This window comes from Acidithiobacillus sp. IBUN Pt1247-S3 (assembly GCF_041146875.1).
GTDB lineage: Bacteria > Pseudomonadota > Gammaproteobacteria > Acidithiobacillales > Acidithiobacillaceae > Igneacidithiobacillus.
The window spans coordinates 1-56,797 of record NZ_JBFRXP010000016.1 but is presented as its reverse complement, the minus strand read 5'-3'; the positions used below and the strand labels follow the sequence as shown (position 1 = coordinate 56,797).

The following is a 56,797-nucleotide window of genomic DNA, read 5'->3' as shown; positions in this document are numbered from 1 at the left end:
GTAGCCATCGTGAGCCATTGGCTCGGGGGAATTTCATGCTGCACTATCCCAACATCAATCCCATCGGTTTTCAGCTTGGTCCCATTACCATTCATTGGTATGGCCTGCTGGAGATCATCAGTTTTGTCATTGCGACCCTATGGCTGATCCGCCGCGGGCGCCGTAGCCATACGCCGTGGAAAAAATCCGAGGTGGTCGACCTGGAGTTTTTTGTGGCCATTGGCGCCATTCTTGGTGGTCGGGTGGGCTATGTGCTCTGGTACAACCTGCCTTATTATATGCAGCATCCCTTGCACATGCTCTTCATCTGGGATGGCGGCATGTCGTTCCATGGTGGCCTGCTCGGAGTGGTGCTCGCCTGCTGGCTCTTTGCCAAGAGTAAGCCGGAACATAACTTCCTTCCAACGCTGGATTTCATCGCGCCAGCGGTTCCCATTGGTCTCGGCCTTGGACGCATTGCTAATTTCGTCAATGACCAACTCTTTGGGAGGGTGAGTCACCTGCCCTGGGCGATGGTCTTTCCTGCTGGTGGCCCACAGCCGCGCCAACCCTCGCAGATTTACGAATTCCTGCTGGAAGGAGTCCTGTTGTTCCTGATCCTTGCCACCTATAGCCGCCGCGCCCGCCCCATTGGCGCAGTAGGTGGGCTGTTTGTGTTCTGCTACGGCGTCTTCCGCTTTCTGGTAGAGTTCGTGCGCCAACCCGACATCCAGTTAGGCTTCGTCCTGGGCCCACTGACTATGGGGCAAATTCTCTCCATTCCGATGATTATCCTCGGACCCGTCATCATTTGGTGGGCGTACCGCGGTGGGTTTGCAGAGCAAAAAACCGTTGCTCCGACAGTGCTGGAGGCCCAGGCTGAGTAACCCGGACCTCAATCCGCCGCAGTGGGAGGCGGTGCGTCATGTGCATGGGCCGTTGCTGGTTTTGGCTGGTGCGGGCTCGGGCAAGACCCGGGTGATCACCCAAAAGATCGTCCATCTGATCCAGAACGAGCAGGTTGCGGCGCAGCACATCGCTGCCGTGACCTTTACCAACAAGGCAGCGCGGGAAATGAAGGCACGTATTGCCCAGCGACTAGAAGGCCGCTCGGGACGCGGGTTGATGGTCTCGACTTTTCATCGCTTGGGCCTGCAAATCCTGCGCCGCGAATTGCCACGTTTGGGTTACGGCACGGCCTTTAGCGTCATCGACCCCGGTGATAGCTTGGCCATGCTGCGCGGCCTCTTGCGTGAGAGTAACGGAGCGACGGATCTGACCGATGCGATTCAGGCGCGTATTTCTCGCTTCAAGAATGATGGCTTGCTTCCGGAAGAAGTGATTACCGATGACCAGATCGGTGCTCTCGCGCAGGCAATCTATCCGGAATACAGTAAGTCCTTGCACGCCTGCAATGCGGTTGACCTCGATGATCTGATCCTCCTGCCCACGCGGATTCTCAGGGAAGATGAGGCGGCACGCGCCTACTGGCAGGACCGTATTCGCTATCTGCTGGTGGATGAATACCAGGATAGCAATGGGGCACAATATCGTCTCCTGCGCGTGCTGCTCCAGCAGCGGCAGAACCTGACCGCAGTGGGAGATGATGACCAGAGCATCTATTCTTGGCGCGGCGCCGCGGCCGATAATCTGCATCGTTTGGCCGAGGATTTTCCAAGCCTCAAGGTCATCAAGCTAGAGCAAAATTATCGTTCTACCGCCCGCATCTTGCGCTCTGCCAATGCCGTTATCGCGCAAAATGAGCATCTCTTCGAAAAACGCCTATGGTCAGATTTGGGCGAAGGAGAGCGCATCCAGGTGCATGCCTGTGCCGATGAGAGTGAGGAAGCAGAACGCGTGGCGAACACGATTTTGCGCGATCGTTTCCAGCGCGACGGCGAATACCGCGATTACGCTATTTTGTATCGTAGTAATCATCAGTCTCGTCCGCTCGAGGCCGCACTGCGGTCGGCCCGGATTCCCTATCAGGTCTCGGGGGGGATCTCATTCTTCGAGCGGGCAGAAATCAAGGACTTTTTGGCCTATTGTCGGTTGGTCCAAAACCCTGACGACGATCCCGCCCTGCTACGCGCGGTAAATACCCCGCGCCGGGGAATTGGTAGCCAGAGTCTGGAGCGGCTTGGGCAATATGCACGGGCGCAGGGGCAATCATTCTTTGCCAGTATCTTTGCCGAGGATCTGGAACTGCCCGCTCGTAGCCGTGTCGCTCTGGAAGAATTTGCCAACTGGATTAACCAAAAAAATGACGAAGTACAGCGCAGCGAGGAGTTGCTCCCGGTGTTGCAGAGCATTCCCGAAGAGATCGGCTATTGGCAGTATCTCCTGGATGAAGGAGATGAACGTGCTGCCCGCCGGCGTTGGGAAAACCTGCAGGAATTGCTTAGCTGGATAGGGCGCTTATTGGAGCAAGAAGACGGTCCCAAGGATCTTGGCGAACTGCTGCAGCGCTTGATGCTCTACAACATGCTGGAACGGGAAGAGGACGAGGATCGCGACGTACTGCGCTTGTCGACGCTGCATGCCGCCAAGGGGCTGGAGTTCCCTCAGGTCTTTTTGGTAGGCCTGGAAGAGGAATTGTTACCCCATCGCAACAGCGAAACCCCGGAGCAGATTGCCGAGGAACGTCGCTTGTTCTATGTGGGGATGACACGGGCGAGGTTTCGCTTGCAGCTCAGTTTTTGCCAGCGTCGCAAGCGTTATGGAGAAACCTTGAATCCGGAGCCGTCCCGTTTTTTGGCCGAGATCCCCGCGGAACATCTCGACTGGCAGCGCGGCGCGATGGCCGCCGATGCGCCGGAAGAAACCGAAGATGCCTTTGCGCGCTTACGCGCCATGCTTGACGGCTGAAATGCAAAAGGCCAGTCGAAAGACTGGCCTTTCACTGTCCCGCAAGCGAGAGTCCCTTAGGCGGAAGCCTGCTGCCCCATCGCCTTTACGCGTGCTGACAAGCGGCTCTTGGTGCGCGCTGCCGCGTTGCGGTGAATGACACCCTTGCTGGCGGTCTTGTCGATGATCGACTCTGCCGTATGCAGGGCGCTACGCGCCTGTTCTTGGTTACCATCACGTACCGTGCGCAGAACGTGCTTGACGTAGGTGCGCATACGAGAATGCAGGCTGTCGTTATGCAGCCGACGGTTTTGGTTCTGAATTGCGCGCTTGCGCGCCTGTGCCGTATTCGCCACGCTACCTACTCCTAATACTATCGAAACGAATGCCCACGTGCTGGGGCGGAAGATCGGCGGATTCTGCGCAGTTTCCAGGCCGATGTCAAGGCGAATGTTGCGGATGGAGGTGGGAGGGGGCCGGTCCTGGGTCATGGTCGGGCTGCAGGTACGCGGCGATGGTGGCGCGTGCAACCGGCAACGCTTGCCAGGCATTATGGCCGCCATTCTCCACCACTACAGCCACTGCGATTTTGGGATGATCTACTGGTGCCCAGCCAATGAATAGGGAGTCGTTGTTATAGATCGTGCGCCCGTGCGCATAACCTTCGGGCACCTGTGCCGTACCGGTTTTGCCGGCAATGCTGATACCGGGGATGCTGACCGTATGACAGGTGCCGGTATTCACACAGGCCTCCATCCCCTGACGCACAGCATGTAGCGCAGATGGATCAATATGCAAATTCAACGGCGCATTGCTGGGGATGGGGGTGTGTGCCCCGGTGCTTGAGCTGATCCACGCCTTGGCCACTTGCGGCTGCACCAAATAGCCGCCGTTGGCAATCGCGGATACGGCGCGGGCGAGCTGCAGGGGGGTGACCAAAAGGTAGCCCTGACCGATGCCAAGAATGACGGAATCGCCAGTGTACCAAGGGGCGTGCAAATGGGCACGCTTCCACGCCGGAGTGGGCACGAGTCCTGCTAGGCCGCCAGGTAGATCGATGCCTGGGGACTTGCCAAATCCGAAACGCCAGAGGGTCTGATCCTGCAACTGGATGCCCATCTTTACCGCCAGCTTGTAATAAAATACGTCTACCGACCAAGCCAAGGCCTTGGTGAGGTTGGTTTCGCCGAAACCGCCGCGGTTCCAATCCCAATAGGTATGCCCACCGAGTTGAAAGTTGCCGGGGCAATAAGTTTGGAAGTCCGGCCCGATGACCCCCGATTGTATGGCTTGAATGGAGTAGAAAGGTTTGGCGCAGGAGCCAGGTGGGTAGAGGCCGTTGTCGGCACGGTCGGTAAGGGGGTGACCGGGATTGTCCAGGAGGCTGCGCCAGTGCGACGTGCTAATGCCATCCACGAACCAATTGGCATCGAAACTCGGACTGCTGACCATGGCCAGCACGTGACCGTTGTTGGGGTCGAGGGCAACGACGGCGCCCCGATAATTTTTGCTTTCCAGGGCGTTTGCCGCCGCTTGCTGCACACGTAGACGTAAATGCGTCTCTAAATTGTCACCTGCCACTGGCGGTTGCTCGGACAACGTGCCGACCTGCAGTCCTTCCGCATCAATCTGTTTGATTTGGTAACCCATTTGGCCGCGCAGTTGGCGCTCGTAATGGCCCTCGAGCCCGGTTTTGCCGATGTAATCTCGGCCACGATAATTTTCCGTTTGGTGACGTTGTAGATCGCTTGCCGTGATCGGTCCAACGTAGCCGACTACATGGGCAAAGAGGGTGGTGTAGGGATAATGGCGATGCATGAGCGCGGTGATGCGCACCCCAGGGAACTCTGCTGTGCGCACGGCGAGGTCCGCGATCTGTTGGGGGGTGAGATCGGCCCTTAGTACGATCGGATCAAAACTCGCCTTGGCCGCCATACTTTTCCGAAAACGCGTGAGATCGCCGTCGGAAAGACCGAGTAGCTTTTGCAGGCGATCAAGCGTGGCGTCCAGGTCAGCGGTTTGATCAGGAGTGACTTCTACCGCATAGGTTGGCTGGTTTTGCGCGAGGACCTGCCCATGGTCGGCGAGGATCAGACCTCGTGGGGGATTGACCGGGACCAAGGCAGCATGGTTGTCGTGCGCAAGTTGCCGAAATTTTTGATAGTGCAGCAACTGCAAGTCGAGTAGGCGAGCAACCACGATCAACAAGAGTAAGAGCACCACGATGGCGGCAATGCCGAGGCGGTTGCGAAAATTTTGCCCGGAGATGAGCGGAGGAGAGCTTTTTTTCATTGGGTCTGATCGAGTTGCAAATGCTTGGCTCCCTTCGTACACTCGTTTTCATACTGTAACCGGGGGTAAGCGTGCGGGAATCTCGGGTCGAATCTCTCCTGGGCCAAATCGAAGATATGATACTCGATTATCATGCCCTGCGTCGCCAGGTGCGGGGGGCTGGGCAGTGGGTTGAGGTGTCGCGCCTGCGTCGGGAAAAAGAGATCCTCGAGGCAGAGAATGTCCAGCTGCGCCGCCAGCATCAAGAGATTCGCGAGCGCCTGGACCGGCTGCTTGAACAAATCTGCATCTGGGAACAAGAAGGACACAACACATGAATCAGGGCAGTGCAGCCGGTGCGCGTGAGGTCATCGCCGCAGAATTTCTGAATCAGTCCTATCAAATCTCTTGCTCGGCCGAGGAGCGCGATCTGCTTGGGCAGGCCATGCTCACCCTGCAAGAGCGTTTGCAAAGCGGGAAAGTGCGGCAAAGCGTGGGCACGCAACGGGAGCGCGCTCTGCTCATGGTGGCGCTGAACTTGGCTGCCGACCTGCAGCGTAGCCAAGAAGAGCTGCAGCAGGCGCAACACTCACTGGAGAGTGTGGCTACACGCCTGCAACATCTAGTTGACATGGGGCAGGGTGCGGAGTAGCTTGAGCTTACTCCCTGCGGGGCACGTGGTACCGGGATATTTCCTGAACCAACATTGTCTATCCAGGGGGCCTTGGTCCATATCGTTGGTGTGCCGCTCCCTCGTGGAGTAGCCTGATACGATTCCCGGGCTCCCGACCTGGTCATCAGGTTCGTGGGATAGCGGGTGCCACGACCCAAGCGGGGAGTATTTTTTTGCCCATCTCGAAAATCGACATTCGCAGCAGCATGCGGCAACGGCGAGCAGCTTTGAGCCCGGCCGATCTCCGCAACGCCGAACGTGGCCTACTGCGTCAGTTACGAAAGTCCCGCTCTCTGCGTAGTGCGCGCACTGTTGGTTTGTACTGGCCCATGCGCGGTGAAATCAGTGCGCTGTCCATCCTGCATTTGCCTTGGGCGCATCGCCAGCAATTCTTTCTTCCCGTCTTGGCGGGCCTGCATGCGGACGAACTACGCTTTGCCCCTGTTTCTGCGGGCGCGATCCTGGTCAAAAACCGCCTAGGAATCCCGGAACCAGAGATAGCCCCTCGTCATTGGAAAGCGGCTACTGATCTGGATTTGTTAGTTTTACCCCTGGTCGCCTTTGATGGTGCCGGGCAACGCCTGGGTATGGGTGGTGGTTTCTATGATCGGAGTCTGGCGGCACTGCGCCATCGTCGTCGCTGGCGTCGCCCGCGTTTACTAGGGGTGGCCCATGCCTTTCAGGAGGTGAGAGAATTGCCGGCAGAGCCATGGGATGTGCCCCTGGATGCGATCGCCACCGAGCGCGAATACCGGAGTTTTGCACGATGAAAATACGAATCCTTTTTGCTGGAGACGTGATGGGAGCACCGGGACGCCGTGCCTTGCAGCAGGGCTTGGCCGATCTACGTGCTGAGGGGAATCTGGACGCGGTGGTAGTCAATGGGGAAAACGCCGCCGGGGGGGCGGGGATCACGCGCAAGATCTTGGACGAGTTTCTCAGCTGGGGCATAGATGCGGTGACCGCGGGTAACCATGTCTGGGATCAAAAAGAGGCCATCAGCTTCATTGCTGAGGAGCCGCGTTTGCTTCGTCCCCATAACGCGCCTCCGGGCACGCCCGGGCGTGGGGCGCTGCGTATCGAGAAAGATGGATGGAGCCTCGGTGTCCTGAATCTCATGGGACGCCTGTTTATGCACCCGATCTATGACTGTCCCTTTCGTGCCGCAGATGCCGCGTTAGATGAAGAGCTGGCAGATTGCGATGTGATCCTGGTGGATTTGCATGCCGAAGCGACCAGCGAAAAATACGCCTTGGCCTGGCATTTGGATGGAAGAGCAAGCATGGCGGTGGGCAGCCACACCCACATACCCACTGCGGACGAGCGGATTTTACCCGACGGTATGGCCTACCAGAGCGATGCCGGCATGTGCGGCTGTTATGACTCGATCATTGGTGTGGATCGGGAAATCGCCAAGCGCCGCTTCATCGACGCTATGCCCGCCAAGGCGCCCGTGGTCGATGGGCTGGCGAGCCTTTGCGGATTGCTCGCGGAGATTGATACGCAGACCGGTAAGGCCCTACGCGTGGAGCGGGTGCGCCGCGACTATCCGCTGGTCTGATCTATCGCACCAGTAAGCCAATCCTGGCAGCGTTGGGCCGTCTCTTTGCCGATTTTTAGATAGGCGGTGTCGAGGGGAGGCGATGTGGGGATGCAGTCGCATTCGCACAGCCGCCCATCGCGCAGATAATGTAGGTGTCGCGGGATGCCCAGTGCGAGTCGATCCCACTGGGCCGCTAATCGATCGGCGACAATCTCTTCCCCGTCCAGGGCGAGCAGGCGATCTCCTGGGCATAGACCGGCGTCCTCTGCCGGCCCGCCGGCGCGGACAAAGTTCAGCTCTACGCCAAGCGCTGCTTTCTTCCACGTAGCGCCAATATCGTTGCCACGGCCGCCTATCTCCGTACCGCCGTGGTCTTGTCCATCACGTGCAGCGCGCCAGTGCAGTTCTACGCCCAGGACTTGTAGGCATTCTTGCACGGGCAGTGGCTGTGGTTTGGTGACCCAATCCCTTACTTCACCGACACCCTCTTCCCCGAGAGCAGCTTCGAGAATGGCAAAGATGCCGCCCTCAGGGAGCGGACGCTTGGCCTGCCCAAAGTCCTGCCAAAGCTGGCGCAAGATTTTGTCGAGGCTGGAGCCCCGCTGCCGTAGCCGAGCATCCAGGCACAGGGCGGCAAGGGCACCCTTGTTGTAGTAACTGATTTCAAAATTGGCGGCGGTGGGGTGAGGATGATAGAGCTTGGTCCAGGCGTCGGCGCTGGATTCGGCAAGACTTTGGCGCACTTCACCCGGACGCCGGGCGAGGCGGGTGATTTCCTGCCCCAGCTCTTCCAGGTACTCGCTCTGCGACCACAAGCCGGCGCGACAGAGCAACAGGCTGTCATAATAGGAGGTGATGCCTTCAAAGACCCAGAGATCGTGGCTGGGAATTTCCGCTTCCCAGTACGTCTCACTCCAGGCCGCTGGGCGGATGGCCTGCACCAGCCAGGAATGAAAGTATTCGTGACTGGCCAGGCCGAGAAACTGGCGGTAGCCTTTGGGATCGCTACCATCCAGGTCGGCACGATTACAGAGCAGGGCGGACGAGGCCTCATGTTCCAAGCCGCCGTAAGTGTTTTGTCCGCCCATGCAGAGAAAGTGATAGCGTGAAAAGGGACCGGTGCCCCAGAATTGTTGCTGATACGCGCAGATCTTCGCGAGATCTTCGCCTAAGCGCAGCAACTCTGCAGCGGGGTGCCCAAGAAGCGCCAGGTGATGGGGTATCTCTTCAGCGCAGAAATCGACCCGGTTCAGTGGACCGAACAGCATGGGATGATTGCAGAGCGAGCGGTAGTTCGGGGCGCAGTGCTCGCCCCAGGACCACAAAGCCTCGGTGACAGATTCCATACTCGTCGCTAACTGCCAGTCGGCAGGACCGCTGATGTCTAGCGCATGCGCTTGCTGCTCCTGCCCCAGCACGCGCAGAAAGACTGCTGGTCCATTGAAAAACCCCCCAGCATCATCCAAGTAGGCCGTACGTACTGACTTGTCGAAGGCGTAGACCTCGTAAGAAATTGTAATTGGGCCGCGGCACGGGGCAATGCGCCAGTGATCCTTGCGGAATTTGTCCAAAGACAGCTCTTCTCCGTTGCCTGTCGCACGGATGCTGACGATGTGGCGGGCGAGATCGCGGATGGTGTAGCTACCGGGCACCCAGGCCGGTAGAGCGAGAATCTGTCCATCGGGGTCTGGATCAGAGATTTGCAAGGAAATTTGGATGATATGCGCCTGGGGGCGCATCTGGATCTGATAGTGCAGACTCATCGATTTCTCAGCGCCAGGCTGGCGCCAGTTGGCGGAAGCGTGGATCGGCAGCGTCTTCCATCCACTCGTAGAAGATCGATTCGGTACTGCTCAGGGTGACGCCAGCTTGGCGCAGGCGGGCAAGGCCCCATTCGCTCTGTTGCCGATCGCGACTGGCTACGGCGTCGATGGGGATAGCCACCTGCCAGCCCTGGGACTGCAAGTCGAGGGCGGTCTGCAGCACACAGATGTGGGTTTCCACCCCCAGCAGGCAGATTTGCCGCCGTTCTACCCGGGCACGCAGGGCGGCGCGTAGTGCAGGATTGGCGTAGCAGGAGAACTCGGTCTTCTCGAACGTCGCGCCGAATGTCTGCAGGCTGGTGTCTACCGTACCCAGCCCTTTCGGGTACTGTGCCGAGAGCAGAATGGGGACGTCAAAGGCCTGGGCACTGTCGAGGAAGCGATGAATGGCTTGCAACAGGGGCTGGCGCTGCTCGTCGCCGAGCATGCCGAGGAGTTTGTCTTGCAGGTCGATGGCTAAGACCAGGCTACGCGCCGCCCGTATGTGCATGCTTAGAACTGGAATTTCTTGCTGGCCGGATGGCGCAGCGCGGGGATGTCCGTCTCGAAGAGGTCACCACTACGCAGGCTGCCGTCGGCGCTACGCCGATAGCGACGCACCTTGCAAAGCGGCGACTGGCCGAGGATGGCGACCAGACGTCCACCAGGATTCAATTGGTCGAGAAATGTCTTGGGAAGCTCCGGCAGCGAACCCGTCAGGACGATGACGTCATAGGGGGCAGTCGTTGCCCAGCCGCCAGAGGCGTCGCCAATATGGAGTTGTACATTACTGATGCCTTGCATTTGCAGGCGCCCTTCTGCGCTGCGAATAAACTCGCTGTTATCATCGACGCTGTGGACCAACTTGCCCATGCTCGCTAAAAGCGCGGTGAAATAGCCGCTGCCGCTGCCCACTTCGAGAATTTTGTCCTGGGGCTGGATCTCCAATTCCTGCAGGACGCGCGCCTCCATCTTTGGCGTCCACATGCGTTCGCCGTCGCCGAGGGGGATTTCGAAATCGGCAAAGGCCAGTTCCTGCAGTTGGGCGGGCACAAACTGTTCGCGCTTGATGTTTTGTAAGACCCGCAGGACTTCCGGGTCGAGAACCTCCCAGGTGCGAATCTGGGTGTCGATCATGGTTTGGCGTAGGCTGTCGAAGTGCATGGGAATCATCCAAAATACCTGCTACATTTAGGCATGCCGACCAGGGCAAGTCAATTTCCTCGGGGGTTGTTAGTTGGAAAGTCGGGCGCATGCGCTGATCGCCTTGTTGTTTATCGTCGTTTTGGGTGCGGCACTCGCCATCGCCGGGGTGTGGATGCATCACTCGACGCCCGTGGGCAAAGTCTACAACGTGATCTCTCCTTTCAGTGTTACGGGGCTCACTGTGCAAGCACCAGTGCGCTTCAAGGGCGTGCGGGTGGGCGAGGTGAAGTCCATCGGCTTTGATCCGCGCAATCCGCGTATGGTGCAAGTGCAGGTGAGCATCGACGCGCAGACCCCGGTTACCAAGGCGACGTTTGCGGAGCTCGAACCGCAGGGGGTGACAGGGCTGAGCTATTTGTCCTTGAGCGATGCCGGCACGGACTTTTCGCCTTTGGCGCATGCGCCGGGGCAGGCCCCCGATATTCCCATGCACCCGAGCTTTATTCAGGTGCTGTCCCGTAGTGGCGAGTCCTTGGTCAACCAGGGTAACGAGTTGGCCCTGCGCATGAATGATCTTCTCGACGAGCAGAATCGGAAGCACTTCACCGCTACCCTGCGTCATTTGGATCAGGCCAGTGCGGAACTGGCAGAACTTGAAACTGCCTTGCAGCCCGCTTTGGCACAACTGCCTTCCACCATCGCCGCAACCCGATCTACCATGCAAGATAGCCAACAACTGGTACGTCACCTTGATGATTTGGCGCTTGCCGCCAAGGCTCCCCTACAGCAGCTCAATGGCACGAGTGTAGCTTTGCATCAGCTCGCAAGTTCTGGTCAACAGAGTGTGGCGGTGCTCAATAATCAGACTCTCCCGCAGCTCAACGCCTTGACCCAAAATCTATTGCAAAGCAGTCGGGATTTGGGGGCCTTGAGTCAGGACTTGCGGCAAAATCCGCAGTCTTTGCTCTACGGGCGTTCGTCGCCACCACCGGGGCCTGGGCAATCAGGCTTTGCAGGAGGAAATCCATGAAGGAGAAACCGGTTTGGTGGCGCCCTCTGTCCATTGCAGCTTTGGGTACGGTAAGCCTTGCCCTTGCGGCTTGTGCCAGCGCACCGGCCTGGGAGCAGCCTTATACGCTGAATGCGGCGCAGGTGTCCCAGCGTGCAGCACAGGCCCGCTCCGGTGTATTGCGTCTGGAAGCTGTGACTGCACCCAGTTGGCTGGCGGGTGAGCAGGTTCTCTACCGTTTGCAGTATTCCGACCCGCAAGCGTTGCGTCCTTACAATGGTGCTCGTTGGGCAGCTGCACCGGGCCAGATGCTTGGCATGTTGCTCAGCGAACATTTAGATCAGCAAGGCGATTGGCGCGCGGTGTTGGGCCCGACGCAGGCGGGACATCCGGCGCTGCTCCTGCAGTTGAGTCTGCAGAATTTTACTGTCGATTTTTCTAGTGCGACGGCGGGCACGGCACAAATCTCCTGCACGGCTACTCTGTTGGAGGCGCAGGGCTACCACGTTCTCGCGCAGCAGACCTTTGCTGCGCAGGCGCCTTTGCGGGTTGTTGGTCCGGCTGGCGGTGCTACCGCCATGAATCAGGCAGCACAACAGTTAGTCGCAGAGATTGGCGACTGGGCAGCGCGCCACAGTCCTGCTCGCGCGGGCTAGTTCGCCTGCGGAGATTTGACCACCAGGACTGGGCAGTGGGCGTGATGTACCACAGTGCTTGCCACTGATCCCAGCAGCAGTCGCCCGATTGCCCCTTGCTCCTGACTGCCGATGACAATCAAATCATGTTCCTGTTCTGTTGCATGCTCGCAGATGCTGCGACCTATGCCGCCGGCCTTTTCCAGTAAAACGCTTTGGCTTGGTATGGCAATAGATTTCTGCAGGGATTCCAATCGTTCTTGTGCCAGCGTGCGTAGGCGCTGCACCATTTCGAGCGAGCTGGGTAATAGTTCCTCGGGTAGTTGCAAGTCCATGATCTGCGTATCGAAAACATGCAGCAGGGTAAGCTCGGCGTGGTGTAGGCGCGCCTCTTCCTCGGCATGGGCGAGCACCAGATTTGCCATGGCGCTGAAGTCGACGGCAACGAGGATCTTTTGATAGCTCACACGCTTTCTCCTTGTAAAACGGCCAACACCGCATCTTCACTGAGCAGACGGTTCTCGCTCTCACGGCGGCTGCGATATTCCCAGACATTCTGCGCCAGAGTCTTGTCGCTGATTACCAGGCGATGCGGCAGCCCGATCAGGTCCAGGGTGGCAAACTGTACGCCGGGGCGCTCATCGCGGTCGTCCAGGAATACCTGCATACCCAGCTTCTCTAGTCGCTCCATCATCGTCTCCGCTGCCGCGCGCACGGCGGGGGATTTCTTCGCCTGAATGGCAACGATACCCACGTCGAAGGGGGCGAGGGCCGGTGGCCAGCAGATGCCGCGCTCGTCAAAATTCTGCTCGACAGCGGCAGCAACGATGCGCGACACACCGATGCCGTAGCAGCCCATGAGCACCGTTTGCTCCTTGCCTGCCTCGTTGAGCACGCGCACACCGAGCTTTTCGCTATAGCGGGTGCCCAGTTGAAATACATGCCCGACCTCGATGCCGCGGCGGATGCCGAGGGTGCCTGGGGTACAGTGGGGGCAGGCATCGCCAGCCTGCACATTGCGCAGATCGGCAACCGCAGGGCGGGGCAGGTCGCGTTCCCAGTTGAGATTCAGCCAGTGCTGGTCGGCAACATTGGCGCCGGTGCTGAAATTGCGCAGTGCCAACGCGCGCTGGTCGGCTAGGATTGGCAAGGTTACGGGGAGGTCTTTGGGGCCAAAGAAGCCAAAGGGTACGCCCAGGATCTCCTGGCTTTCCTCGGCGCTCGCCATACGCACCGCGTCCACATCCAGGGCACGCGCGGCCTTGATCAGGTTGAGCTCATCGTCGCCGCGCAGCAGAAGAAGCACGGGATGTTCATCCGCAATCACCAACAGACTCTTAACCACTTGCGCTGGCGTGATGCCGAGCAGTTTTGCTTGCTCCAGTACGGTGCGAATCCCCGGTGTGCTGCGCTGTTCCGCAGAAAACATTTCCTCGCTGCGCTCTGCTTCGGGACGGCTGCGCGCCAATTCCTGATTGGCGGCATAATCACACGCCGAACAATGCACGATGGCATCTTCGCCAGAATCGGCCAACACATGGAATTCATGCGAAGCCTTGCCACCAATCGAACCGTTGTCGGCATCGACGGCGCGAAACTCCAGCCCCAGGCGCGTAAAGACGCGGCTGTAGGCGTCGTACATGTCCTGATAGGTCGCCCGCAGAGAATCTTGGTCGACATGAAAGGAGTAGGCGTCTTTCATGATGAATTCGCGTGCCCGCATCAGGCCAAAGCGTGGCCGAATCTCGTCGCGAAACTTGGTCTGTATCTGGTATAGATTGACCGGCAATTGACGATAGGAGCGGATCTCCCGTCTTGCCAAGTCGCTGATCACCTCTTCGTGTGTGGGGCCAAGGCAGAAATCTCGCTGATGGCGGTCCTTCAGGCGCAACAACTCTGGACCATACATCTCCCAGCGTCCCGACTCCTGCCACAGTTCTGCGGGCTGGACTACCGGCATCAACACTTCTTGAGCACCGGCGCGTTCCATCTCCTCACGAACCACCGCTTCTACCTTGCGCAGCACCCGTAGCCCGAGCGGCAGCCAGGTATACAGGCCCGAGGCCAGACGCCGAATAAAGCCACCGCGTAATAGCAATTGATGGCTGACGAGTTCGGCCTCCGCCGGGGTTTCCTTAAGGGTGGGCAGAAAGAATTGACTGGCGCGCATACACGATCCGTGACCAAAGAAAGATCGCTCAGTGTAGGCAAAGTCGCGTGCGGGAAAAAGGGGGGGTAGGTTGGGGTAAGCTGGGCATGTTAGCCCCAAGCAGTAATGTCCCCGTGATGTAGTTCAGGAGGAAGGTGAACGAGGGAGCGGTGCTGGTTTTGGTTGTGTATACTGCCGCCAAGGGTGATAGGGGGCGGTTTCTTGGCACGGCGTTGTGCCTGTTTCTGCATTGCTTGTTCAACAATGGGTACCTGGCGCTCTGGATCCGGCACCGCGTGAGGCTCCTGGGACGTTGGCGTACATGGCTCCTGAATTGGTTAACGGTGCGTTGGGAGATAGTCGCTCTGATGTCTATGCGTTTGGAGTAACCTTATATCGACTTTTTTCTGCCGCAAAGTCACCGATTGGTCCGCAAGGATATCGCAAGTTGCGAAAATATCGGCTGGATTGTCCAGAATGGCTGGATTGCGTCTTGGCCAAAATGCCGGCAAAAATCCCGATAATAGCTATGCCGATACTCTCGAAATCCTGTATGATATCGATAAATTCTAGGGGATGGCGACATCCGAAAATGACACAGAAAAACGTCCAAGATGGGCCGTATAAGAAGTGATCGTGTCGCAGATTCGTTGACCGTTATTCTACCCTTAGGGCTAAAATGTTGGCGGACTATTGGCGCTGATGATTTCACATATATCGTCGCTGGGGTTGGCAAATCTGTGGGGAATTTGGCTGGAAAAATAATACCCATCACCGGAACATAGCACTTTCTTTTTATCACCTACAGTTAACTCTATGCAGCCTTCTATGACCACGCCACCTTCTTCGCCGTGGTGACGCAACATGGTTTCTCCAGTGTCAGATCCTGGTTGATAGTATTCATGTAAAATCTGTATGGCGCGTCCTTTTGTGGGACCGCCGAGTAGGCACATCATGATGTTTTTATCTAAAGAAATGTCCGGCATTTCGTCGGCAGAAAAAAATACGCTATCGCTTGCCACCAAGTCGAGAGTAAAGAAATCGGAAATTGACATGGGGATGCCATCAAGTATTTTTTTGAGTGAGCTAATCGAGGGGCTTACGCGGTTTTGTTCAATTAATGAAATTGCACCATTGGTAACTCCGGCACGTCGCGATAACTCTCGCTGGGTCAATCCGTAGATTTTGCGTACCAGCTGTAGCCGCTTACCGATATCCTCATCGTTTTTCATCACTTGTTCGGTGTCCGTGAGCTCCCAAGTCGGCCGAAAGTATAATGGGAGCGTCACGAAGAGGGCAAATCGCCGTACTACTTTGCCGCGTTTAGGTGAATCCAGGTAGTTTTCAGATCACAGTACTTATCTATCGCGTGCAGGGATTTGTCCCGCCCAAACCCGGATTGCTTAAAGCCGCCGAAGGGAACGGTGGCGTCACCTTCTTCATAGCTATTGATCCATACGGTGCCGGCGCGCAACTTTTTCGCCAACCGGTGTGCGCGGTCGATATTCCTTGTCCACACGGCAGCCCCTAGTCCGTAGATGCTATCGTTGGCAATCTGCAGTGCCTCATCTTCCTGGTCAAAGCCGATTACGGCTAGTACTGGTCCAAAGATTTCCTCTTGGGCAATGGTCATGCTGCTGGTGACGCCATCAAATATGGTCGGCGCCATGTAATAACCGCCAGTTTCAGCACGCAGGCGACCACCCCCCATGCGCAGGCGGGCACCTTCCCGGGTAGCAGTATCCACATAGCCCATAACGCGCTGTAACTGGTCGTCGCTCACAATCGCACCAATACGTGTTGCCGGATCAAGAGGGTCGCCAGGCTGCAGATCTTTCCCCGCAGCAACGACCTTATCGATAAACGCCTCGCGTACGCTATTTTCGACGAGCAGCCGGGAACCAGCACTACAGACCTCTCCTTGATTGAAAAAGATCGCGATGGCAGCGGCCTCGGCCGCTGCATCCAAGTCCGGACAATCGGCAAAAACGATGTTCGGACTCTTGCCGCCACACTCCAGCCATACGCGCTTCATATTGGACTGCGCGGAATATTGCAAGAAATATTTGCCGACTTCGGTGGATCCCGTAAAGGCAAGACAATCGACGTCCGGATGCAGACCCAAGGCCTTGCCAGCGGTGGGGCCGTATCCTGGAAGCACATTAAGCACGCCGGCGGGAATCCCCGCTTCCAACGCCAGCTCGCCCAAGCGGAGGGCGGTGAGGGGAGACTGCTCGGCAGGTTTGAGGATAACGCTGTTGCCCATTGCCAAGGCTGGTGCCACCTTCCAGGCAGCCATTTCTAGCGGAAAATTCCATGGCACCACTGCCGCCACGACCCCCAGCGGTTCTCGGGTAATCATGCCAATGGAGCCGGAATCCGTGGGCGCGATTTGGTCGTAGACCTTGTCCACTGCCTCCCCATGCCAGGCGAAGGTGCGCACGATGCCTGGCAAATCCACATGAAAACTGTCGCGGATCGGTTTCCCTACATCCAAGCTCTCGAGCAATGCCAGTTCTTCGCGCTGCTTTTCGATCAGGTTTGCGAGGGCAATGAGGCGGCGACCGCGCTCGCGTGGCGGCAGCTCAGACCAACGACCATCGATAAAGGCCTTGCGCGCACTGGCGACGGCGCGATCTACATCGGCAGCATCGGCCTCGGCGACTGATGCTAGAACCGCACCGGTAGCCGGATTAATGGTGGAAAAGCGTTTGCCCGATTGTGCATCACACCACTCCCCATTAATCAGTATTTGTTCCGGGAATTTGATTTGTTTTGCTAAATCATACCAATAGCCCTTTTCGGGAATGCTATGCATGGCTACCTCCCGCAAAAAAAGTTTGCGTGTCGAACAAGGATTCCCCCAGCGCCGTGGAAACCGAAGGGTGTGCAATGTGTCCTTCTATGACATTAAGCCCGGCGCGCAGGTGCGCGTTGCTCGCCAGTGCCTTGCGCCAACCGAGGTCTGCCAGTTGCTTGATGAAGGGCAGTGTGGCGTTGGTGAGGGCGTAGGTGGAGCTGCGCGCGACACCACCGGGCATGTTCGCGACGCAATAATGCACGATGTCATCGACCACGTAGGTAGGATCGGCGTGGGTGGTGGCATGGCTGGTCTCGAAACACCCACCTTGATCGATGGCCACATCGACCAAGACGGACCCGGTCCGCATGTGCTTGAGCATGGCTTTGCTGACCAGCTTGGGGGCATTGGCACCGGGTACCAGCACTGCGCCAATGACCAGGTCCGCGTCGAAAACTGTTTTTTCGATGGATTCCGTGGTGGCAAACAAGGTCTTGATACGGGGCCCGTAGAGCGCATCGATTTCCGCCAGTCTGGGCAAAGATTTATCGAGAATTGTGACATCCGCTCCGAGTCCTGCCGCCATGCGAGCGCTGTTCAAGCCGACAACACCGCCGCCGAGCACGGCAACTTTGCCCGGGGCGACACCTGGTACACCGGCTAATAGAACTCCGGCGCCGCCCTGTGCTTTCTCTAAACAATGGGCCCCCACCTGCACCGCCATCCGCCCCGCTACCTCGCTCATCGGGGCGAGCAGTGGCAAACGGCCTTGCGCGTCGGTAACCGTTTCGTAGGCGATGGCGATCGCCCCTGATTCCATCAGCAGTTTTGCTTGCTTGGGGTCAGGAGCCAAGTGTAGGTAGGTGAACAGTATTTGCCCTGAGCGCAAGCGCTGGCACTCTTGCGTCTGCGGTTCTTTGACTTTGACGATCATATCCGCCGTGGCGAAAACGCTTTCGGCGTCCGGCAAAACTTCTGCGCCGGCCTGGCGGTAATCGTCATCGCTCAGCCCAATGCCGGCGCCAGCAAGCTGCTCGATATAGACTTTATGACCCTTTGCGCACAGCTCGCGCACCCCAGCGGGCGTCATGCCGACGCGGTACTCATGGTTTTTGATTTCCTTGGGAACACCGATTTTCATGGAATGACCTCACGAGATAGAGCGCAGTACATCGCGCAGGGTTTGATACATACGATCCATGTGACTCAGTTCGATAATGAGGGGAGGGGACAACGCAATGGTATCGCCCGTGGCGCGAATCAAGAGCCCACGACGAAATGCCTCTATCATTGCGGCATAGCCGCGGGCACCAACCGCATCGGCGTGGGGTTCTAGCTCAATGGCCGCCATCAGGCCCAGATTGCGGATATCCCGCACATGGGGGCTATCACGTAAACTGTGTACCATTTCAGCAAGGGGGCCTGCCATCTCGGCGCCGCGCGTGAGCAGACCTTCACCTTCGTAGATGTCCAAGGTGGCGAGCCCGGCTGCGCAGGCGAGGGGATGGCCGGAATAGGTATAGCCGTGGAAAAACTCGATCTGATTTTCCTGCGCCCGCATGAAGGTATCGTGGATGGCGGTGCTGGCAAAGACGGCGCCCATCGGCACGGCGGCGTTGGTCAAAGCCTTCGCTGTCGTCAGGATGTCGGGAACGACAGCAAAAAACTGACTGGCAAAGGGGGTGCCAAGGCGTCCGAAGCCGGTAATGACTTCGTCAAAAATCAGCAGGATGCCATGTTCATTGCAGATTTCGCGCAGTCGTTGCAGATATCCGGCAGGGGGGAGAATGACACCCGCAGAACCCGCTACCGGTTCAACGATTACCGCAGCGATGCGTTGTGCACCGTGTTTGGCAATCAGCGCCTCTAGGGCATCTGCGCGGGCAGTGTCATAGGGCGGGAGCCCTTGATGAAAAAGATTCTGCTCTTGGTCTAGTGTATGCGGCAGGTGATCTGCCGGAAGCAAATCCTTGGCAAAGGCGCGCCGGTTGTTGGGTAATCCGCCTACGGAAATACCACCAAAACCGACCCCGTGATAGGCCTTATCTCGTCCGATGAGCAGGGTTCGATCTTCTTCTCCACCACTGCGAGCCAGGAGAGCGAAGCGGGGGCGAGTAGTCCCCAGAAGGCAACGCGGCGAACTGCATCCGCCGAAGCGACCGCGAAGCCGGGAGTGCAGGCGCGTGCTGTGCCGCATGGTTGGCGTCGAGTCATTCGGGAGACGAGTGCGCCGTCTGCGCCCCAACGAGGGCGTGGCGGTGTGCCGGTGACCGGGACGGCTGGGGCCTATTATCTGGTCGGCAGCGCAAGGCCGATCGCGCAACGACGCGCGAAAAGGCCTGCTGAGCACGCCGACTCTCCGGGCAGGTAGTGGTAAGCCAGCGCAATCTTGAGGGCCGTATCGGCCGACTCCGAGCCGGAATTGGTAAAAAAAACATGCTCCAGTCCAGCGGGTGTGTGTTGTATCAGGCGCTCGGCAAACTGGAAGGGGAGTGGATGTCCCATCTGAAACGTAGGCGCAAAATCCATTTTCTGGCTTTGTTCGGCAATCGCAGCCTGGATCTCCGGTCGGCAATGTCCGGCATTTACGCACCAGAGCCCGGAGGTGGCATCAAGAATATCGCGCCCCTGATCATCCCAGTAGTACATCCCTTGCGCCCGTTCTAATAAACGTGGCGCAGACTTGAACTGACGGTTGGCGGTAAAGGGCATCCAGAAGGCGTCGAGGGATTGGTTGCTGGGCATGATGGATCTCCTTACAAGAGGTCGAGCAAACGATAGGCGGTGGTAGCGAGGAGAAGGGCGGGTGTGCGTAACCAACGCCCACCGGGAAATTTACGATGCGGAATGCGGGCAAAAATGTCGAAATCGGTAGATTGTTTGGCAACCAACTCTGCCATGAGCTTGCCTGCCCAACCGGTGAGCGCAACACCATGACCAGAGAAACCTTGGGCGAAATAGATGTTGTCGCGTAGGCGGCCGAAGTGGGGAGCACGATTGCGTGTGATCGCCACGTTTCCACCCCAAACGTAGTCCGCTAGCACATCGGCAAGCTGAGGAAAGACCTTGCGCATGCGTTGCAACATCGCCTGGCCGAGCTCTGGGGGCGGCAACGTGGAATAACTTACGCGGCCACCAAACAAGAGGCGGTGATCGGCAGACAGACGAAAATAATCTAAAACAAAATTGAGATCGGCGACTGCGGCCAGGCTCGGAATCAGTGCCCGGGCGCGCTGCTCCCCGAGCTGCTCGGTAGCGGCAATGTAGGTACCCACAGGCATCACGTAGGGGGCAATGCTTGGCAACAATTGCCCGAGATAGGCATTACCACAGACGAGTAAAAAGTCGGCCTGAATCTTGCCGGTGGCGGTCTCTACGATGACCTGGGTGCCGGGCTTTACCTGGCGTACGGGGCTACCCACGAAGAGGCGGGCGCCCGCATCTTGCGCGGCCTGTGCCAAGCCCAGGGTGTAATTCAGTGGATGCAAGTGTCCACCCGCCGGGTCGGACAAGGCCGCGAGGTAGCGTGGACTGTCCAGCGCGGCGCGGAGTGCAGTGCCGCTCAGTAATGCTGTTTTCGGGTGCCCAAAGCGGTTCAGGGTGTCCTGCCAAGCGCGCAGATCCTCCACCTGCCGCTTCTTGATTGCCGCATGCAAATACCCCCAACGCAGGTCACACGCGATCTGATGTTTCTCCACGCGCGAACGAATCAGGTCGATGGCTTGCAGCGAAAAGCCCCATAGGGCCTGTGCTGTTTCCCTGCCCAATAACTTTTCCAGAACCGAAATATCGGTCGCTAGTCCCGGAACGATCTGACCGCCATTACGGCCAGATGCGCCCCAACCGATATCCTGTGCCTCCACTAGAATGACGTCATAGCCTTTTTCGGCAAGCTCCAGGGCCGCTGAGACACCCGTCAGACCACCGCCGATGATACAAACATCGGCACGTACTTCCCCTGCCAGTACCTGGGCAGAGAGAGTGCGATTCCTGGTTGCCTGATAATAATTGCTAGTGTCCACCATTGGTTTCCTAGCTACGCTCGAAGTACCACTGATATTCCAGCGGATGATAGGTGTTCTGCAGGGTCTGTAGCTCGTGCCGTTTCACTGTCGTGTAGAGGCGGAGAAAGGGCTCGCCAAAGAGTGCCGCTAATTGTGGCGCGGTGGCAAAATGATCCAACGCCGACTGCCAATCACGAGGCAGGGCGGAGTCGCAGTCGTCGACTTCGGTATAGGCATTACCCGAGATCGCTGGTGGTGCTGGCAGACGCTCGCGCAAGCCGTGCACCATACCGGCGAGAACTGCGGCCAGAACGAGATAGGGATTGGCATCGGCGCCAGCAAAGCGATGTTCGATGCGCCGCGCCACAGGATCGGAGCGGGGGATACGCAGGGCGGCGGTACGATTGTTTTCGCCCCAGCACGCCAGCGTTGGCGCATAAGAGCCCTCTTGAAAGCGGCGGTAGGAGTTGGCATGCGGGGCAAAGAGGGCAACGGACGCCGGCAATACTTGCAGTAATCCCGCCAACGCGTGTTGTAAGCGTTCCGGGTTTTGGGAAAACGCATTGTTTCCGCCATCATCCACCAAACTGACATGGACATGCTGGCCTGACCCCGCCTCTTGTGCGTAGGGTTTGGCCATGAAGGATGCCGTGTAGCCGCAGGAGGCGGCTACGCCCTTTACTACTCTCTTTAACGACCAAGCATCATCCGCGGCGCGCAGCGCATCTTTTTGATAGTGCAGATTCACCTCAAATTGGCCATGGGCATTTTCCGAGACGACGGCCTCCAAGGGGAGGCCATACGCCGCGCAGGACTCCTCAAGTAGGGCAAAGAAATGCCCCTGCGCATCAATGCTATCGAGATCGTAGACCTGAATATTCCCTGGCGCATGGGGCGTATCTGGAGCCATGGGCGCTCCATCGCGATGGGGGATGAGATAGAACTCCAACTCAAATGCGACCTGTGGATGGAGCCCTAACGCTGCCAGTTCTGTCACCATTCGCTGGGCCAGGGCACGGGGCTCGCCAAAGAAACCGGAGTCGGAACTTGTCGCCATGGTCAGCAGCAGATCGGCAGACGATGCGCCCCGCCAGGGGGCGGCATGCAAGCTGTTGGCCACCGCAAAACAAGGGTGATCGGCATCGCCGCACTCCCAGACCAGTCCCGTAGCCTCGACGGTATTGCCGGTGATATCGATAGCAAAGATAGAGGCTGGCAGACTGATACCCTCGCGCAGCACCTTCTCGAGCATGGTCACGGGGATTCTCTTGCCGCGCGGAATACCGTTTAGATCGGGCAAGAGTAGGTCCACCATGCGTGGTTCGGCGCCAAGAGTGTCCACCACAGCGTTCGAGAGATCAGGCGATTCGGGCATGATTGATGTCCTCTGCTGAGGCTTTTTGCAGATCCACCCAAGTCTGATCGAGGGCGAGACGCGCCTTGTCGATCAACTCGTCTACCTGTGCCCGGGTAAAGATGAGCGGTGGCGAAATGATCATGGTGTCGCGCACCGCACGCATGACCAAGCCGTTGGCAAAACAGTGGTTGCGGCAGCGCGTACCGACTTCGCCCATCGGAGAGAAAAACTGCCGCGGTGCCTTGTTTTGCACGAGCTCAATTGCCCCGAGCAAACCGACCCCGCGCACCTCACCAACCAAGGGATGGTCTTCCAACTGGTGCAGACTCGCTTGTAGATATGCCCCCACATCTGCCGCATTTTCGACCAGATGTTCCTCTTCGATGATGCGCAGATTTTCGAGGGCGACCGCTGCGGCAACAGGATGGCCAGAATAAGTGAAGCCGTGTACGAACTCTTCCCCCTTGTGGATGATCGTCTCCGCCACGCGATCACCGACCATGACCGCCGAGATAGGCAGATAACCGGAGGAAAGACCTTTGGCCAGCGTCATCAGGTCGGGTTGGATGTCGTAGAGCTCCGCAGCGAACCAGCGGCCGGTGCGGCCAAATCCGGTGATCACTTCATCGGCAACGAGTAGAACCCCGTATTTTTTACAGATCCGCTGGATCTCCGGCCAGTACGATGACGGCGGTATGATCATGCCACCAGACCCTTGTACGGGTTCGCCAAAAAATGCGGCCACCCGCTCCGGACCCAATTCGAGTATTTTTTCTTCTAATACTTGCGCTGCCGCGCGTCCGAAAGCTTCTGCATCATGCTCTGGATTATCGGCGCCAAAACGATAAGGCGCACGGATATGGGAAAACCCTGCTAGGGGTACGCCGCCCTGACCGTGCATGTGTCCCCCGGAGAGGCTTGCCGCAAGGGTGGTGCTACCGTGGTAGCCATATTGACGACCGATGATGATTTGCCGCTGCGCTTGGCCTTCCAGTTCCCAGTAGTAGCGCACCATACGAGCGATGGTGTCGTTGGCCTCTGAGCCAGAATTGGCGAAAAATACATGGTTGAGACCCGCAGGAGTCAGATCGACCAGGCGTTCTGCAAGCTGAATGCTCGGTACCGTCGCCGTCTTAAAAAAGCTGTTGTAATACGGCAAGGTTTGCATTTGCTGACTGGCCACCTCGGCCAACTCTTTCCGTCCATAGCCAATGTTGACACACCAAAGGCCAGCCATGCCGTCGAGGATTTTGTTTCCATCGATGTCCCAGATATAGGCACCTTCGGCTCGGGTAATGATACGTGCCCCACCCTCAACGGCGAGCGCGGCGTTGTCGGTAAAGGGGTGCAGATGATGATCGAGATCACTTTGACGTAATTGTGCGGCAGATAAATTCATAGGTGTCTCCCTTGATTGCGTCGGGCTCAGACATTGAGCAGTAAATGTTCTCGTTCCCAGGAACTGATAACGTGCAGGTACGTTTCATATTCCAGACGTTTCACAGCAGAAAAGACGCGGATGAAGCGTTCCCCCAATAATCGCTGCAGGTCTGGATTGTTCTCCATGAGCTTGACTGCATGAGACAGTTCGCGCGGTAGCGCGTAGGAAAGATCGTAGGCTGAACCACGGTACGGCGGTGTTGCCTCCAGCCCCTCAATCATGCCCAAGTAGCCGCAGGCGAGTGAGGCAGCGATTGCCAGATACGGGTTCGCGTCGGCACCCGGTACGCGGTTTTCGACGCGAGTGTTGGCCGCATCTGAATAGGGGACACGCAAACCACAGGTACGATTATCGTAGCCCCATTGCAGATTGATGGGCGCATCGGAATGACGCGTCAGTCGCCGATAAGAATTCACGTTTGGCGCGAAGATCGCCATTGCTGCCGGCAGATATTTTTGCAACCCGCCAATAAAAGAGAGAAATGCCTTACTAGGCTGACCATTTTTATCGGCAAAAAGATTCTCGCCGGTTTTGGCATCGACCACACTTTGATGCAAATGCATAGAGCTACCTGGCTCATTTTCCATGGGTTTGGCCATGAACGTCGCGTAGATTTCGTGGCGCAGTGCCACTTCGCGCATGGTGCGCTTAAACAGAAAGATTTGGTCTGCCAATTGCAAAGGGTCACCGTGCAAAAAGTTGATTTCAACTTGTCCCGCGCCTTCCTCATGAATCAGTGCATCAATATCTAAGCGCTGCAACTCACAAAAGTCGTACATTTCTTCAAAGACGGGATCAAATTCGTTAACCGCATCAATGCTGTAAGACTGACGTCCCGACTCTTGCCGTCCACAACGTCCTACGGGGGGGGAGAGGGGATAGTCTGGATCGGTATTGCGAGCGACCAGATAAAATTCGAGCTCTGGTGCAATGACCGGTTGCCAGCCCTGCGCAGCATAGAGTTCGAGCACTGCGCGCAGGACGGCGCGTGGCGCAATGGAGACGGTGCCGCTCTTGATGTATTGGCAATCATGGATGACCTGTGCCGTCGGTTCTTTTGCCCAGGGCACCAGCCTGAGAGTGCTTTCATCGGGAAGCAGAAACATGTCGATGCCGGCAGGGTCAGAGCCTGTTTCTTCATCTTCGGGATATTCTCCGGTAACCGTCTGCGAGAATATCGACTCCGGCAAGCGCAAGGTGCCGCCGGTGAGATATTTGCCTGCCGGCACTATCTTGCCACGTGGGATGCCGGTGAGGTCAGGGACCAAACATTCCACTTCAGTGATGCCGTGCTGCGCGAACCACGCGGTGAAGCCTTCAGAAGCCATGCTGGTAACCTATGATAAGTATATTAAACATATTAAACAAAAATATGGCCTATTGTCAATCTTGTTTTACATTTTGTTTGTTATAATTTACGCATTCGGAAACAAAATCTAGCCAGAGAGCTTCTTGGCGTCGACTGTCGCCACTGGGGAGTTCTGGATGCCATTGTACCGCTACGCACCAGCGCCGATCAGCGAGTTCCAAAGCCTCTGCCAAGCCATCGCTTGCCCACGCCACTACCGATAAACCAGTACCGATGCGATCGACCGCTTGGTGGTGCCAAGAGGCAATTTCGATTTCTCCGTTGCCCAACAGCTGCCCAAGCCGACTTTGCGGATCACAATGCACCAGGTGTGGGATAGGGCCGGGCTTGTTGCTACGATGCAGCAAGTGTTCGCCAACGATGTCGGGTAGATGTTCATACAGCGTACCGCCGAAATGAACATTGAGCAGTTGCATGCCACGGCAGATTCCCAGCAGTGGCATGTCCAGAGCCAGAGCAGACTCGATCAGGCGACACTCATAATTATCCCGGGCGGAGCTTTGTCCGTAGAGCGCCGGATGCTTACCGTTGCCACCGTATAAATGGGGTGAGATGTCGCCTCCACCGGTCAGCACGATACCATCCAGATGGCGCAGAAGTTCACTGCTGGCGCCTTCAGTCGGAGGCAAGAGAACCGGCATCCCTCCAGCATTGCTGACCGCTTGCACATATTCTGCCGGCAATGTGTAGCGTCCACTTTCATCGACGGCATAACTGCTCAAGCCGATGAGCGGACGTTCGGTATGGATAGGCTTTGAGGCTATCATGCTTGCCGATGGATCTTGTCGATGCGGGCTTGATCAAGTGGGCGCACGACCATGCAGTCAATGTTTACGTGCGGCGGCCGCTCGATGGACCAGAGAATGGTTTCGGCAATGTCGGTTGCAGTCAACGGTTCCATTCCGGCATAGACGCTGCTGGCGCGAGCGATATCTCCGCCAAAGCGCACCAGACTAAATTCGGTTTCCACAAAACCGGGATCAATTTCGGTCACGCGAATGGGTTTCCCCAGCCATTCCAGGCGCATGGTCTCGCTAATGGCGCGGACGGCGTGCTTGCAGGCAGTGTAGCCAGCGCCACCCGGATAGACCTCAAAACTCGCGACGCTGCCAATGTTGAAAACATGAGAAACCGGATTGGGGCGGGTCAGCAGGCGCGGATACAGCGCCTTGCTCATGCGTGCCAGACCGAGGACATTCGACTGATACATCTCTACCCACTGATTCTCGTCAAAATTCACGATTGGTTCCAGGCCCAGGGCGCCACCGGCGTTATTGACAAGCACCTGCACGCTGTCGGGTAGCTCCTGGGTAAATTGTCGCACTGATTCCGTGGAAGAGACATCAAGGGCAATGGGTATGCCCCCATATTTTTGCGCCAAGGCTTGCAGACGCTCGATACGCCGCGCACCCATGAATACCTGAAAACCTCTCTCGGAAAGCAGGCGAACAGTCTCCGCCCCAATCCCCGATGATGCCCCGGTGACGACCGCAACGGGCTTTTCTATCATGACAGCATCTCCTGAAGAGTGGGCCAGAACTCAGAGACTTCTAGACGAGTTCTGGACCGGGGTTGCAATAAATGCCTTATCGGCGGCCTATTCGGGAACATATACCGGTTGCGCTGGGCTGCTGGTGTCTTTCTTCTGGCTGCGGAAAAACACGAGTCCTATGACTAATCCACCAACGCCAACGAGATTTGTGATGAGACCAAAGGTGGTGACGGCATACCCGGCCATCACAAAGAGAAAAATACCACTAAGGCCGGGAAAGGCACTAAATGCCAGACCCCGTAGCCAGGAAACGCGAAAGCTGTCACGCATGAGCCAGGCCGCGGCCATCCCTGCCAGTCCGTAATAATACGCAACCTGGATACCGATGGCGTTGACCGAATCATTGATGATGGTACTGATGGAGGGCATGAAAGAAGATGCCCAGAGAGTGGCCACGCCAAGACCAATCAGCACATACATGGCGCGGACGGGTGTTTGGGTACGCGGATCGACCACGCCTAAATAGCGCGTTAGCCCGCCATCGCGTCCCATGGCAAACAGGGTACGAGAAAATTGCAGCATGGTGGTTTCCAAAGTCGCGATGGAAGACAAAATCACTGCAATTGAGGCCAGCAGCCCACCAGTCCGACCCAGGCCCGATGCCATGGCAATGTTGTAGACGATATTGTCGCTCAGCCCGGACGCGTCTTTTACGGAGAACAAGAACAACGCTGCGAGGGTGAAGGCGACATAGAAGGTGATGGTTACGAAAACGCTGCCAAAACCACCATTGCCAGCGTTTTTTTCTGCCTTTTTTGTCTCTTCGCTAAGATTGGACGTTACATCCCAACCCCAATAGAAAAAAATCACCACCAAGGCCGACTCAGCAAAAACTGACGGCGTATAGTCGAAGCCAAACCAAGACCAGGAGAACGCGTTGGTTGCGCCATGTACCCCAATGTGGATGTAGGCCGCGATACCGACGGCCCCCAATATGATCAGCTCGATCGTGCTCATGATCATCTGTAATTTGCTGGTCAACTTAATACCGGTAATCAGTACCAGAGCAATGGCGAGAAACCAGAGGGTTGCGACGGATGTCGTGGCAACCACGTTATTGGTAAGATGTGGGGCGACGTAATCCAGGGTGGAGGTCGCTATGGGCATACTCCCAGTTACCATAAAGACCAAAGACGCGACCAACAAGGCCCATCCCGACAAGAAGCCGGTAAGGCGTCCGAACAACTTGGAGGTCCACTCATAGGCGGCACCGGCATTGGGCATACGCTGGTTGAGGAGTTTGTAGGCGAGAGCAATGCCGAGCATTGGGATGGCAAAAATTAGCAAACTTCCTGGTGCTAAAACGCCGGCAGTCCCAATGAGCGCGGCCGTAGTGGCTGCGATGGTGTAGGCCGGCGCGCTTCCAGCAATGCCCATGACAATAGATTCTATGAAGGAAAGGCTGTCTTTACGTAATTCAGTTCGCATGGCGATTCTCCAAAAATATTTTACGAAAAAACCGTAATACTGCGTGAATAAAAAACCGACCAAGTTACCCGTATTGACCCGCCGGTGACTGAGCACCAGCGGGATGCGCCCCATCCAACGTTTTTACTGACTACGAATTGCGGTCCAAATCTGGTTGTATTCCTGCAGTTCCTTACCGGTTAGTTCTGGCAGATACTTCAGATGTGCCAGAACGGATTCTGGTGGGAGATAGTAGGGAGTCTTTAACAATGGTTTCAAATAGCGGACAGATGCCTGATTGGGCGTTGCATAATTATTATAATTAGACAGCTCCGCACCAATTTCCGGGCTCAAAATGAAGTTGATGAAATCGTAGGCAAGAGCTTTGTCTGGCGCATTCTTGGGGATGCACATGTTGTCTACCCAAATCTCAGCCCCGGATTTTGGTAGAATGTAACGAATGTGCCCAAATTTCTTGGGATGCTTCAGGATGTCATAGGAGATAGTGCCGCTGAACATGATGCCAGCTGCGATCACGCCTTTTGTGAGGGCGTGGCGTGCGGGTGTTCCATCGAGGAAGCCGGTAAAATTATGGCGTTTTTCTGTAGCAACGATGAGCTTGGCTGCTTGTTCCCAATCCTTGGTGCCGGTGCAGTTGAACCCATAGCCAAGGTATGCACAGGCAGCGCCAATGGTATCTTGGCCACTGCCACCCATGAGAGAAAATGGATATTTTTCGTTAACCTTGGGATCGAACAGTATGGCCCAGCCATCAGCCTTGGCTGGCAGGATGATCTTGCTGCTGTCATAACCGATTCCGGTCATACCCCACTGATAAGGTACGCTGTAAGTGTTGTGCGGATCATATTCTGGATCCTTGAATTGCGGCAAAAGGTTTTTCAAATTGGGAATTTTTTTGGGATCCAGCTTGCTTAGCAAACCGGCATCGACCATACGCTTGATAAAATAATTTGACGGTACGACAATATCATACTGCGAGTCGCCGCCCGCTTCGAGTTTGGCCGCCATTTGGCCTAGGGAATTATAGTAATTTTGTACTACCTTGCAGTGATATTTTGCTTCAAACTTCTTGATGATGTTGGGCGACATGTAGTCTGTCCAGTTGTACAGATATAACGTTGGTTCGGCCATGGCGGTGATCGGTACAGACATCCCACAAGCGACGACTGCGGCGATGGCACTGCGGGTAAACATTGGTTTCATGATTATGGTCTCCTGGGCTATGACAATGTGCGTAATAGATGTGCTGCAACAATCACGAAGGCTTGGTTTCGCGCCTCATGATTGTCCCGGCGAGGGATATTGCGATGCTAGCAAGTACGAGAATCGAGGCGATGGCGTTGATTTCTGGTGTGACTCCTTTTTTGGCGATGGCTCCATATAGATATATTGGAATGGTTACACTCGCCGGCCCAGCGGTGAAAAAACTGATTACTAGGTCATCCAGAGAGAGTGTGAACACCAACAAAAAACCTCCGATTAAGGTCGGTGTCAGAATCGGAAGAAACAAATACCGCAAAGCCTGCCAGGTATTCCCGTACAGATCGTGTACAGCGTGCAACAGCTCTGGGTCCATAGCACGCAGCTTGCTATATACCAGTAGTGCGGTGTAGGGTAACTCAAAGGTCACATGCGCGATTATCATGGTAGGCAGACCTGCCTGCAGCAGGCCGGTGTAGCGGTTGATGACATGGAAAAAGATCATGTCCGAGATACCAAAGATAATGCTTGGCATTATGATGGGCAGATAAACCAAATAACTTGCTCTACTCCGCGCTTTCTCAGTCACTCGTTGCAGGCCGTAGGCAAGCAATGCCCCAAGACCGGTCGCGATGATGGCCGACCCCGATGCAAGTAAAAGAGAGGTGAGAAATGCAGAACGGATACTCGCTGAGCCAATTGCTGCCGTATACCATTGGGTGGTAAAGCCGCCGCTCAAACCGTCGGTTCCGGAGTGTACAAACGAGTATAAAAAAACGAGTACGAGGGGGCCATACAGAAAAATATAGGTAATCCACGCCAATCCCATGCTACTGCGATAAACGGTAGATCTGTTCATAACATTGGTCCGTCTATCATGCGGATAAACTTGGTTAGCAATTTGAGGCCGGCAAGGAGAATGAAAGAGATAAAAATCAGCGTGATTGATAGAGATGCGCCGTATGGCCAATCTGGAGTGGTGGAAAATTGGTTAGCAATTAAGTTGCCGAGCATGAGGGATTTGTTCCCGCCCATGAGCTCCGGAATGATATAATTACTGAACGATGGAATTAATACCAAAACTACACCGACGAGTACGCCACCCATGGTTTGCGGTAAGATGACTTGGAAGAAAATACGCAGAGGATGAGCATACAAATCGGCCGCTGCTTCCGTTAAAGACCAATCCAGGCCTTCCAGGGCGGCAAAGATTGGTATGACCATATAAGGTAGATAGCTGTAAACCAGGCCTATAAATACTGCTAAAGGACTCGGGTACAAGCCCATGTCCTGATCGATCCAACCAAAGTAGACAGCCATGTGCGAAAGAAAAGCGTTTGGACCAAGTAATTCCATCCATGCATAAGCGCGCACAACCTGATTTGTCCATGATGGCAGTATTATCAAAACAAGTAACAAGGGTTTAATATAGTTTTTCGATTTGGCAATGAAAAATGCTACCGGATAAGCTACAATCAAGCTTACTATAGTGGTGACAACTCCTTGCCAAAGAGAACGGAAGATAATTTGTATGTTCGCTGCCGACCAGCCAAGAAAGTTAAAGCCAGCAACTGCACGCAGGGCGTGAAGCGTGAGTGGAAGCGCCGGCAATCCGTAAGGGTTTGTAGAAGTGATCGCGATTGGCAGAAATAGGAATGTTGGCAGTACAAGAAACAGCGCGATCCACAACAAACCTGGTGCAGATGCATATCCTCCGCGTACTCTGGGCCGACGGTTAGCATCATTGGAAAGGGCGGTGGCTGTGATCCCCAATGCTAGCCCTCCAGAGGGACAATGTCAGAGGCTTGAATGACCAAGCGGACCCCGCTCCCGGTTTCCCTGGAACGATGGTTTGGACTACTGTCGGAAACCAGCAAATCTGGAAAATTTTCTACGGCGACGACGTAGTCCGTATGGGCGCCCATGTACAAGCGCTCCCTAACTACGCCGTTAAGTATATTCGCCGCCGCATGGCCTGCACCGTGAGAAAATGTTATGCGTTCCGGATGCACCGTAATGTGCCGAATGGCGGAAGGCAAGGTCGGTGTGTGTGTCAGAGACTCCCGACGGATGATGTTAGGAAGCCCGAGAAACCGGGCGACGAAGATATTTTTAGGGCGTTCATATACTTCGTGTACTTTCCCTACCTGCTGCAGCCGACCTTGTTGCATGATTCCGATTTGATCGCTCATGATCATCGCCTCTTGTTGGTCATGAGTAACAAATAAAAAGGTTGTCCCGATACTTTTTTGTAGACGCAAAAGCTCAACCTGCAACTCTCTACGAAGCTTGGCATCCAAGGCCGATAATGGTTCGTCCAGCAGCAATAGCTCCGGTTCGTTGACCAGCGCGCGTGCCAAGGCTACCCGTTGCTTCTGGCCACCAGATAGTTGGTTGGGAAAATGTTTCGCCAAGGTGCCCAGTTGCATTGAGTCAAGCATATCTGTGACCTTATGTTTGCGTTGTGTAGCCTTCATATGACGCATGCGCAAGCCAAACTCCACGTTCTGATATACGTTTAAATGGGGAAATAAAACATAAGACTGAAAGACGGTATTGACCGGCCGACGGTAAGCTGGAACACCAATTATCGACCTGCCACTAATCAGGACGCCTCCTGCGCTTGGCTCCTCAAACCCTGCTATTATTCTCAACAAGGTCGTTTTCCCGCAGCCCGACGGGCCTAGCAGAGTAAAGAATGACCCCCCAGGTATGTGTAGAGTTACGTCCTCGGTTGCCACATAGCCGTTGGGGTAGACCTTTTGTACATTGCGCAGGTCTATTGATCCTTGCCGGCTCACCGCCTTTGGCGCATGGTCGAGTAAGTCGCGACTGGCTTGCAGTCGATTGATGGCTTGGAGCACTGCTCCTCCTGTCCTGTGGAATGCTGTTTATTATTGTAAGCATGCTTTGTGCCAAGGCAGGGTCGGGCCTGTATACAGGCCTGTCGTACTGTGGAATCGTGTAGCTCAGTAGACTCGCCTGGCAAATTCGCGCCTGCGGCGGCTCGGAAACGGTGCATGTTTTGCCTCAAGTTGGTGCAGGGCAGGCAAAGTCGCACCAAGAATGGTTCGATCTGTAGGTGAGGTAGGAGTGGGAAGGTGTGCCTGATATTTGCATGCTGGCTCCCGCTTCTGGCCTCTATGGGGGACGCGGTCATGGTGTACTCGTGTGAGAAACATACAAAATTGGCGGATCTGGATCTTCCGGTTCGGCGGGTAGCACTATGGCAGTGTGCTCCCTCCGTCGTGAGTAAGAAAGGGCAGTGTGTTGATGTGATAGAAGAAAAATGCGCTTTAGCCAAAGAAAGCTCGGTAGATATTTTGATATTTCCGGAGATGTACTTGACTGGATATGCAATCGGGCCGGACATGGTCCGGGCACAGGCGGAAGTTTGTGATGGAGAGTCTGCACAAAAGATAGCAGAGCTTGCGATTACTTATCGAGTGACGATTGTGTATGGCTATCCTGAAATTGATGAATATGATGTGGTATACAACTCCGTCAATATCATTTCGGCAGAAAGCGGAAAAATCAGTGTCTATCGTAAGCGGATGCTTTTTGGTGATGTTGATCGCGCGCAATTTTCTCCTGGGAATAAAGCGTATACTCCTGTTGATATAAATGGAGTAAAATATGGGATTGCTATCTGTTACGATATAGAATTTCCTGAGTTGGCGCGAGAATTGACGTTGGCAGGGGCGGATGTCATCCTAGTCCCTACGGCAAACATGCAACCATATGAGTCTGTTGCCGATCGTTTGGTCCCCGCCCGCGCTCAGGAAAATGGCGTCTTTGTGATTTACGCCAATTATTATGGTAAGGACAATCTATTTGATTATTTTGGTAAAAGCACTATTTGTGACCCGCTGGGAGACATCATCGCTCGGGAAGAGAAGGGGGAGCGGCTACTGATTGTGGAGCTTGACATAAATAAAGTCACTATTGCTAGAAAATTAAATAACTATGTACGCGACTGCCAAGCGTTTTGTTTGGATCGGCTGTAAATATTGGAGAACGTATGAATGATTTTGTGTTTTTTACAGTGGATTTTTACTCCGAATTTCATCAGCGGGAACTCCTTCACTCGCTACGGGCCAGGAGGGTAAACCGAGGGGGCGGATTTGCCACGACGTCGAGTTCCCTGAGGTGGCGCGGACGCTTGCTTTTTCGGGTGCTGAGTTGATGCTGGTGCCGACCGCTAATATGCGTTCCTTTGAATCGGTGGCCGACCATTTGATTCCGGCGCGCGCGCAAGAAAATGGGATGTTTGTGGTATACGCAAATTACTTTGGGGAGGAGACACCGATGAATGATTACCTCAAGGATTATCGAGAAGGCATGGCACATATTCGGATGTTGGAGGCATAAGGACGTGGATTGGAAAGTGCTGCAGGTAGATTTTACTTCGGAGGACCATCGCCGGGCGTTGACAGGACTGTTGGATGGCTATGCGCGTCTGCCGGTGGGGCAGGGGAAGTCCTTGGGTGCGGAGCGCCTGGCCGCCATTTGGCGGGCATTGGGAGAAAGAAGCTGGGTGCATGCGTTTCTCGCTTTTGAGCACGGTGAGCCGGTAGCGTTGGCCATCTGTCTGGAGGGTTTTTCCACGTTTCAGTGTGCGCCGTTGCTGAACATTCACGACTTTTATGTGGCCGATGCGTATCAGGGTCAGGGGGTGGGTAAAAGGTTCCTGCACGCAGTCGCTGATACGGCGGAGCGTTTAGGATTTTGCAAAATCACCTTGGAGGTCTTGGAGAGCAATCTCCCCGCCAAGGCGCTGTATCGACGTCTGGGATTTGCGCCTTATCACAATGAGACCGCCGGTAATGCCGAATTTTGGCAAAAGGCCCTCACACCTTTGAGCGATTCGCCTATAACGTGACGGCGGTCGTTTATGGTGCAGTATGGGGCGTCAAAAAGGCGCAAAGCCGCTCCGAATGCACAAGCGCGGTGCATCCAAGTCGTAGTTGTACTATAAAGTTTTGATTAAATATCAGGCCAGTTATGGCATGATGATTGCCTATAATATTGATCAACGACTCGATATGCCGCAGGAGAACAATATGGCCGCAACAGATTCACAAAGTGGAGCGCAACAGGGAAGGCTCTTTCTCGCCAAGGGGCTGAAGCGGGACGGAACGATGCTCGGTCTGCTTTTTGCGAGCCTGACGGGTATCATTGGCTCCGGCTGGTTATTGGGGCCGATGCTGACCGCCCAGGTCGCCGGGCCGTATGGGGTATGGTCCTGGGCCTTGGGCGGCGTGCTGATACTGTCCCTCGCTTTGTGTTATGCCGAGCTGGGGCCGCTCATCCCACGCAGTGGGTCTGCCGTTCACATCAGTCGGGTGGGTAATGGACCGATGCTGGCCATGGTGTGGACCTGGATCCTGTTTTTGGGTTACGTCACGACCGCGCCGACAGAAGTGGTGGCCATCGTGACATACGCCAACAATTATATTCCTGGGCTCCTGCAATCCAATAGTTCCTTGTTGAGTGGGATCGGGCTCGTGGTCAGTGGCAGTCTGTTGGTATTGCTGGCAGCCATCAATATGTTTCGGATCGGTACCATCCTGAATGTCAGTCGGGTGCTGATGGTGGTCAAGCTATTGATTCCGTTGATTACTATCGTGCTGTTTCTGAGTTACGCCTTTCACCCCGAGAATTTGCACGTTACCGCGGCCCACCATTCTGCCTATCTGAAAGGAATGTTTGCGAGTATCGCAACCACGGGAATTGTTTTCAGCTATCTGGGGTTTCGCCAGGCGGTCGAGTTGGGTGGGGAAGCCAAAAATCCCCGCGTCAGTATTCCGGTGGGCGTGACGATCTCGGTGGCGGTAGCCATCATCGTCTATGTGGGGCTGCAATATGCGTTTTTGTTGGGCGTGGATCCTCGCTATCTCGCCGCGAAGGGATGGGCTGGGGTGAATTTTCCTGGCATTAACGGGCCATTTGCGGCTATCGCCGGCATGCTGGGTTTGGGATGGCTGGGTTATTTGTTGTATGCCGATGCCTTGGTGTCCCCAGCAGGTACCGCCATGATGTATACCACCACGAGTTCCCGCATCACCATGGCCATTGGGGAACTTTATCCGAAAAAGCCTACTTCGGGATTGACGACCATCAATAAGATCGGTGTGCCGTTCATTGCCGTTTTTGTCGTCATTGGCGTGGGATTTTTATTTTTGCTGCCCTTTCCGTCGTGGCAAAAAATGACCACCTATGTCGCTTCCATCACTTCCCTGTCCTACGGTCTAGGACCGATTGTCTTGTTACAGTTGCGCAAGGCAGCTCCTGAGGTACACCGTCCTTTTCGCCTTTGGGCGGCGCCCATCATCGCTCCCTTTGCCTTTATCGCTTCCAACCTGATCATATTTTGGTCGGGTGTGGCCACGCTCAATTTTCTTTTTGGCATGCTGCTGATTTTTCTGATTTTGGCCCTGCTCTGGTTCTATGGCAAAGGCCGTCACAAGGAAACGCCTTTTGGGTGGAGGTACGGCTGGTGGCTGATCCCCTATTTTGGCGGTATGTGGATCCTCACCAAACTGGGCACCTCCGAAGTGGGGGGGATTGGTTGGATTCCTTTCTATTGGGATATGGTGCTGGTGGCATTGTTTAGTTTGTTCGTACTGTGGCTGGCGCTCTTCTGTGCAGTGCCGCATACGGAGTCCCGCTCTTATATCAAACAGTTGGGCGAGATGCCGGATATCGGGATGTGAGACACCATGTCAGGCGTTCATGATCTTGTAGCATTATGCCCGGATTTTCCATTTGATTATGGACGCTGGTTGACGGCTAAAGAAGGATTGGGAACGGTACCCTCTTCCCGGCGTGGGTCTGCGGTCGCCATTGTCGGGGGTGGCATTGCCGGGATGGTGGCTGCTTATGAGCTGATGCGCCTGGGGCTGCGGCCGGTGATTTATGAAGCGGGTTGGATTGGCGGCCGCTTGCGCTCGCATCGGTTTGAAGGCGTGGATGGCGATATTGTCGCCGAGCTGGGCGGCATGCGTTTCCCGGCGTCGGGGAGATTATTTTGGCATTATGCCGAACTGTTGGGGTTGCACCGACAACCCTTTCCCAATCCCATCTCTGAGGCGGCGGGTCGAACGACCGTCGAACTGTTGGGGAAACTGTACCACGGTCATTGTCTCGATGATTTTCCGAGCAGTTTCACCCACATCATGCAGGCATGGCATCAGGCATTGAATGCTGATGGGCAGATGGATAGGCTCCAACAGGCCATGCGCGAGCAGCGCGTCGCTGATATCAAGGAAATCTGGAATGACCTGGTCCGGCGCTGGGATGACCGCACCTTTTATGATTTTTTGTGTAGCGCCCCGGCCTTCGCCGAGTTGCCCTACGAATACAAGGAAACCTTCGGACAAATCGGCTTTGGTACGGGGGGCTGGGATTCTGATTTTCAAAATACCATGCTGGAAATTTTCCGCGTGGTTTTTTCTGAGTTTGACAGCCACCAATACATGGTCAGCGGCGGCGCCCAACAGGTGCCCTGCGGACTCTGGAATCATCGCGTGGCTAGCACCGACCCTGGGCTGGATCGTTTGTCACTGAAAACCCTCAACGGCGGGGCACCCCACGGCAAGGTACGGCGAATTTCCCGACATCCTGACGGAGATCGCTTCATCGTCGAGAATGAATGGGGAATGGCAGAATCCTATGCTGCGGTATTGGTGACCTGTCAAAGCTGGTTGCTGACGACCTCCATTGAGGTCGAAGAGGGATTGTTCTCCGACCGCTTGTGGATGGCCCTGGATCGTACCCGCTACATGCAGTCATCCAAGACCTTCGCGCTGGTGGATCGGCCGTTCTGGAAAAATCCGGCAGACCCGGTCAATGCACACCCTCTGAGCATGACGCTCACCGATCGCCTGACGCGCGGAACCTACCTTTTTGAGTACGGTATGGAGCGTCCAGGTGTGATTTGCCTGACCTATTCATGGATGGGCGATGCCCTCAAAATGTTACCCTTGTCCATCGAAAAACGTACCCGTTTGTCTCTGGCGTCATTGTCCAAGATTTATCCACATGTGGATATTGCCAGCCACATCAAAAGCAATCCTGTGACCATTTCCTGGGAACTGGAAGAAAATTTTCTGGGAGCATTCAAGGGCGCTTTGCCGGGCCATTACCGCTACAACAGAATCATGTACACGCAGTTTGATCAGCGCAATTTTCCCAAGCAGGAGCGCGGTATATTCCTTGCCGGAGACGATGTGTCCTGGACTCCTGGTTGGGCAGAGGGTGCCATACAGACCGCGCTGAATGCTGTATGGGGTGTGCTGCAGCATTTAGGTGGCGAGAGCGCAGCGGATAATCCTGGACCTGGAGACATGCTGGCGGAAATTGGTCCGCTAGATCTCTAAGTATATTTAGATTTTAGAGGGTACGATGAGCGATACAGAGCAATCGAGCAAGTGGCAGAACCCGGAAATCAATACTTACAACACTCTTGGAACCTTTATGCGTTGTCCGCTATTGCGTGCAGAAGGGCCTGCGCCCGACGTTGTGATCTTGGGTATCCCCTTTGACTTGGGTACGACTTATCGACCCGGTGCACGCTTTGGGCCTTCTGCCATTCGCTCGGCTAGTGCACAACTTGCGCGGCGAAAAATGTTTCCGTGGGGGTTCAATCCAACTGAGACGTTACAAGTGATGGATGCAGGCGACATGCAGCTTGATGCCCAGCATCCGGAGAAGATATTTTTACAAATTGTCGACCATGCGAAAGCCCTGCTGGCGCGGGGAATGAAACTTTTAAGTTTGGGAGGTGATCATTACATCAGTTATCCGCTGCTTGCGGCCCATTCTGAACAATATGGAATTCCTTTGCGTCTCCTGCATTTTGACGCGCATACCGATACCTGGCCAGATCCGAGCATGACGAGCATTAGCCATGGAACCATGTTCTATAAAGCCGTTCAGTCGGGTCTGGTTGATGTGGAGCATTCGGTACAAGTAGGAATACGAACCTGGAATGACGATACTCTTGGTATCCATCAGATTACCGCGCCGGACTTCCACGCGACGTCGGATGAGGCGGTGATCGCGCGGATTCGCGAAGTGCTTGGGGATGGGCCAGTATATCTGACCTTCGATATCGACTGTTTGGACCCCGCTTATGCGCCGGGAACTGGGACGCCGGTGGTTGGGGGCATGCCTACACAGCGGATTCTTTCGGTGCTACGCGGGTTAAAAGGAATCAATATCATTGGCGCAGACGTGGTCGAAGTGGCCCCTGCTTATGACCACGGTGAAATCACCGCAAATGCTGGCGCCCACATCGCTGCCGAGCAGTTATGTTTGTTTTCTATGAATCCTGGGAGAAAAAATAGCGCCTATTAGGTGCAATGAACGGCTCCACTATGGTGCAAAGTGATTCATCTCTATGCTTTTCTGCACCATAGTTGCGCGTAAAATGTTAATTGTTACCAGGGGTTTGTGTTTTCCTCCTATATTCTTGGCACGTAAATTGCTAAATAATCATTGGGCTTGGTTGAGATGGAGCAGATGTTATGATTGCGAAACGAAAAAATTTGATGAGACTGGTCGTCCTTGTATCTATGAGTGCTGCATTGTATTTGTTCCCAACTATTTCTGAGGCTGGCGGTTCTCACGAGATAACCTTGGCAATGAACTCATGGATAGGTTATGCCCCTCTTTTTGTCGCATCAAAAATGAAATATTATGGAGACTATGAAGTTAAATATATTCATATGGATAGTGGAATTAATGCTGCGGTTATCTCTGGTGACGTAGATATAGCCGATCTAAGTATGAATCAAGTAATCTTGGATAATGTCAAAGGCGAGAAAATAAAGATATTTTTTCCAATAGATTATTCAAACGGTGCTGATGCAATCGTTGCTAAAAATGAAATAACAAAAATTTCATCGTTAAGGGGGCTCACAATTCCCTTGAATACGGCGTCTTATTCCGAGCTATTATTGTCTTACGCGCTTTCCAAAGATGGGATGACCTTGGATGAGGTTAAAATGGTAGATACGCCAGCGTCGGCAGTTCCTGCGGTATTGCTTGGAGGTCACGCCCTTGCCGGGGTGACATGGGCTCCACATGTAAGCGTTGTTACTAAACACCCTGGCTATCACGTGTTGTTCTCATCTAGAGAAGCTCCAGGCTTAATCACTGACAATATGTGCGCGCAAACTGACTGGATAAAGAAAAATCCAGCAGCAGCAATGGCGCTGATATCTGGGATGATTAAGGGTGAAAAATATATCAAACAGCATCCGAAACGCGCATTCTTTATCATCTCTAAGTATATGGGTATTACTCCCAAGCAAGCCGAACAACAATACGCTGGAGTTGTAAATCCCAATATAAAAGAGATGTATTACATGATGACAAAGGATAAAATTCCGGGTTTCATTAGTTATGATCAGTCGGTATCTCTTGTTGATGGGTTGATGAAAAAAACAGGGAAATTGTCTTCTAGGGTCAAGGTTTCCAGCGCCGATATGCTTTTTGAGGAATACGTGCGGCGTGTTTATGATGAGAGTGAGTAGTCTTCACCAGCCATTTGAAAAACCAAGAAAACCAAGAATTTAAGTGAGTGGCTTTTGCGCCGCGTGGCCGCCGACCGGCAGGTCATTCGGGAGGAGTGGCGGTGCGTATGCCACACCTGCTGACTGGCTTCGTGTCGTGCCCGTCTGGTCGCGCTGCCATGCAACTTACGTCCTGGCCGATGGCAAGCGCCCCGGTCTGATCCGCGTGGCCGAGGGCGGTGCCGCCATCGCCTGCGAAGTGTGGGAACTCTCCGCCGCGGCCTTCGGCAGCTTCGTCGCCGCTATCCCCGCGCCCCTGGACATCGGCAGCGTGCTGCTCGAAGACGGCAGCAGCGTCAGCGGCTTCGTCTGCGAACCCGCCGGCCTCGACGGCGCGCGCGACATCACCGCACTCGGCGGGTGGCGGGCCTATCTGGCCACGGTCTGATACCGCGGCGTACTCGATCATCCATCCCCTTGAACCTGGAGACTCCGCCATGACCCGCAACGACGTCACCGAAACCATTATCGCCACTCGCATCGCCAAGGGCATCCCTTGGGCCGAGGTGGCCCAGGCCGTGGGCCAGAGCAAGGAGTGGACGACCGCAGCCTGCCTCGGCCAGATGGCCTTCACCGCCGGGCAGGCCACGATCATCGGCAAGCTGTTCGAGCTCGACGACATGGCGATCAAGCTGCTGCAGAGCGTGCCCTACAAGGGTTCGCTGCCGACTGCCGTGCCCACCGATCCGCTGATCTACCGCTTCTACGAACTGGTCAGCGTCTACGGCACCACATTCAAGGAACTGATCCACGAAGAATTCGGCGACGGCATCATGAGCGCCATCGACTTCAACATGGACCTCACCCGCGAGCCCGACCCCAAGGGCGACCGCGTGCACATCGTGATGTCGGGCAAATTCCTGCCATACAAGATGTATTGAATCGGCGTGGCCCATCCAAGGTCACATCGGGCGGAACGGAGGCTCAATCGTCCGACCACTGAGTGGGCAGATCAACGTGCTGCCACTCCAGCCAGGGCAGGGTGCTGTGCAGGATGCAACCTTGTGGGCCGGCGATAAGGCCGTAGGAGATCTCGAAATCGGCGAGTTGCCGCAAATCGTCGATGCTGGCCTTGCGCGCGTGGTGACGGGACCAGAGATCCCCGGTCTGCTTGAGCCCGTGCGCCCGCGGGCGCACGCGCATGAAGCGCTTGCCCGAGCGCAGCCAGCGCACGGTGCCCGTGCTGTCGGCGATGTGGGCAACCTGTCCCTTGCGTTCGCTCGCCGGATCGCGCTCCCAGCGTTCGGCATAGTCCGCGTCGATGCCATATTCGTCCACGGCTTCGGTGCACTGCGAAAACAGCATCCGTCCACGATCAAGCCGCCCTCTGGGGTGGTAGTCGAACTCACGCTGCCACTCGCAGGTCTCGGCGTGTACCGTAGTGATGCCGGCGAATCCTTCCTGCTGCAACAGGCCGAGCAGTTGTGTTCGGCTGCAGTCGGCAAGTCGGGTGCAGGACGTGCAGTCCGGGCGATTGGCGGGAATGCGGAGATCAGCGTGCCAGCGTGTCGTCTGCATCCAGAACACCAGGGTGGTGTCATCATGCAGACCGGGCGCGGTCAGCAAGGCACGCTTCCATACTCCCTGATAGTGCGCGGGTACGGCATTCATTCTGTATCGAGGATTTTTCTGCTCATACCACTACTGTCCGGAGATTTCCGGGGTATCCGGCTTTAACGGATTGAAAGGGATGGGATAATAGATGTCCATGGGTGTCACCGATTTCGATGTGTTGCAAACTGCTGGATTTTCCCAGGGGTGGTTCAATGCATACGGGAAAGCTGGTGTTTGCCCAACTGATGGATCATCTGCCGCTGCACACTTTCCGGCGCTGCGTGGCCAAGTACCCCGGTCGCTATCCGACGCTCACTTTCTCGCACCTCGATCAGTTTCTGTGCATGGCCTTCGCCCAGCTAACCTACCGCGAGAGCTTGCGCGATATCGAGACCTGCCTGCGCGCGCATTCCGCCAAGCTGTATCATCTTGGTATTCGTGGCGGCATTGCTCGCAGCACCTTGGCGGATGCCAACGAGAATCGCGACTGGCGCATCTACCAGGATTTTTCCCTCCGACTGATCCAGACGGCGCGCAAGCTCTATGCCGAGGACAGCTTCGGGATCGAGTTGGCGCAAACGGTCTATGCGCTCGATTCAACAACGATCGACTTGTGTCTCGCACTCTTTCCCTGGGCACGTTTTCGCAAGCACAAAGGCGCGGTAAAGCTCCATACACTCCTCGATCTGCGGGGCAACATCCCGACTTTCATTCAGGTGTCGGACGGCAAACTCCACGATGTGAACATCCTCGATCAGATCGCTTTCGAGGCCGGCAGCTTCTACGTCAGGGATCGGGGCTATATCGATTTCGCCCGGCTCCATGCCCTGCATCTTGCCCAAGCGTTCTTTGTGACGCGCGCCAAATCCAACCTTCAATATCGCCGCGTCTATTCGCATCCCGTCGACAAAACGACTGGCCTGCGTTGCGACCAGACCATCATGTTGACGGGGACAAAACCCAGCCAGGGATACCCGCCTCAGTTGCGTCGGGTGAAGTTCTACGATGCCAAGAACGACAAATTGCTCGTTTTTCTCACCAACAATTTCGATCTCCCCGCCCTGACCATCGCCGAACTGTACCGCTGTCGCTGGCAGGTAGAACTCTTTTTCAAATGGATCAAGCAGCATCTGCGGATCAAGGCATTTTTTGGCACCTCGGAGAACGCGGTCAAAACCCAGGTCTGGATCGCTATCGCCGTTTATGTGCTCGTCGCTATCCTCAAGAAACGGCTGAAATCCGAGGCTTCTCTCTACACAATTCTACAGATCTTGAGTCTGACCCTGTTCGAGAAAACACCAATCAATCAATTGGTTATAAATTCAAAATCCAATCCGGAGGAACCGGGAATGACTAACCAACTGAATTTATTTACGGAAATCTCCGGACAGTAGTGTGCTCATACATGAAATGCTGGGAACTGTCGCAGGGTGCGCCAGAAGGCGATGTCGTGGTTGGGCCAGAGCTCGGCCTTCTCGCGTGCGGCGATGGACTTGAGTTTGCGGATGCTGTCCAGCGCCTGATCCTCGCGGTCGTGCCAGCAGATGCCGGGCGCCACTTCGTCGCGCAGGTTTTCCTGTAGGTCGGCTGCATCGCCACAGAGGATGACCGGCGCACCCTTTGGCAACTCGATCCAAAGCGACATATGGCCTGCCGTGTGCCCCGGGCTGGAGATGGCGCGTACACCCGGGGCTACGTCGTACTCGCCCCGCATCACTTTCCATTTGTAGTTACCGGTGAAGTCGTCGGCGAAATAGGCCGGGTCCTGGCCGCTGCGAGCTGCCTCCAGTTCCTCATACTGCACATGGATGTCCGAGCCACAAACCTCGCATAACCCGCCCGCATGATCGAAGTGCAGGTGGCCGACGAACACCACGTCCACGTCCGCTGCCGCGAGGCCGAGACGGGCGAGATGGTGCGGCAAACGCTGCTCCTCGCGCATCTCCGGAGCGCCGAAGGCAAAGGTCGCGGGGTCGTAGTAGTGGTCACGCAGTGCGGGGTTCTCGATCTTGCGATAGTCGCAGCCCACGTCGTACAGGATGCGGCCGTTGCGTGTTTCGATCAGGTAGGCCAGGATCGGCGCCTCGATGATCTCGCCCTGCCCTCGATGGCGGGTGGAGATGGATTTGTCGTAACGGTGAGTGGCTGTAAGTAAGGGCCACAGCTTGAGAACCTGGGTCATATTGCCTCCTGACTTGCCGCGCTGATGGCTGAGGCCAGTTCTGCGCTCGTACGCACTTCGCCAAAAATGCCGCCTTCTACCGCCACCATGTCCAGCGCTGCCTGGTGCATTCGTGTGTCGGCCGAAGCGCAGGCATCGCCTGCTAGCCAGCAGGTGTAGCCGAGATCGATGGCCTGGCGCAAGGTGGAGTGCACACATACCTCGGTGGTGATGCCGCAGAGGATCAGTTGGCGAATTTCGCGCACGCCGAGGATCTGCTGTAGATCGGTCTGGTGAAAAGCGCTGTAGCCGGGTTTGTCGATCACGATCTCGCCCTCGACAGGCGCGAGTTCATCGACGAAATCGTGGCCGTACTCGCCGCGCACCAGCAGACGCCCGAGTGGACCCTCGCTGCCGATAGTGGCACCCGCGCGCACGGAACGCATCATCTTGCTCAACGGGCAATCGGACAGGTCCGAACGATGGCCTTCGCGGGTGTGGATCACCAGCAGGTCATGTCGCCGTGCTGCATCCAGAAGTTGCTTTACGCCCGGAATCGCGGTGCGCAGCAGGCTCACATCGAGCCCTGCCTGCGCGGCATAACCCTTCGGCTCCAGGAAGTCGCGTTGCATGTCAATAACCAGTAGCGCCGGTTCGTTAATTGTAATTGTCAAGCTATCTGTCCCCCGTGCGTTCACGTTTCTCATAATTCCGGTATGGTGTTGATAACATCGCGGTCAGGGTTCAACCAAACGGTGCCGATCGGTGTCCTGTTGCGGGTGTTGCCCGAACAACGCTCTGGCGATCGCCGCTCCAATCCCCCCTGCGGCGCCAGTGACCATCACGGCCCGGCCGGAACAATCCAGGGCCGATGCCTTCATCACACCGCGGTCAGAAAGGACACGCCGACCGCGCCATAAAACCCTTCGGCCTTGTGTGCACCGGCCGTGACGACCCCGTAGTCTTCACTCAGCACGCGCTGCACGCGATCGCGGTGAAAACCTTTGAGCAGGTCGCGCATCGGCAACACTTGCCGGTCATCGTCGCCAAAAAGCGCGCGGTCGAGCGCCGGCAGGCGGTACCAGGGCGCTGAGGGTTTTTCGTGGTGCGCGTTGTGGTAGCTGAAGTTCAGCAATAGCAGGTTCAGCCATGGATGCGCCACGGACACCAGGTTGGAATAGGTGTTGTGCTGCTCGTAATCGCGGTCGCGCACCTTGTCTTTTGGAATCTCTCCCGAGACCAGCACGGCGAAGGCGTCGTAGGTGTGCTGGTAAGCGTCCGCGAAACGCAGCACCGTGACGAAGATCGCATAGGCCGCGAAATACAGCAGCAGGGCCTTGGGTGCAACCCAGCCCAGCAGGGCGAAAAAGGCGATCCGCAGCGTGAGCACCAGCAGAATGCGGCCGCGTCCAGCCCTGCGCTCTGGTTTGATGAAGGGCAGCAGCATCACGTAGCCACGCATCAAAAACTCGATAGCCGGGACGTAGCCCCACTCCAACGCCGTTACGACGTGGCGGACCCATGCCGGCCTGCTACGCAGGAATGCCTTGTAGTCGAACGTCACCACGTCCGCGCGGTCGATATGATGACGCATGTGCTTGCGGCGCAAATCGACGAAGCTGGCATATGCCACTCCGGTTAGCCAGCTCATCACCTCGCCACCGCGTTGGTTGGCTCGGTTGCTCTTGAATACAGTGCCATGCGCAAATTCATGCAAAAGGTACGCAGCGATCACTAGGGCGTGAGCCAGCAGCATGATACCCATAATGTTCAACCACCAAAGGTGAGAAACGATCAAGGTGAGGCCTGTGCCATACCCGACGACGGCATAAAGTAAAGCAACCGTATTGGGCCAAAGGCCATCGTCGTGGCGAAAAATTGTACCAGACATGAATTGCCCTCTGACTCTAGTTATAACTAATAATAGATTAAAGATGCAGCAATTTTCATGCTAACGTGATTACCCACACCGGCATTACCGGAGGCGAGTTGGTCGCAAACAGGTGGGCAGAATATCTGGCCTACGATCGCTGGTCTCCATAAAATTGGAGCTTGGCGCGCGATAGTGTTCCAATTTTGCACCTAATGCGAGCATTTGTGCGCGATTTAAGTGCGTTGCGCTTTTCGTTGGTGCAATATACCTCATCGCCGTACCAAGTGGTGATAGAAGCCAGGGATGCCCTTCTGTCAGACTATCTGTCATCCCCTGTTGATCTAGAGTGGGAGTATCTGGGGGGTGTAGGGGAGGTGGGATGCTGTGTCCTGGTCGGTGTGGGATCGTTCTGCGGCGGTCGTCGAGACGTCACGCATAGATGCCACAGAGTTGGCGGATTATTGTCGCGCGCGCGGGTTGTAGTACCCCGAGCCAGTGCAGGCGTAGCGACTGGACTGCGAGCAAGCTCCGGTGAGGGCGGAGGAACGGGATTGCAGTGACCATCAGGCCACGCGCGAGAGCCAGCGGCGAATTCTGGACCGATGGCGGGAGTTGCAACGCAAGGAAAAGGCCTTGGCTCAGATCATATCAGACTGGGATGTCAGAGGATTTCCGAAGCGCCCTGCCACCTTATTTACTGAGACACATGTGCATTTAGCGCAACCAATGGCATGAAATCTGCATGAATCTCGTCGAGCTAGGGTTCCGATCAATGCGTGTTGATGTCTGGTCCGAGAGCTTCGCTTCTCCATAGGGAGGAGATCACGGAGGGATAAAAGCCCGGGAGGTAGAGAAATCTATCTCCCCTTTTTATTTTGGAGGATTTATAAATGAGGAAGCTTCTGGGTTTGGGTTTGGTTGCGGCCATTCTTGCGGGTAGTGCGCCGGCATATGCTAGTCCAGAGATCACACTAGGTCTCAGTAACTGGCCGGGTTGGGTTGCATGGTATGTGGCAGAGCACAACGGCTATTTCAAAAAATATCATGCAGACTTCAAATTAGTCTGGTTCTCAAGTTATGAAACATCCGTGGAGGCATTGTCTGCTGGGAAGATCGATGCAAACTGTCAAGCCTTAATTGACTCGATGGCACCAATCGAGAAGGGGGTGCCCATCAAGGTCGTTCTTACGACGGACAACTCCGCCGGTAACGATGCCCTGGTGGTAGACAACTCCATCAAAAGCTTCGCTGATCTTAAGGGCAAGACGATCGCCGTGCGGATGGATTCCATCGAGCAGTATCTAGATGAATATGCGTTGAAGAAGAACGGTTTGACTCCTGGTGATGTGAAATTTACCAACATGTCTACCTCCGATGCGGCGGCAGCGCTCATGGCCGGGAGAGTTTCGGCGGCTGGCGTGTGGAACCCTTGGATTCAGCGGATCGAAAACCGCAAGGCAGGGCATGTTCTGTTCTCCAGTGCGAGTGCACCTGGCGTCATTCCCGACATCGTTGCTGTTCAGGACTCCGTTCTGAAGAAGTATCCAACGCAATTCGTCAATTTGGCAAAGGTTTGGTTTGCGACTGTGAAGTACATTGATAAACACCCAAAAGAGGCCGCCGCGATTATGGCGCCACATGTCGAGCTTCCACCAAAAGAGTATGAAATCGCATTGAGCGGAACGAGACTATTTGGCGAAAAGCTAAATCACTATTCTATGAATGGGGCCTATAAGAACATGACTGTATCCTTGTATAAATCAACAGATGATACTGGCAAGTTTCTCAAGGCTGTGGGAGCGATTACCAAGACTCCTGAACCAGAGTCCTTCATAGACCCAAGTTATGTCAATGCCGCTAGCAAGTAACGGGTAAGCTCAAACGTTTGGAGGGACCAAAATATGTTTCTATCCATACGAAAACCGATTGACAGGAAGCTGTACGTTATACTATCTGTTTTGGGTTTCGTGGTCCCTCTTACGGGTTGGCAATTGGTGGTCAGCTCCGGTGTCGTGAATCACTTGTTTCTGCCTTCCCCAGCGAGAGTTTGGCAGTCCCTGGTCCATTGGGAGTCTGGGACCCTGATGGAAGATATATATATTTCTGTTAAACAAGTTGTTTTAGGATTCATTTACGCCTCAATAATTGCAGTACCAATAGGTTTATATATTGGTCTGTACAAGCCAGTTGAGGGAATGTTGCAAGCTATAAACGATTTTTTTCGTTACATGCCAGCGTCTGCCTTTATTCCCTTGGTATTGTTGTGGATAGGAATTGGTGATTCGGCAAAGGTTTCTATTATATTCATCGGCGTGTTCTTTCAAATTATCGTACTAGTAGCAGACGCAATTAGAAATGTGCCGCAGGAGTATTTGGACGCAATGTTCACGATGGGTGCACGGCAGTCTGAAGTGGTTTCCATGGGAGTGATACGCGCTGCAGCTCCGGATATTGTTAATATTTTGCGTGTGAACATGGGGTGGGCGTGGACGTATCTTGTTGTCGCAGAGCTGGTTGCAGCAAATCGCGGACTTGGATTTGCCATCATGCAAGCGCAAAAATTTATGGATACACCAAGAATATTTTCCGGCATCTTTGTGATCGGAGTTCTTGGCGTGGTTTTTGATCTGATGTTTAGATTGATATCCAAACTACTATTCCCTTGGAAGCGCTGATATGAATGAAATACTTCTAGAAGTGGCTGGTGTCTCCAAGAGTTTCCCGAGGCCAGGCGGATCAGATAGACACCTTGTGCTCGACGCAATCAACTTTGCTATGAAGAAGCAGGAGAGAGTGGCGATCGTTGGCGCATCAGGTTGCGGAAAGTCTACATTGCTGCGGATCATTGCCGGTCTCGACAAGCCAAGCTCTGGTCAGCTGAAGTTAGAAGACGCTGAGTTTGACAATCCCAGCAAAGATAGATGCTATGTATTTCAAAAACCAGCACTTTTCCCGTGGTTGTCAGTAAAGGAAAACGTTAGCTTCGCACGCAGACTAAGGGTTAACCTTTGGGCCAATAATGAGGAGGTGGCGCGCGCAGTGTATCGCTCCAACTCGCTGCTATCGTTAATGGGGTTGGAGGGATCGGAAAGTCTTTATCCCTCGCAGATCAGTGGTGGTATGCAACAACGCGTGAGCATCGCGAGAGCATTGATGTCAAACCCAAAGTTACTGTTATTGGATGAACCATTTTCCGCACTGGACACCCAAATAAAAGAGAACTCATATAAAGTCGTTGGGCGTGTACTGGCGATTGAGGAGATGAGTGTCATTATGGTTACCCACGACGTTCGTGAGGCAGTTTTACTTTCGGATCGTGTGGTCGTCTTGTCTCCGAATCCCGGACGAATCGATTCTACGGTTGAACTTTCTGGAGTACCGAGGGACAGATTTGGTCTTGCTGATGAGACTGATCCTGTCGTTTGTGACGCAATTTCCGTCCTTCGCGATCGAATCCGCGCTACTTCGCACCAGATTGATGAGGAAAAACTTTTGGCGGAATCTGGCTCGCAATAAAGCTAGGCAGAGCCATTCTTTGGAGTAGTTTCAGAAGGAGTCGAAAATGAAAAATCGAGATGTGTTTTCTGGAAACAAGTTCAAGCGTAACCATCACCCGAGTTTCGACAAGATGAAACTGGATGGCTGGAAGGCGATGCACAAAGAAGAGAAGCTGCCGACTACCAAGTGGGAGGAGGAGAAGGCGCGTGCACTCGAGCTCGGTCTGCAAGGGGCTGATAGCATAGAAGATCGCAGTATTCCAACGTTTGCACGGGGAGAGCTGCCACATTTTGCTGGTATCAATACCTTTATGAAGGCGCCCTATATTGAAGACATCAAGGACGTAGGAAAATATGATGTCGCAGTGCTCGGTGTCCCTTTTGACGGGGGGACGACGTATCGGCCCGGAACACGCTTCGGCCCGCAGGGCATCCGGAAAATCTCTGCGCTGTATACCCCCTACAATTACGAGATCGGAGTTGATCTCAGAGAGCAGATGTCGCTTTGTGATGCTGGCGATATTTTCACTATTCCAGCGAATCTGGAAAAATCGTTTGACCAAATTAGCAAAGGTGTAGCGCATGTTTTTGCTAGCGGGGCGATGCCAATTATCCTAGGTGGGGATCACTCGATTGGATTTGCCACCGTCCGCGGTATTGCTAGTCAAACAGATAAGAAGATTGGCATCATTCACTTTGATCGACATGCTGATATCCAAGAGAAAGACCTCGACGAGAGAATGCATACTACCCCTTGGTTCCATGCAACCAATCTGCCAAACGTACCTGCGAGTAATCTGGTGCAAATCGGAATTGGTGGCTGGCAGGTACCCCGGGATGCCGTACAAGAGGCGCGCAAGCGGAACACCACAATCTTGACTATGAACGATGTTGATCAGTTGGGATTTGAGAAAACCGCGGAGATTGCACTGGAGATGGCGTGGAAGGATGCTGATGCGGTATATCTCTCCTTTGATATCGATTGTGTGGATGCCGGATTCGTTCCCGGTACTGGCTGGCCGGAGCCGGGAGGCTTCTTGCCGCGTGAAATCCTTCGGCTACTGCAGCTTGTTGCAAAGGAAGGTATCTGCGGAATGGAGGTCGTTGAGGTCTCCCCCCCATATGACGTGTCGGATATCACTTCGTTGATGGCACTGCGCGCAATTGTCGATGTGCTGGGTACGGTAGTCGCGCATGGAAAGCTGGGCTCGCACAAGAAAATCATCCGAGGCTTTTCATGAAGTTGACGAAGGTTCGGGAATTACGGCAGGTCTTGCACTTCAACGACCTCTCTAGCCTCTCGATTTCCAGTGTTGCGCCTATCTTTAGCGTTGCAGCGGCTGGGCCAGCAATGGCCCAGGCTGCTGGGGTGGATGTGCCGATTGCGATCCTCATGATCGCGATTCCGTTCGTTTTGTGTTCCTGGATTTTTCTTTCCTTGAATCAACACTTCCCCAATGCCGGAGGTTCGTATCACTGGTCGCGACGGATTTTGGGGCGAAATTACTCCAATTTTCAGGCGTGGATTGTTCTTATGGCGTATTTTTGGTCGATTCCACCAATTTTGTTGCCAGCGGCACAATTTACTCTCGCTGCCTTGGGAGCTCCCTCGACATCGTTCAATAGCCTGCTACTAGCTGGTTTCTGGGCGCTATTTGCGGCCTGGGTTCTGTTGCAGGGCGCGGCAATTACTGCGCGTATTACGCAGATCTTCCTCTTCATTGAGGTGATTTCTGTTTTGTTTATGGCAGTGCTAGGGTATGGCCATTGGGGGCCTGCAGTAGCAGGGACGGGAAAGTTTTCTTTTTTGCATATCCATTGGGCAGGCGTAGTGGTGTGTATGGTAGTCGCGGCGACCATTGTTGATGGTTGGGAGATCGACACCTATGCCGCGGAAGAATCCCATAAACCAAGGCATACTCCCGGTTGGGGCGGGGTGGTGGGTGCCTGCAGCGTCGTTGCTTATTATTTGTTGATCTGGCCGCTGCTCCTCCATCAAGTACCCCTGGCTGGATTGCAACAAAGCAGCGATAGTTTGGGCTTGTGGACGGCACAGGTAGCTCCGACATTTGTGCCGTGGATGCGCGTTGCTGTGATTGCGTCTACGGCCGGGAGTTTGTGGTTGACGACCTTCATCCTCTCGCGTGCGCTTTTTGCCATGGGGCGGGACCGGATCATGCCGGACTCTTTTACGCTACTCAATCGCGCCCAAGCACCGCGCTGGGCAATCTTGGTCCCCATTGCTTTGTCGATGTTGATCGTGATGACGCAACTCTTTTTCCCCAGCACGCGCTCACTGTTCAATCTCGTTCTCAGTGCTGCGGGATTTTTTCTGGTCGCAGAGTTTCTGCTTGATGGTGTAAATATGGCCTATTTTTTGTCGCGTGGGCATCATCATGTGGTGCAACACCAATATCGGCAGTTGTCTCGTCATCGACATCTGGGATTGTTTCTCGCATCGATTTTTGTGGTCCTCAGTTTAGCAAGTGTCGAAGTGCTATTCCTCTATTTTGGACCCCAGTACATTGCGCCCGGAATCGATAAAACAGTGCTAGTGTTTCTCGTTCTCGGCATCGGCTATGTGCTGTATCTGCGCTGGCGTCGTCATCAGCATCAGGGTACTTTTATTTTTGAGACGGTGGAGGAGAACGGAGTATCGTGACGGCGGCGCGGGATTGGCGGGAGCAATGGGAAGGGAATCTATCCCTATCGTTTGATCATGTGGGTTCGTTGACTCGTCTGCGCCGGCAGTGGGCAAGCATGCCTCTGGCCTTCCAAAAGGTGTTGTATCCCGAAGGGCCGGCGGTGTGCCACGGCGTGATTTTGCATCCCCCAGGTGGCTTTGCCAAAGGTGACCAAGTGGGTATTGACGTACATCTTGGGCCTGGGGCTGCGGTGCTCCTGACTACCCCCGGCGCGGGTAAATTTTACAGCAGTTCGCAGCAGGCAGCGCAACGGGTGCAGATTCGGATGGAGCAAGGCGCGCATCTGGAGTGGGTACCGCAGGAAAGTATCCTCTTCGATGGGGCGCGCATGCAGAGCTCCTTGCGCGTGGACTTAGCAGAACAGGCGACCTGGACGGGTTGGGATATCTGGCGCTTTGGACGCAGCGGGGCAGGCGAGCAATTTCTGCATGGTCACTGGCGCGCAGCTACAGAAATATGGCGCGATGGAAGCCCCTTGTGGATTGATCGTCAGGAGCTGGCCGGTGGTACAACGCTGTTGCAGTCTCACTTTGGGCTTTGTGGATATCCCGTTTTGGCAACCTTCGCGTGGATAGGCGACGCGATCTCGGAGGAAGTGCTGCAGATGTGCAGAGCGGCGGTGGCCCCCGCGGATGACCTAAAATGGGCCGTGGGCCGCGTTGCCCAAGGTGAGGGGCTCGTTGCCCGCTATCTTGGGCACTCCAGCGCCGAGGCCCGGCAGCGTTTTGTGGCACTATGGGGTATGCTTCGTACAGAGCTGCGCCAACGTCCGCTCTGCCTACCCCGGGTTTGGAATACGTAAGGAATATCCATGAATCTCAGTCCGCAAGAACGCGACAAGCTCCTGATTTTTACCGCGGCACTGGTCGCCGAACGGCGCAAGGCCCGGGGCTTGAAGCTCAACTATCCGGAGGCTGTGGCCTACATTTCTGCCGCGATCCTGGAGGGCGCTCGAGATGGCAAGTCCGTCAGTGTCCTGATGAGTGAAGGTTGCCAAATTCTTGGGCGAGAGGAGGTGATGGAAGGTGTTGCCGAAATGGTAAGCGAAGTACAAGTTGAGGCAACCTTCCCCGACGGCACAAAGCTCGTCACTGTCCATCAACCGATTCGCTAAGGGGGGCAGAGCAGATGATACCTGGTGAGATCCAGACGCAGGCTGGCGTCATCGAGTTGAACGCTGGTGCCAAAACCACTCGGATTACGATAATCAACACCGGTGATCGACCCATTCAGGTCGGTTCGCACTACCACTTCTATGAGGTGAATGCGGCGCTGCAGTTTGAGCGCAGCCGCGCACATGGCATGCGCCTGGATATTGCGGCGGGCACGGCGGTGCGTTTTGAGCCGGGTGATGCGCGCGAAGTGACGCTGATTCCCCTCGCGGGCGAGCGCAAGGTGTATGGGTTTCAGGGGCAGATACAAGGCCCCTTGGACGCAGGAACATAAGGGGCACAGGTATGGCGCAGATTGATCGGCGGGGCTACGCAGAACACTATGGACCCACTACTGGGGATCGCATCCGCCTCGCGGATACGGAACTGTGGATCGCGGTAGAGCGGGACTACACGCGCTACGGGGAGGAAGTAAAGTTTGGCGGTGGTAAAGTCATTCGCGATGGTATGGGCCAGTCACCGCTGACCCAGGCCCTGGGTGCCATGGACTTGGTTATTACCAATGCGGTTATTCTGGACTGGTGGGGCATCGTCAAAGCAGACGTGGGGGTGCGAGAGGGGCGGATCGCGGCTATCGGCAAGGCGGGAAACCCTTACACACAGGCGGGAGTAGACATCATTATTGGGCCAGGAACCGAGATTATTGCCGGTGAAGGCATGATCCTGACTGCGGGTGGGATCGACTCGCATATTCATTTCATCTGCCCGCAGCTGATCGAAACGGCTCTCGCCTCCGGCGTTACCACCATGATTGGTGGCGGCACCGGGCCAGCGGCCGGCACCAATGCAACTACCTGTACGCCCGGCCCGTGGTACCTGCAGCAGATGCTGCGCAGTGCCGAGGCGTTTCCGATGAATCTCGGTTTTTTGGGCAAAGGCAATTCGGCTCGACCCGAGGCGCTGCAGGAGCAGATCGAAGCCGGTGCGATTGGCCTCAAGCTGCATGAAGATTGGGGTACGACCCCCGCCGCGATCGACTGTTGTCTTTCGGTCGCCGACGCCTACGACGTGCAGGTGGCCATTCATAGCGATACCCTGAACGAAGCCGGCTTTGTGGAAAATACCATCGACGCCTTTCATGGGCGGGCAATCCATAGTTACCACACCGAAGGCGCGGGCGGTGGCCATGCACCCGACATTATCAAGCTCTGTGGCGAAAAAAACGTGCTGCCCTCATCCACCAACCCGACGCGCCCGTTCACTGTCAATACCGTGGAAGAGCACCTGGATATGCTGATGGTTTGCCACCATCTCGATTCCGGGATTGCCGAGGATCTGGCCTTTGCCGAATCCCGTATTCGCCAGGAGACCATTGCCGCCGAGGATATTCTGCAGGATCTGGGTGCCATCTCAATGATGGCTTCAGATTCGCAAGCCATGGGTCGGGTAGGTGAGGTGATTCTGCGCACCTGGCAAACGGCGCACAAAATGAAGGTACAGCGGGGGGCGTTGCCGGAGGATTCCGCCACACAGGATAACTTCCGCGCCCAGCGCTATATCGCAAAATACACTATCAATCCCGCAATCACGCACGGCATGGCGCAACACATTGGTTCGGTGGAGCCAGGAAAACTGGCCGACCTCGTCTTATGGAAGCCCGCCTTCTTCGGGGTAAAGCCTGATCTGGTCCTCAAAGGCGGGATGATTGCCTGGGCGCAAATGGGCGACGCCAATGCGAGCATCCCCACCCCGCAGCCGGTGTATGGTAGACCGATGTTTGCGGCGTATGGAGCTGCGCGCTGGCAGACCTCCCTTACCTTCGTCTCGCAACATGCTTGGGAGCGGGAGATCGCGCGCAGCTTGGGATTGCAACGGCAAGTCTTGCCCGTGACTAATACCCGCCAGATTGGCAAAAAAGACATGATCAATAATAGCTATCTCCCCGTTATCGACGTAGATCCACAGACCTATGCCGTACATGCTGATGGTCAGCTTTTGATCTGCGACCCGGCCAGCGAACTGCCGCTGGCGCAACGCTACTTTCTGTTTTGACTATGACGATTCTCATCACCCACAAGCGACCACTGGCGGAAGCGCAAGAGTTTGATCGGCTACCGACCCTATATTTGCGCGCGGAGGAGCGAGAAAAGGCACGGCAACGGATTTCTCTAGCCGATGGCCGCGAATTAACCCTCCAGCTACCGCGCGGCAGCGTCCTCATCCCTACTGAGGTTCTCTGTACGCAAGAGGGTGAGGCGATTGCGGTGGTGCAGGTACAGGCAGAGTCAGTCTATACCCTGCGCGCGGCCGACCCGTTTGCCTTGCTGCGTGCGGCGTATCATCTGGGCAATCGTCATGTGGCCATGGAGTTGGCACCAGACTACCTGCGCATCAAACCCGATCACGTTCTTGCCCATCTCATAGAACACCTGGGTGGGGTGGATTGTGTGGAGGAAATTGCCCCATTTGTGCCTGACCCCGGTGCCTATCGCGCGCACAGTCATGCACATGCCTGACTTGCGAGCCCTGGGCCGTCTCCTGCAACTGGGGAGCGCAAATCTGCCGGTTGGGGCGTTCTCCTACTCTGAGGGACTGGAAACTTTGGTTCAGCAGGGGCACTTGCAAGCCGCACCGGATTTGCGGAGCTGGCTGGAACAGCACCTGCACTGCGGGCCCATCCGCGTGGAAGCCGCGATACTCCATCGTCTCTTGCATGCTGCTATGCAGAAACAAGCAAATTCGCTCGAATATTGGGATGCGTGGTTGGCGGCAAGCCGCGAGAGCGAAGAGCTAGCTCTACAAAATCGGCACATGGCGCGAGCTTTATGGCGTCTTCTGCGGGAACTGGCCGGACCCGATGCCCTCCCTGTGCAATACGCTCCGAGCCAATACGCATCGGTATTTGCGCTGTTTGCTGTTGTCGCCGAACTGCCCATTGTTGAGGCGATATTTACCTATATGCATTCCTGGTTGGCGAATTTAATCGTGGCGGGAGTCCGGTTGATGCCTCTCGGGCAAAGCGCAGGGCAAACAGTACTCTGGGAGTTACAGGACTCCATCGAGCAGGTAGTAGAGTTTGCTACGTCCGCTAGGGATGAGGATCTGTTTGCTTGGAACAGTGGCTTGGCAATAGCCAGCATGCAGCATGAGAGTTTGTATAGTCGCTTGTATCGAAGCTAAGAGAGGAGACTTATGGAAGCGCTACGGGTAGGGATCGCTGGCCCAGTGGGTTCTGGAAAGACCGCGTTACTCGAAGCCTTGTGCAAGCGTATGCGTGGGCAATATGAACTCGCCGTGGTCACCAACGATATCTACACGCGCGAAGACGCGGAGTTTCTGCAACGCGCACAGGCGTTGTCTGCTGACCGCATTATTGGTGTGGAAACGGGTGGCTGCCCGCATACGGCCATTCGGGAAGACGCCTCGATGAACTTGGCGGCGCTAGAGGATCTTGAGATCCGCTTTCCTTTGGTGCAGCTGTTATTTGTCGAGAGTGGTGGCGATAACCTAGCCGCAATGTTTAGCCCGGAGTTGGTGGACATGAGTATTTACGTGATTGACGTGGCTGCCGGGGATAAAATACCGCGCAAGGGTGGCCCGGGAATCACACGCTCTGACCTCTTGGTCATCAACAAAATCGACCTTGCCCCCTATGTTGGCGCAAGCCTGGAAGTGATGGAGCGCGACACGCGCCGTATGCGTGGCGAGCGCCCTTTTGTTTTTACCAACCTCAAAACGGGGGAAGGGCTCGATGCCGTAATTACGGAAATTGTGCGCGCGATGCCATAAAAAAAGGTGCCAACGCTAGGTTGGCACCAAAACAACTACGAGGATAGCTTAAAACCAGAAACCGGTTTCGAGGATGTCGCGGATTTGGTCGGGGCGGTTGTCGGCACCAAAGCCAGTCGTATAGTTCGTTAAACGCACATAAGATAGTTCATCACGCGCGAAGAAGTCACCGTCGGTATATGTGGGGGTAATCATCACCCCGAGGGCGCTGGAGCCTGGGCCCCCGAGTTCGACAGTTAATTTTATAACTCATTGATATTGCGAATAGCGATTTTAAAACGCTCCACTACAACAGAGTCAGTTGCTGAGACGCGGCTGGTT

58 protein-coding genes, 1 other RNA gene and 1 riboswitch are annotated in these 56,797 nt (G+C 55.3%); of the genes, 32 read left to right on the top strand and 27 right to left on the bottom strand.

Annotation, left to right across the window (positions count from 1 at the left end; all coding sequences use genetic code 11):
- The first annotated feature begins 35 nt into the window (after nucleotides 1-35).
- Nucleotides 36-866, top strand: a complete 831-nt coding sequence (lgt, locus tag AB4090_RS11410) for a prolipoprotein diacylglyceryl transferase (RefSeq protein ID WP_369574003.1) — start codon at nucleotides 36-38, stop codon at nucleotides 864-866.
- On the top strand, nucleotides 808-2,847 hold the full coding sequence (locus AB4090_RS11405; protein WP_369574002.1) for a UvrD-helicase domain-containing protein: 2,040 nt from the start codon (nucleotides 808-810) through the stop codon (nucleotides 2,845-2,847). The genes lgt and AB4090_RS11405 overlap by 59 nt, the downstream gene beginning before the upstream one ends.
- Nucleotides 2,848-2,903: 56 nt before the next feature.
- On the opposite strand, the gene rpsT is transcribed toward AB4090_RS11405, so the two are convergent.
- Together rpsT and mrdA are read right to left on the bottom strand one after the other, a co-directional pair.
- The gene (rpsT, locus tag AB4090_RS11400) at nucleotides 2,904-3,182 is read right to left on the bottom strand and encodes a 30S ribosomal protein S20 (RefSeq protein WP_369574001.1); all 279 of its coding nucleotides are present in this window, start codon (nucleotides 3,180-3,182) and stop codon (nucleotides 2,904-2,906) included.
- 85 nt (nucleotides 3,183-3,267) lie between these two features.
- Nucleotides 3,268-5,118 carry a penicillin-binding protein 2 gene (mrdA, locus tag AB4090_RS11395; RefSeq protein WP_369574000.1) on the bottom strand — a complete coding sequence of 617 codons (1,851 nt, stop codon included), beginning with the start codon at nucleotides 5,116-5,118 and terminating at the stop codon, nucleotides 3,268-3,270.
- 71 nt (nucleotides 5,119-5,189) lie between these two features.
- Here mrdA and AB4090_RS11390 point away from each other — a divergent pair, with 71 nt between their 5' ends.
- From AB4090_RS11390 to AB4090_RS11370, 5 genes are all read left to right on the top strand, one after another.
- The gene (locus tag AB4090_RS11390) at nucleotides 5,190-5,435 is read left to right on the top strand and encodes a hypothetical protein (RefSeq protein WP_369573999.1); all 246 of its coding nucleotides are present in this window, start codon (nucleotides 5,190-5,192) and stop codon (nucleotides 5,433-5,435) included.
- A complete protein-coding gene (locus tag AB4090_RS11385; RefSeq protein WP_369573998.1) occupies nucleotides 5,432-5,749 on the top strand; it encodes a cell division protein ZapA in 318 nt (105 codons plus the stop codon). Before AB4090_RS11390 ends, AB4090_RS11385 begins: the two co-directional genes overlap by 4 nt.
- 8 nt (nucleotides 5,750-5,757) lie before the next feature.
- Nucleotides 5,758-5,939: non-coding RNA, 6S RNA (gene ssrS, locus AB4090_RS11380), on the top strand.
- A gap of 4 nt (nucleotides 5,940-5,943) precedes the next feature.
- Nucleotides 5,944-6,540: a 5-formyltetrahydrofolate cyclo-ligase gene (locus AB4090_RS11375; protein WP_369573997.1), complete on the top strand. Its 597-nt coding sequence runs from the start codon at nucleotides 5,944-5,946 to the stop codon at nucleotides 6,538-6,540.
- A complete protein-coding gene (locus AB4090_RS11370) occupies nucleotides 6,537-7,331 on the top strand; it encodes a TIGR00282 family metallophosphoesterase (RefSeq protein ID WP_369573996.1) in 795 nt (264 codons plus the stop codon). The genes AB4090_RS11375 and AB4090_RS11370 overlap by 4 nt, the downstream gene beginning before the upstream one ends.
- On the opposite strand, the gene AB4090_RS11365 is transcribed toward AB4090_RS11370, so the two are convergent.
- Genes AB4090_RS11365 through AB4090_RS11355 form a run of 3 tightly spaced genes read right to left on the bottom strand, consistent with a single transcriptional unit; the run spans nucleotide 7,316 to nucleotide 10,279 of the window.
- A complete protein-coding gene (locus AB4090_RS11365; protein ID WP_369573995.1) occupies nucleotides 7,316-9,076 on the bottom strand; it encodes a M61 family metallopeptidase in 1,761 nt (586 codons plus the stop codon). The two genes, AB4090_RS11370 and AB4090_RS11365, sit on opposite strands and share 16 nt — an antisense overlap.
- A gap of 7 nt (nucleotides 9,077-9,083) precedes the next feature.
- Nucleotides 9,084-9,626, bottom strand: a complete 543-nt coding sequence (locus AB4090_RS11360) for an isochorismatase family protein (RefSeq protein WP_369573994.1) — start codon at nucleotides 9,624-9,626, stop codon at nucleotides 9,084-9,086.
- A gap of 2 nt (nucleotides 9,627-9,628) precedes the next feature.
- On the bottom strand, nucleotides 9,629-10,279 hold the full coding sequence (locus tag AB4090_RS11355) for a protein-L-isoaspartate O-methyltransferase (protein WP_369573993.1): 651 nt from the start codon (nucleotides 10,277-10,279) through the stop codon (nucleotides 9,629-9,631).
- Nucleotides 10,280-10,352: 73 nt separating this feature from the next.
- Between AB4090_RS11355 and AB4090_RS11350 the strand changes: the two genes are divergently transcribed.
- Nucleotides 10,353-11,291, top strand: a complete 939-nt coding sequence (locus AB4090_RS11350) for an MlaD family protein (RefSeq protein WP_369573992.1) — start codon at nucleotides 10,353-10,355, stop codon at nucleotides 11,289-11,291.
- Nucleotides 11,288-11,926, top strand: coding sequence for an ABC-type transport auxiliary lipoprotein family protein (locus AB4090_RS11345; protein WP_369573991.1), 639 nt, complete (start codon nucleotides 11,288-11,290; stop codon nucleotides 11,924-11,926). The genes AB4090_RS11350 and AB4090_RS11345 overlap by 4 nt, the downstream gene beginning before the upstream one ends.
- Here the strand turns inward: AB4090_RS11345 and AB4090_RS11340 are convergent.
- Complete coding sequence (locus AB4090_RS11340) at nucleotides 11,923-12,372, bottom strand: universal stress protein (protein WP_369573990.1); 450 nt, start codon at nucleotides 12,370-12,372, stop codon at nucleotides 11,923-11,925. The genes AB4090_RS11345 and AB4090_RS11340 overlap by 4 nt on opposite strands.
- Complete coding sequence (locus AB4090_RS11335) at nucleotides 12,369-14,075, bottom strand: proline--tRNA ligase (protein WP_369573989.1); 1,707 nt, start codon at nucleotides 14,073-14,075, stop codon at nucleotides 12,369-12,371. The genes AB4090_RS11340 and AB4090_RS11335 overlap by 4 nt, the downstream gene beginning before the upstream one ends.
- Nucleotides 14,076-14,376: 301 nt before the next feature.
- Here AB4090_RS11335 and AB4090_RS11330 point away from each other — a divergent pair, with 301 nt between their 5' ends.
- On the top strand, nucleotides 14,377-14,688 hold the full coding sequence (locus AB4090_RS11330) for a protein kinase (protein ID WP_369574013.1): 312 nt from the start codon (nucleotides 14,377-14,379) through the stop codon (nucleotides 14,686-14,688).
- A 40-nt stretch (nucleotides 14,689-14,728) separates the two neighbouring features.
- On the opposite strand, the gene AB4090_RS11325 is transcribed toward AB4090_RS11330, so the two are convergent.
- The 16 genes from AB4090_RS11325 to AB4090_RS11250 form a co-directional block, all read right to left on the bottom strand.
- A complete protein-coding gene (locus AB4090_RS11325; RefSeq protein ID WP_369574012.1) occupies nucleotides 14,729-15,286 on the bottom strand; it encodes a cupin domain-containing protein in 558 nt (185 codons plus the stop codon).
- Nucleotides 15,287-15,363: 77 nt separating this feature from the next.
- Nucleotides 15,364-16,872, bottom strand: coding sequence for an aldehyde dehydrogenase (locus AB4090_RS11320; protein WP_369573988.1), 1,509 nt, complete (start codon nucleotides 16,870-16,872; stop codon nucleotides 15,364-15,366).
- Nucleotides 16,865-17,995 (bottom strand): alanine dehydrogenase, encoded by a 1,131-nt coding sequence (gene ald, locus AB4090_RS11315; protein ID WP_369573987.1) that lies wholly within the window; start codon nucleotides 17,993-17,995, stop codon nucleotides 16,865-16,867. Before ald ends, AB4090_RS11320 begins: the two co-directional genes overlap by 8 nt.
- 9 nt (nucleotides 17,996-18,004) lie before the next feature.
- Entirely contained in the window at nucleotides 18,005-19,051 is a 1,047-nt protein-coding gene (locus tag AB4090_RS11310) for an aminotransferase class III-fold pyridoxal phosphate-dependent enzyme (RefSeq protein WP_369573986.1), read from the bottom strand.
- Nucleotides 19,052-19,143: 92 nt separating this feature from the next.
- A complete protein-coding gene (locus tag AB4090_RS11305; protein ID WP_369573985.1) occupies nucleotides 19,144-19,599 on the bottom strand; it encodes an aminotransferase class III-fold pyridoxal phosphate-dependent enzyme in 456 nt (151 codons plus the stop codon).
- Nucleotides 19,600-19,610: 11 nt separating this feature from the next.
- Complete coding sequence (locus AB4090_RS11300; protein ID WP_369573984.1) at nucleotides 19,611-20,876, bottom strand: NAD(P)/FAD-dependent oxidoreductase; 1,266 nt, start codon at nucleotides 20,874-20,876, stop codon at nucleotides 19,611-19,613.
- A gap of 10 nt (nucleotides 20,877-20,886) precedes the next feature.
- Nucleotides 20,887-22,233: a glutamine synthetase family protein gene (locus AB4090_RS11295; RefSeq protein WP_369573983.1), complete on the bottom strand. Its 1,347-nt coding sequence runs from the start codon at nucleotides 22,231-22,233 to the stop codon at nucleotides 20,887-20,889.
- Nucleotides 22,217-23,614, bottom strand: a complete 1,398-nt coding sequence (locus tag AB4090_RS11290) for an aspartate aminotransferase family protein (protein WP_369573982.1) — start codon at nucleotides 23,612-23,614, stop codon at nucleotides 22,217-22,219. The genes AB4090_RS11295 and AB4090_RS11290 overlap by 17 nt, the downstream gene beginning before the upstream one ends.
- A 26-nt stretch (nucleotides 23,615-23,640) precedes the next feature.
- A complete protein-coding gene (locus AB4090_RS11285; RefSeq protein ID WP_369573981.1) occupies nucleotides 23,641-24,984 on the bottom strand; it encodes a glutamine synthetase family protein in 1,344 nt (447 codons plus the stop codon).
- Between the two features lie 55 nt (nucleotides 24,985-25,039).
- Entirely contained in the window at nucleotides 25,040-25,792 is a 753-nt protein-coding gene (locus tag AB4090_RS11280; protein WP_369573980.1) for a gamma-glutamyl-gamma-aminobutyrate hydrolase family protein, read from the bottom strand.
- Nucleotides 25,789-26,535: an SDR family NAD(P)-dependent oxidoreductase gene (locus AB4090_RS11275; RefSeq protein WP_369573979.1), complete on the bottom strand. Its 747-nt coding sequence runs from the start codon at nucleotides 26,533-26,535 to the stop codon at nucleotides 25,789-25,791. Before AB4090_RS11275 ends, AB4090_RS11280 begins: the two co-directional genes overlap by 4 nt.
- An 87-nt stretch (nucleotides 26,536-26,622) precedes the next feature.
- On the bottom strand, nucleotides 26,623-28,005 hold the full coding sequence (locus AB4090_RS11270) for an APC family permease (protein WP_369573978.1): 1,383 nt from the start codon (nucleotides 28,003-28,005) through the stop codon (nucleotides 26,623-26,625).
- Nucleotides 28,006-28,128: 123 nt separating this feature from the next.
- Nucleotides 28,129-29,208, bottom strand: coding sequence for a PotD/PotF family extracellular solute-binding protein (locus AB4090_RS11265; RefSeq protein ID WP_369573977.1), 1,080 nt, complete (start codon nucleotides 29,206-29,208; stop codon nucleotides 28,129-28,131).
- 52 nt (nucleotides 29,209-29,260) lie between these two features.
- The gene (locus AB4090_RS11260) at nucleotides 29,261-30,064 is read right to left on the bottom strand and encodes an ABC transporter permease (protein ID WP_369573976.1); all 804 of its coding nucleotides are present in this window, start codon (nucleotides 30,062-30,064) and stop codon (nucleotides 29,261-29,263) included.
- Nucleotides 30,061-30,978, bottom strand: coding sequence for an ABC transporter permease (locus tag AB4090_RS11255; RefSeq protein WP_369573975.1), 918 nt, complete (start codon nucleotides 30,976-30,978; stop codon nucleotides 30,061-30,063). The genes AB4090_RS11260 and AB4090_RS11255 overlap by 4 nt, the downstream gene beginning before the upstream one ends.
- 2 nt (nucleotides 30,979-30,980) lie before the next feature.
- Entirely contained in the window at nucleotides 30,981-32,069 is a 1,089-nt protein-coding gene (locus tag AB4090_RS11250; protein WP_369573974.1) for an ABC transporter ATP-binding protein, read from the bottom strand.
- A 279-nt stretch (nucleotides 32,070-32,348) separates the two neighbouring features.
- Between AB4090_RS11250 and AB4090_RS11245 the strand changes: the two genes are divergently transcribed.
- The 9 genes from AB4090_RS11245 to cynS all read left to right on the top strand — a co-directional run bounded on the left by AB4090_RS11245 (nucleotide 32,349) and on the right by cynS (nucleotide 40,666).
- Nucleotides 32,349-33,212, top strand: a complete 864-nt coding sequence (locus tag AB4090_RS11245; protein WP_369573973.1) for a carbon-nitrogen hydrolase family protein — start codon at nucleotides 32,349-32,351, stop codon at nucleotides 33,210-33,212.
- Nucleotides 33,213-33,267: 55 nt separating this feature from the next.
- The gene (locus AB4090_RS11240) at nucleotides 33,268-33,576 is read left to right on the top strand and encodes a nitrilase-related carbon-nitrogen hydrolase (RefSeq protein WP_369574011.1); all 309 of its coding nucleotides are present in this window, start codon (nucleotides 33,268-33,270) and stop codon (nucleotides 33,574-33,576) included.
- A 4-nt stretch (nucleotides 33,577-33,580) separates the two neighbouring features.
- Nucleotides 33,581-34,087 carry an N-acetyltransferase family protein gene (locus AB4090_RS11235; RefSeq protein WP_369573972.1) on the top strand — a complete coding sequence of 169 codons (507 nt, stop codon included), beginning with the start codon at nucleotides 33,581-33,583 and terminating at the stop codon, nucleotides 34,085-34,087.
- A gap of 181 nt (nucleotides 34,088-34,268) precedes the next feature.
- Nucleotides 34,269-35,921: an APC family permease gene (locus tag AB4090_RS11230; protein WP_369573971.1), complete on the top strand. Its 1,653-nt coding sequence runs from the start codon at nucleotides 34,269-34,271 to the stop codon at nucleotides 35,919-35,921.
- A gap of 69 nt (nucleotides 35,922-35,990) precedes the next feature.
- A complete protein-coding gene (locus AB4090_RS11225) occupies nucleotides 35,991-37,586 on the top strand; it encodes a flavin monoamine oxidase family protein (RefSeq protein WP_369573970.1) in 1,596 nt (531 codons plus the stop codon).
- 25 nt (nucleotides 37,587-37,611) lie between these two features.
- Nucleotides 37,612-38,565, top strand: a complete 954-nt coding sequence (gene speB / locus AB4090_RS11220; protein WP_369573969.1) for an agmatinase — start codon at nucleotides 37,612-37,614, stop codon at nucleotides 38,563-38,565.
- 170 nt (nucleotides 38,566-38,735) lie between these two features.
- Nucleotides 38,736-39,746 carry an ABC transporter substrate-binding protein gene (locus AB4090_RS11215; RefSeq protein WP_369573968.1) on the top strand — a complete coding sequence of 337 codons (1,011 nt, stop codon included), beginning with the start codon at nucleotides 38,736-38,738 and terminating at the stop codon, nucleotides 39,744-39,746.
- A gap of 136 nt (nucleotides 39,747-39,882) precedes the next feature.
- Nucleotides 39,883-40,173, top strand: coding sequence for a hypothetical protein (locus AB4090_RS11210; RefSeq protein ID WP_369573967.1), 291 nt, complete (start codon nucleotides 39,883-39,885; stop codon nucleotides 40,171-40,173).
- Between the two features lie 49 nt (nucleotides 40,174-40,222).
- Nucleotides 40,223-40,666: a cyanase gene (gene cynS / locus AB4090_RS11205; RefSeq protein ID WP_369573966.1), complete on the top strand. Its 444-nt coding sequence runs from the start codon at nucleotides 40,223-40,225 to the stop codon at nucleotides 40,664-40,666.
- A 43-nt stretch (nucleotides 40,667-40,709) separates the two neighbouring features.
- Here the strand turns inward: cynS and AB4090_RS11200 are convergent, their stop codons facing one another.
- Entirely contained in the window at nucleotides 40,710-41,396 is a 687-nt protein-coding gene (locus AB4090_RS11200) for a hypothetical protein (RefSeq protein ID WP_369573965.1), read from the bottom strand.
- Between the two features lie 155 nt (nucleotides 41,397-41,551).
- On the opposite strand from AB4090_RS11200, the gene AB4090_RS11195 reads away from it, so the two are divergent.
- Nucleotides 41,552-42,733 (top strand): IS4 family transposase, encoded by a 1,182-nt coding sequence (locus tag AB4090_RS11195; protein WP_369573964.1) that lies wholly within the window; start codon nucleotides 41,552-41,554, stop codon nucleotides 42,731-42,733.
- A gap of 5 nt (nucleotides 42,734-42,738) precedes the next feature.
- On the opposite strand, the gene AB4090_RS11190 is transcribed toward AB4090_RS11195, so the two are convergent.
- The 3 genes from AB4090_RS11190 to AB4090_RS11180 all read right to left on the bottom strand — a co-directional run bounded on the left by AB4090_RS11190 (nucleotide 42,739) and on the right by AB4090_RS11180 (nucleotide 45,391).
- Entirely contained in the window at nucleotides 42,739-43,521 is a 783-nt protein-coding gene (locus tag AB4090_RS11190; protein WP_369573963.1) for an N-acyl homoserine lactonase family protein, read from the bottom strand.
- Entirely contained in the window at nucleotides 43,518-44,174 is a 657-nt protein-coding gene (locus AB4090_RS11185; RefSeq protein ID WP_369573962.1) for a cysteine hydrolase family protein, read from the bottom strand. The genes AB4090_RS11190 and AB4090_RS11185 overlap by 4 nt, the downstream gene beginning before the upstream one ends.
- 206 nt (nucleotides 44,175-44,380) lie before the next feature.
- Nucleotides 44,381-45,391, bottom strand: coding sequence for a fatty acid desaturase (locus tag AB4090_RS11180; RefSeq protein ID WP_369573961.1), 1,011 nt, complete (start codon nucleotides 45,389-45,391; stop codon nucleotides 44,381-44,383).
- A 728-nt stretch (nucleotides 45,392-46,119) separates the two neighbouring features.
- Nucleotides 46,120-46,222: riboswitch (guanidine-I (ykkC/yxkD leader) on the top strand.
- A gap of 41 nt (nucleotides 46,223-46,263) precedes the next feature.
- Here AB4090_RS11180 and AB4090_RS11175 point away from each other — a divergent pair.
- From AB4090_RS11175 to ureG, 12 genes are all read left to right on the top strand, one after another.
- Nucleotides 46,264-47,241 (top strand): ABC transporter substrate-binding protein, encoded by a 978-nt coding sequence (locus AB4090_RS11175; RefSeq protein ID WP_369573960.1) that lies wholly within the window; start codon nucleotides 46,264-46,266, stop codon nucleotides 47,239-47,241.
- 216 nt (nucleotides 47,242-47,457) lie between these two features.
- Nucleotides 47,458-48,048, top strand: coding sequence for an ABC transporter permease (locus tag AB4090_RS11170; protein ID WP_369573959.1), 591 nt, complete (start codon nucleotides 47,458-47,460; stop codon nucleotides 48,046-48,048).
- Between the two features lies 1 nt (nucleotide 48,049).
- Nucleotides 48,050-48,889 (top strand): ABC transporter ATP-binding protein, encoded by an 840-nt coding sequence (locus AB4090_RS11165; protein ID WP_369573958.1) that lies wholly within the window; start codon nucleotides 48,050-48,052, stop codon nucleotides 48,887-48,889.
- A gap of 46 nt (nucleotides 48,890-48,935) precedes the next feature.
- A complete protein-coding gene (locus AB4090_RS11160) occupies nucleotides 48,936-50,111 on the top strand; it encodes an agmatinase family protein (protein ID WP_369573957.1) in 1,176 nt (391 codons plus the stop codon).
- On the top strand, nucleotides 50,108-51,532 hold the full coding sequence (locus tag AB4090_RS11155; protein ID WP_369573956.1) for an APC family permease: 1,425 nt from the start codon (nucleotides 50,108-50,110) through the stop codon (nucleotides 51,530-51,532). Before AB4090_RS11160 ends, AB4090_RS11155 begins: the two co-directional genes overlap by 4 nt.
- On the top strand, nucleotides 51,529-52,377 hold the full coding sequence (locus tag AB4090_RS11150; protein WP_369573955.1) for an urease accessory protein UreD: 849 nt from the start codon (nucleotides 51,529-51,531) through the stop codon (nucleotides 52,375-52,377). Before AB4090_RS11155 ends, AB4090_RS11150 begins: the two co-directional genes overlap by 4 nt.
- A gap of 9 nt (nucleotides 52,378-52,386) precedes the next feature.
- Complete coding sequence (locus AB4090_RS11145) at nucleotides 52,387-52,689, top strand: urease subunit gamma (protein ID WP_369573954.1); 303 nt, start codon at nucleotides 52,387-52,389, stop codon at nucleotides 52,687-52,689.
- A 14-nt stretch (nucleotides 52,690-52,703) separates the two neighbouring features.
- Entirely contained in the window at nucleotides 52,704-53,021 is a 318-nt protein-coding gene (locus tag AB4090_RS11140) for an urease subunit beta (protein WP_369573953.1), read from the top strand.
- 11 nt (nucleotides 53,022-53,032) lie between these two features.
- A complete protein-coding gene (ureC, locus tag AB4090_RS11135; RefSeq protein WP_369573952.1) occupies nucleotides 53,033-54,739 on the top strand; it encodes an urease subunit alpha in 1,707 nt (568 codons plus the stop codon).
- A 2-nt stretch (nucleotides 54,740-54,741) separates the two neighbouring features.
- On the top strand, nucleotides 54,742-55,203 hold the full coding sequence (gene ureE, locus AB4090_RS11130; protein WP_369573951.1) for an urease accessory protein UreE: 462 nt from the start codon (nucleotides 54,742-54,744) through the stop codon (nucleotides 55,201-55,203).
- A complete protein-coding gene (locus tag AB4090_RS11125) occupies nucleotides 55,196-55,867 on the top strand; it encodes an urease accessory protein UreF (protein ID WP_369573950.1) in 672 nt (223 codons plus the stop codon). The genes ureE and AB4090_RS11125 overlap by 8 nt, the downstream gene beginning before the upstream one ends.
- Before the next feature lie 12 nt (nucleotides 55,868-55,879).
- Nucleotides 55,880-56,476 carry an urease accessory protein UreG gene (gene ureG / locus AB4090_RS11120; RefSeq protein ID WP_369573949.1) on the top strand — a complete coding sequence of 199 codons (597 nt, stop codon included), beginning with the start codon at nucleotides 55,880-55,882 and terminating at the stop codon, nucleotides 56,474-56,476.
- Nucleotides 56,477-56,797: the final 321 nt, after the last annotated feature.

Excerpts from the sequence above, each read along its gene's own strand:
- AB4090_RS11320 (WP_369573988.1), bottom strand. The coding sequence starts at position 16,872 with ATGCATAGCATTCCCGAAAAGGGCTATTGGTATGATTTAGCAAAACAA.
- AB4090_RS11295 (WP_369573983.1), bottom strand. The coding sequence starts at position 22,233 with ATGCCCGAATCGCCTGATCTCTCGAACGCTGTGGTGGACACTCTTGGC.
- mrdA (WP_369574000.1), bottom strand. The coding sequence starts at position 5,118 with ATGAAAAAAAGCTCTCCTCCGCTCATCTCCGGGCAAAATTTTCGCAAC.
- AB4090_RS11160 (WP_369573957.1), top strand. The coding sequence starts at position 48,936 with ATGAAAAATCGAGATGTGTTTTCTGGAAACAAGTTCAAGCGTAACCAT.
- AB4090_RS11180 (WP_369573961.1), bottom strand. The coding sequence starts at position 45,391 with ATGTCTGGTACAATTTTTCGCCACGACGATGGCCTTTGGCCCAATACG.
- AB4090_RS11265 (WP_369573977.1), bottom strand. The coding sequence starts at position 29,208 with ATGAAACCAATGTTTACCCGCAGTGCCATCGCCGCAGTCGTCGCTTGT.
- cynS (WP_369573966.1), top strand. The coding sequence starts at position 40,223 with ATGACCCGCAACGACGTCACCGAAACCATTATCGCCACTCGCATCGCC.
- AB4090_RS11355 (WP_369573993.1), bottom strand. The coding sequence starts at position 10,279 with ATGCACTTCGACAGCCTACGCCAAACCATGATCGACACCCAGATTCGC.
- ald (WP_369573987.1), bottom strand. The coding sequence starts at position 17,995 with ATGAAAATCGGTGTTCCCAAGGAAATCAAAAACCATGAGTACCGCGTC.
- AB4090_RS11140 (WP_369573953.1), top strand. The coding sequence starts at position 52,704 with ATGATACCTGGTGAGATCCAGACGCAGGCTGGCGTCATCGAGTTGAAC.
- ureE (WP_369573951.1), top strand. The coding sequence starts at position 54,742 with ATGACGATTCTCATCACCCACAAGCGACCACTGGCGGAAGCGCAAGAG.
- lgt (WP_369574003.1), top strand. The coding sequence starts at position 36 with ATGCTGCACTATCCCAACATCAATCCCATCGGTTTTCAGCTTGGTCCC.
- AB4090_RS11230 (WP_369573971.1), top strand. The coding sequence starts at position 34,269 with ATGGCCGCAACAGATTCACAAAGTGGAGCGCAACAGGGAAGGCTCTTT.
- AB4090_RS11165 (WP_369573958.1), top strand. The coding sequence starts at position 48,050 with ATGAATGAAATACTTCTAGAAGTGGCTGGTGTCTCCAAGAGTTTCCCG.
- AB4090_RS11285 (WP_369573981.1), bottom strand. The coding sequence starts at position 24,984 with ATGGCTTCTGAAGGCTTCACCGCGTGGTTCGCGCAGCACGGCATCACT.
- AB4090_RS11190 (WP_369573963.1), bottom strand. The coding sequence starts at position 43,521 with ATGACCCAGGTTCTCAAGCTGTGGCCCTTACTTACAGCCACTCACCGT.
- AB4090_RS11215 (WP_369573968.1), top strand. The coding sequence starts at position 38,736 with ATGATTGCGAAACGAAAAAATTTGATGAGACTGGTCGTCCTTGTATCT.
- AB4090_RS11290 (WP_369573982.1), bottom strand. The coding sequence starts at position 23,614 with ATGAATTTATCTGCCGCACAATTACGTCAAAGTGATCTCGATCATCAT.
- AB4090_RS11260 (WP_369573976.1), bottom strand. The coding sequence starts at position 30,064 with ATGAACAGATCTACCGTTTATCGCAGTAGCATGGGATTGGCGTGGATT.
- AB4090_RS11370 (WP_369573996.1), top strand. The coding sequence starts at position 6,537 with ATGAAAATACGAATCCTTTTTGCTGGAGACGTGATGGGAGCACCGGGA.
- AB4090_RS11330 (WP_369574013.1), top strand. The coding sequence starts at position 14,377 with ATGGCTCCTGAATTGGTTAACGGTGCGTTGGGAGATAGTCGCTCTGAT.
- AB4090_RS11155 (WP_369573956.1), top strand. The coding sequence starts at position 50,108 with ATGAAGTTGACGAAGGTTCGGGAATTACGGCAGGTCTTGCACTTCAAC.
- AB4090_RS11170 (WP_369573959.1), top strand. The coding sequence starts at position 47,458 with ATGGAAGATATATATATTTCTGTTAAACAAGTTGTTTTAGGATTCATT.
- AB4090_RS11175 (WP_369573960.1), top strand. The coding sequence starts at position 46,264 with ATGAGGAAGCTTCTGGGTTTGGGTTTGGTTGCGGCCATTCTTGCGGGT.
- AB4090_RS11335 (WP_369573989.1), bottom strand. The coding sequence starts at position 14,075 with ATGCGCGCCAGTCAATTCTTTCTGCCCACCCTTAAGGAAACCCCGGCG.
- AB4090_RS11200 (WP_369573965.1), bottom strand. The coding sequence starts at position 41,396 with ATGAATGCCGTACCCGCGCACTATCAGGGAGTATGGAAGCGTGCCTTG.
- AB4090_RS11280 (WP_369573980.1), bottom strand. The coding sequence starts at position 25,792 with ATGATAGCCTCAAAGCCTATCCATACCGAACGTCCGCTCATCGGCTTG.
- AB4090_RS11365 (WP_369573995.1), bottom strand. The coding sequence starts at position 9,076 with ATGAGTCTGCACTATCAGATCCAGATGCGCCCCCAGGCGCATATCATC.
- AB4090_RS11360 (WP_369573994.1), bottom strand. The coding sequence starts at position 9,626 with ATGCACATACGGGCGGCGCGTAGCCTGGTCTTAGCCATCGACCTGCAA.
- AB4090_RS11275 (WP_369573979.1), bottom strand. The coding sequence starts at position 26,535 with ATGATAGAAAAGCCCGTTGCGGTCGTCACCGGGGCATCATCGGGGATT.
- AB4090_RS11305 (WP_369573985.1), bottom strand. The coding sequence starts at position 19,599 with ATGCCCAGCAACCAATCCCTCGACGCCTTCTGGATGCCCTTTACCGCC.
- AB4090_RS11270 (WP_369573978.1), bottom strand. The coding sequence starts at position 28,005 with ATGCGAACTGAATTACGTAAAGACAGCCTTTCCTTCATAGAATCTATT.
- ureG (WP_369573949.1), top strand. The coding sequence starts at position 55,880 with ATGGAAGCGCTACGGGTAGGGATCGCTGGCCCAGTGGGTTCTGGAAAG.
- AB4090_RS11125 (WP_369573950.1), top strand. The coding sequence starts at position 55,196 with ATGCCTGACTTGCGAGCCCTGGGCCGTCTCCTGCAACTGGGGAGCGCA.
- ureC (WP_369573952.1), top strand. The coding sequence starts at position 53,033 with ATGGCGCAGATTGATCGGCGGGGCTACGCAGAACACTATGGACCCACT.
- AB4090_RS11145 (WP_369573954.1), top strand. The coding sequence starts at position 52,387 with ATGAATCTCAGTCCGCAAGAACGCGACAAGCTCCTGATTTTTACCGCG.
- AB4090_RS11195 (WP_369573964.1), top strand. The coding sequence starts at position 41,552 with ATGCATACGGGAAAGCTGGTGTTTGCCCAACTGATGGATCATCTGCCG.
- AB4090_RS11325 (WP_369574012.1), bottom strand. The coding sequence starts at position 15,286 with ATGAAAAACGATGAGGATATCGGTAAGCGGCTACAGCTGGTACGCAAA.
- AB4090_RS11310 (WP_369573986.1), bottom strand. The coding sequence starts at position 19,051 with ATGCGGCACAGCACGCGCCTGCACTCCCGGCTTCGCGGTCGCTTCGGC.
- AB4090_RS11345 (WP_369573991.1), top strand. The coding sequence starts at position 11,288 with ATGAAGGAGAAACCGGTTTGGTGGCGCCCTCTGTCCATTGCAGCTTTG.
- AB4090_RS11245 (WP_369573973.1), top strand. The coding sequence starts at position 32,349 with ATGGGGGACGCGGTCATGGTGTACTCGTGTGAGAAACATACAAAATTG.
- speB (WP_369573969.1), top strand. The coding sequence starts at position 37,612 with ATGAGCGATACAGAGCAATCGAGCAAGTGGCAGAACCCGGAAATCAAT.
- AB4090_RS11385 (WP_369573998.1), top strand. The coding sequence starts at position 5,432 with ATGAATCAGGGCAGTGCAGCCGGTGCGCGTGAGGTCATCGCCGCAGAA.